This window comes from Campylobacter ureolyticus (assembly GCF_013372225.1).
Lineage (GTDB): Bacteria > Campylobacterota > Campylobacteria > Campylobacterales > Campylobacteraceae > Campylobacter_B > Campylobacter_B ureolyticus.
The window spans coordinates 403,701-460,604 of sequence record NZ_CP053832.1; the positions used below are offsets into that span (position 1 = coordinate 403,701).

Consider the following 56,904-nt stretch of genomic DNA (forward strand, 5'->3'; position numbering starts at 1 on the left):
TTATTTTTACCTTTTATAAAAATTTTTGATATTTTGGCTAAAACTATTTTAAATATAATTGGCATAAAACCTGCAAGTGAAAATGAAATAGCTCATTCAGAAGAAGAGATTAAGATCATTGCAGGAGAAAGCCTAAAAGTAGGAGTGCTAGACTCATTTGAAAATGATATTATTCAAAATGCGGTTGATTTTGGTGATACAGTTGCAAAAGAAGTTATGACTCCAAGAAAAGATATGATTTGTCTAAATAAACAACTTAGCTTTGAAGAGAATTTTAAAATCGTTGTAAATTCCGGCTTTACAAGATTTCCATACATTGATGGAAGTAAAGATAATGTTTTAGGAATGATACATATAAGAGATTTGATTTTACAAAACAAAGAAAAAGATTTTAATAAAATAGTTAGAAAAATTATAATTGTTTCAGAAAATACTTCAATTGCTAAAATTTTGCCGATGATGAATAAAGAAAGAATTTCTGCAGCACTTGTAATTGATGAGTATGGTGGAACATCTGGACTTATTACCATGGAAGATATAATCGAGGAAATTTTAGGCGATATCAGCGATGAACACGATGATAATATCACAACTTTTAAAAAGTTAAATGATGATAGCTATGAGTTTATAGGAAGAAGCTATATTGAGGATGTTGAAGACATTATGGGGGTTAAGTTTGACGATGATATAGAGGAAAATACAATTGGTGGATATGCCTTTAATCTAATTGGAAAACTCCCTGTAGTTGGAGATAAAATAAGTGATAAAAACTGCATTTATGAAGTTTTAGCTATGGATAAAACGGCTATTTCAAAATTAAAAATAACAAAAATAAGTAATTTATAATAAATTTATAAATTTGATTTAGAATTTCAAATTTATTTTACAATTTCATCTAAATTTGGGAGATAAATGTTTAGATCTTTTTTTTGTGATAAAAAATGGCGTCTTTGGGCCTATGGTGGGGTTATGTTTATACTTTGTTCTTTGGTTTTACAAACTCAGCTAAATGTTGCAATAAATAATTGGTATAAAGACTTTTATGATATGTTGCAAAATATAAAAGATTATAATATTAATGATTTTTGGAAAGAAATTTGGCGATTTTTATATATTGCAATGCCTTATGTCATTACTTACACAATTACATCTTTTTTTGCTAGTCATTGGGCTTTTAGATGGAGAGAAGCCATAACTTTTTCATATATTCACCAGTGGAAAGAGTGCCATAAAGATATCGAGGGAAGTTCTCAAAGAATGCAAGAAGATATTTATAGATTTGCTAAAATCATAGAAGATTTAGGCGTTAGGGTTGTAAGAGCTTTTATGACATTAATCGCATTTACGCCTATTTTATGGGCTTTAAGTGATAAAGTTCCACTTCCATATTTAAAAGACATTCCAGGAAGTCTTGTTTGGGTAGCTCTTAGCATAAGTCTTGGAGGGCTTGTTATATCATGGTTTGTTGGTATTAAACTTCCAGGGCTTGAATACAATAATCAAAAAGCAGAAGCAGCTTTTAGAAAGGAGCTTGTTTATGCAGAAGATGATAAGCTAAATTATGCTGATGAAAAAGTTGCAAGAGGACTTTTTAGGGCTTTGCAAAAAAACTATTATAAACTTTTTTTACATTATGGTTATTTTAATATATGGCTTATTTCATTTTCCCAATTTATGGTAATAGTTCCATATATGATAATGGGAGCAGGGCTTTTTACAGGTCTTATAACTCTTGGTATTTTAGTTCAAGTAAGCAATGCTTTTTCACAAGTTAGGGAAAGTTTTAGCGTGTTTATAGATAACTGGACAACCATAACAGAATTAAGAAGCATCCATAAAAGACTTAGTGAGTTTGAAGAAAACATAAACTATAAAAGCGTGAAATTTTCATAAGTTTATAGCTATTTTTTAAAATAAAACTCAGGCTTGCTAAAAATATCATTTTAATAAAAATTATCATTAATATTTATCAATTATTTATATTTTTTTAAGTCCTTAAAAGATATAATGAAAGCCAAATATAAACAATGATTTCTACTATCAAAATGTTTTTATAATGATAACGGAGAAAAGATGAATTTATTTGATGCGCTAAAAAATAGACAATATAAAATTAAAAACATTAATGCAAAGGGAAAAGTTTTTTTAAAGCTTCTTGATATGGGGTTCGTAAATGGAGTAACAACAGAAGTTATAAGAAAAGCACCTTTAAATGATCCAATAGAACTTAAAATTCATAACTATTTAATAACTCTAAGAAGTAGTGAGGCAAGGCTAATCGAGGTCGAAGAAGTATGAATATAAAAATTGCAGTAGCAGGTCAGCCAAACTGCGGAAAATCTACAATTTTTAGCATGCTTAGTGGCATTCGCCAACATATTGCAAATTATCCTGGTGTTACTGTTGATAAAAAATCAGGCTTTTTTTCATATAAGGATTTAGATATTGAGATGGTCGATCTTCCAGGAACTTATTCATTTAGTTCTTATTCTTTGGAAGAAAAAGTTGCAAAAAGAGCAGTTATTGAAGAAAACCCTGATTTAATAATTAATATTTTAGATGCTTCAAATTTAAAAAGAAATTTATATCTTACTTTTCAACTTTTAGAAATTGCAAAACCTGTTATGGTTGTTTTAAATATGGCTGATATAGCGCAAAAAAGAGGGATTATCATAGATAAAGATAAGCTTTCTAAAATGCTTGGATGTCCTGTGGTTTTAGCAAGTGGAACTAAAAAAATAGGAAAAGATGAAATTTTAGAAACGATTTATAATATAAGTCATAAAAACTATAAATACAGTGAATTTAAACTAAACTACGAAGAGCTTGAGCCTATTATTAATGAAGTAGAAAACGCTATTAATGGTGAATATAACGCCTCTAAAAGATGGCTTGCTATAAAAGCTCTTGAAAATGATAGCGTAGTTTTTGATATTGTAAGAGATAAAAACGAAGATTTTGAGGGTTTCGTAGGTCTTAAAATAGATGAGTTTCAAAAAGAACATAATTTAAATATAGAAAGTTTTTTGGCCTCTTTTAGGTATGATTCAGCTCAAATTGTTTTTTCTGATACTGTAAAGCAGACAAATGAGGGCAAAATAACTTTAACTGAAAAAATAGATAAAGTAGTTTTAAATAGATGGCTTTCTTTTCCGATTTTGCTTCTCATAATTATAGCTATTTATGAGCTTTCCATAGTAAAAGGTTATGAGATTACAAATTATACTTGGCCACTTCTTGCTAGTATTAAAAATTTTGTAATTGACATAACTCCAGCAGCAGATATCACACAAACTCATCTTATTTCAGACTTTGCACTTTGGATAGTAAATAGTATGAATGCTTTACTTAATTACTTGCCAATATTTTTTATTTTATTTGCATTAATTGCAATTTTAGAAGATGTTGGATATATGCCTAGGATGGCTTTTATACTTGATAGAGTTTTTAGAAAATTTGGACTTCATGGACAAAGCACATTGCCTCTTGTTTTAGGTGGTGCATTTGTTGGAGGATGTGCTGTTCCTGGTCTTATGAGCACAAAAGGCATAGCAGATGAAAGAGCTAGACTTGCTACTATTTTTACAGTTCCTTTGATGAACTGTTTATCAAAAGTACCATTTTACACACTTTTACTTGGGGCATTTTTCCCTACTAAAATGGGGCTTATGATGTTTTATATCTCAACAATTACAGTTTTTACGGCTTTGATTTTTGCAAGGCTTTTAACTTCAACTATTTTAAAAACCAGAGAAACAGCTCCTTTTGTTATGGAGTTACCTACATATCATTTACCGACAATAAAAGGTGTTATTGGAAGAGCTTGCGAGAGAGTTTGGGTTTATATTAAAAAAGTTTGCACAGTTGTTTTAGCAGTTGCGATAGTTTTATTTGCGCTTTTACAATTTCCTGGAGTTGGCAAGGAGGCAAAAGAACAGTTTTTAAAACAAGAACAAGATGTACTTGCAAAATTTGATAAGAAAATTTCAAAAACCAAGCAGTATGAAAATTTAAAAAATAGAAAAGAAGTATCTGAGCTATTAAACTATTATGATAGCTATAGAGCTAAAAAAATGGCAGGTGGTAAAGACATAGATGAAAAATTTAAAGCTAAAAATGAGTTTTTTTACACCATTATAAAGCCAGAAAGCAAAGATGAAAAAACTATAAACAAAGAACTTAGAAACTTGTCAAAAGCAAGAAATAAAATTTTAAGAGAGCAAAAAGCATTAAGTATAGAAAACTCGCTTTTAGGAATGGCAGGAAGAGCAATAGAGCCAATTAGCAAATTTGCAGGATTTGACTGGAAAATAAATGTTGCATTTTTAGCTTCATTTGCCGCAAGAGAATCAGCCGTGGCAACTGTTGGAAGTATTTACGAAACTGGAAAAGCTGATAGTTCAAGACCTGAGGAGATGATAAGAGTTGGAAGTGGATATACTCCACTTCACGCGGTTGCTATTATAATATTTATGCTTTTATCCCCGCCATGTATCGCTGCAATGGTTGTTGTAAAACTTCAATCAAATAGTTGGAAATTTATGATTTTAGCGACACTTTTACCTTTTGCTTTGGGTTTAGTTTTAGCAGCTTTAGTATTTAGTTTAGGAACTATTTTAGGGGCTAGTGGACTAGTTGCTATGAGTGTGTATTACGTAGTTGTTGCTGGTATAACGGTTATTTTAGGATTATTTCCTGAAAAAAGACGAAACTGGCAAGGCGGATTAAAAAATAAAAATAGTTAGAAAAATAAAATTTAATTAAATTTAATAAAAGGAGAAAAAATGAAAAAAATTTCATTAGTTTTAGCATTTGCTATAAGTTCAATGTTTGGCCATACAGCTTTAATGAGTTGTTTTGATAATGGTGATAAAACAATTACTTGCGAGGGTGGTTTTAGTGATGGAAGTAGTGCTTATGGAGTTAAATTTAGAGTTGAACAAGATGGAAAAGTTTTAGTTGAAGATAAATTTAATGAAGACAGTGAAGTTACTTTTAGTAAGCCAGAAGGTGATTATACTGCTACTTTTGATGGTGGCGAGGGTCATAGCGTGGTTGTAAAAAGTCAAGATATTGCTGAATAACAAAAAAGTATTAATAAATTTATAAAAAAAGGATAAAAATGAAAAAGACTATTGTTTCATTAACAGCAGTAGCCGCATTAGCTTCATCGGCATTTGGGCATTTTCAAATGCTTTACACTCCAGAAAGTGCATTAGAAAAAGGAACTACTATTCCTTTAAAGGTTGTTTTTAACCATCCTTTTGCAGATGAGCATACCATGGATATGGGTCTTCAAGCAAACGGCAAAATTAAACCTATTGAAGAGTTTTATGTAGTTCATAAAGAACAAAAAACTGATTTAAAAAAGAGTTTAAAAGAGATAACTTTTAAAGGTAACTCAAACTCAGGCAAAGCTTATGAAAGCGAGTATAAAGCTAGGAAAATGGGAGATCATATCTTTGTAGCAGTTCCTGCACCTTATTATGAAAAAAATGAAGATGCTTACATTCAACAAATTACAAAAATGATTGTAAATGTTGCTGGAGCACCAACTGATTGGGATGCTGAGCTTGGTTTAAAAGCTGAGATCGTTCCACTTACAAAACCATACTCGATTTGGGCGGGAAGTACATTTTCAGGTATTATAAAAGGAGATGGAAAACCAGTACCTTTTGCGGAAATTGAAGTTGAGTATCTAAACTATGATGTTGATGTAAAAAATAATAAAATGGATGAAAAAGCTCACTATGAAGCACCACAAGATAGCTTTGTTACTTTAACAATTAAAGCTGATGAAAACGGTAAATTTACTTTTGGAATTCCAAAAGCTGGTTGGTGGGGATTTGCAGCTTTAGGAGTTGGCAAGTCTAATCAATATGATGGCAAAGAACTAAGCCAAGATGCAGTTATTTGGGTTCAAGCAAAAGAGATGAAATAAGCTTGAAGGGGGGGGATTTTTCCCTCTTTGGTGAAAAATACAAAGGAGAAATTTTGGAAGCACTATTTGTTTTGGTAGTTGCAATTTTAGCAGGATTTTTTTTATATAAAAATTTTAAAAAAACAGGTGGATGTGGATGTGGCAAAAAAGATTGTCCAAGTAAAAAACACAACTAAAAAACCGTATAAACTATAAATAAAACAAGATAATTTATTTATAGTTTATATGTGTTTAAATAAGGTAAAATATGGTTAATGATAGAGTTTTTACTAAATTTTTAAATATGATTTTTCCTGATAGCAAAGATTTTCCTACGCGATCTGCAATTATAAAAATTCTTTTTTACAACAAGCATTTAAGCACAAAAATGATAAAAGAAATTTATGAAAAACAAGAAAAAAATAGTGTTAATATAAGCACCATTTATCAAACAATAAATTTACTTGAAGAAAAAAATCTAATAAAATCTATAAATTTAAAAAATGTTATTTATTATGAACTTGAAAATGGTTTAAGACATGATCATTTAGTTTGCATAAAGTGTGGAAAAATAGTTGAATTTATCGATAATAGTTTTTCGAGCTTAGAGCAAAATTTAGGTAAAATATATGAGTTTAATATAGAGGGTAGGATATTAATTTTACAAGGAGTTTGCAAAAAATGTCAATTGTCATAAAATCAAATTTAAAAGATAGAGTTAGGCTTAAATCAGATCTTTTTACAAAGAAAAATGAGGACTTTATAAATCAAATTTTAGAAGATAAAGTTATAGATTTAAGATTTAATTTAGCTTGCAATTCGCTTATAATAAAATTTAATTCCTTGGAAATTTCTTTAAATGATATACTTGATTTACTCTATGAATATTTTAAAATTTCTTCAAATTTACCAAAAGAAAAAGTTGAAAATTCACTCAAAACTTGCAATGATTGTTTGGTTTGTAAAAAAACTCACTCTAAAAAAACTTGGAGAAGAAAAGTTTATGAAATAGTTGGTTTAAGTGTGGTTGCGGTAGTTGTTTTTGTAAAAGAGCATATTTTAGCAACCCCTTTTTCAGCCATTTCAAATATTGCACTTGGAAGTCTTAGTGTAATTGCAGCACTACCACTTTTAAATGAAGCTAAAAATGACATTTTAAATAAAAAATTTAGTCTTGAAACTTTCATGGCATTTTCTTTACTTTTAGCTATTTTTGGCGGTGAGATAGCAGCTGCTTTTGAAGTTATTTATATATTAAGGGCTTCTAGATTATTTGAAGAATATACCGCGCAAAAATCTCGCATTGCAATTAAAAATTTGATAGAAATGGATGTTAAACAAGTATACGTTTTAAATGGCGATATTGAAATACAAACAAATTTAGAAGATGTTAAAAAAGGCGATATCGTAGTTTGTGTAAATGGAGAAAAAATTTGTGTTGATGGTGAAGTTGTATATGGTGAGGGATATGTTGATGAAAGCATTATAAATGGCCATAGTCAAGCTATTTATAAAAAAATTGGAAGCAAGGTTTTTGCAAATACAACTTTAAATGAGGGAAAAATTCACATAAAAGTAAGTGCTGTTGGAAATGAAACTTATATTTCGCGTGTAATTAATGATGTTGAGAAGCATTTAAGCCTAAAATCTACAAGCGAGATTGAGGCTGATAGGCTTGCTAAAAAAGTTTTAAAACTTGGCTCATTTATGACGATTGCGACACTATTTTTAACAGGTTCTTTTACTAATGCTTTTAGTGTGATGATTATTATGAGTTGTCCATGTGCTACTATTTTAGCGGCAAGTTCAGCAGTTAGTTCGGCTATTGCAAGTGCAGCAAAGAATGGAATTTTGATTAAAGGTGGTGAGCATTTAGAAAAAATGAGCAAAGCAGATATAGTTTGTTTTGATAAAACAGGCACATTAACCACAAATACTCCGATTGTATCAAGTTATGAAACAAAACTTGATGAAAATGAGTTTTTTCAAGTTTTATCAAATTTAGAACACAAAAACACCCATCCTATCGCAAAAGCAGTGAGTAAATACTGCCAAAATTTAGGCTTTAAGCCAATTTCAAGCTCAAATAGTTGCAGTATCGTTGGACTTGGTGTAAAAGGCAAATTCAATAAAGATAAATACCTTCTTGGAAATAAAAAATTTATGGTTGATAACGGCGTTAGACTCCCATATAATAGCAACTTTTTAAAAGATAACGAACACGCAACGATTATATTTTTAGCTAAAAACTATAAATTTGTTGGATGCTTGTCTATATCGCACGAGATAAGAGATGGAAGTAAGGAAACTATATTGGAGCTTAAAAAAAGAGGTGTTAAAAAAATAGTCTTATTAACCGGAGATGATGAACTTGTGGCAAATGAATTTGCAAAAGAGTTTGAATTTAATGCTGTTTATCCAAATTTAATGCCTGATGAAAAAGCCAAGATAGTAAATTCTTTTTCAAAAAAAGGCATTACTCTTATGATAGGAGATGGCGTAAATGACACTTTAGCTATGAGTAGGGCAGACATTAGTGTTTCTTTTGCAAGTGGTGGAAGCGAGGCTGCTATAGAAGTATCAAATATCGCTATAACAAATTCCGATCCAAAAGATATAATAAAACTTTTTGATTTAAGCAATTTGGCTTTAAAAAAAGCAAATCAAAACTATAAAATAGGCACTTCAACAAATATATTAGGCTCTATTTTGGCAATGTTTGGCACTATTACACCAGCAGCTGCAGGACTTATACACTTAGCTCATACTGGGGCTATTTTATACAATTCAAGCAAGGTTAAAATTTGATAATGATTTTTAAATGATTTTAAGTTTAGTTTAAAATAAAAAATATGATAATGCATTAAAATAATAAAAGGAGATAATTTGAAAATAACATCTGAAATGATACTTAAAATTATGTCATACTGCTCTTTAATCCACCATATAAATGGCAGGTTAAGAGTTAGAATAAATCCTTCCATTAAGAAGGAGTTGGAAAATTTTAGTAAAGATGAGATTGCAAATTTTAGCGAAAGCTTTAAATCAAGTATTGAAAATTTTGCAGGCATTAAAAATATAAAACTAAATAAAACAGTTGCATCTTTAACAATAGAATATGATAAAGATATCATTCCAAAAAGTTTTTGGGATAATGTTCTAAATGGGAAAGATTTAGATATCGCAGCTAATAAATTTAATCAATTATTAAAGGATGCAGCGTGAAAAAAGAGTTATATGATGCCATAATTCATGAAGAACAGGGCATAAAAATGTATGAGGAATTTGCTTTAAAATTTAACGAACCTGTTTTTACTGAAATTTTAAATGTTAAAAAAACAGGAAGTGAGTTTTTAAAATCTGCAAATTTGCAAAATGGTAAAAATAATGATTTTTTAAAAGAGGTAAATTTTAAAAATTTTAGTAATATAAATGATAAAAATGATGCTGTTTTCAAAGCATTATCTTATGAGATTGAAAGTGAAAATTTATATAGTGAGCTTGCATCAAATGAAAATAATGAAGCTTTAAAAGATCTTTATTTTAGAATCTGGGCAACCTCTACAAACGAGTATAAAAAAGCTTTGCAAAATTTGTTAAATTTAGAAACTTTTAAAGATGGTGAACAAAATTTTAAAGAAGATAAGCATATAAATAAAGACACAAATGCCTTTAATTATGCAAGGGAATTTAGCGAGGCATTAGAAAAACTAAAAAATGGTAAAATGACTGCAAATGAAGCTTTAAATTTACTCCAAAATCCAAATATATCATTTATTGGAGGAGCGTTAATAGGAGCTTTGGGCGGTGTTTTGCTAAATCAACTTTTAGATAAAAACAACAATAGTCATGAAGAATAACTTTTTAAAGGAGAGAAAAATGGCACTTCCATTTATAGCAGGTATTGCAGTAGGAGCAGGATTAATAGTTGCTTATAATAATAAAAGCAAGATAAAAAATACTATCTTAGAAAAGGCTCAAAAAACAAAAGAGTTTGCAAGTGATTTAAAAGATAAAGTTTGTGATAGTAAATGTGATTGCGAGGAAGTAAAAGATAGCGTTATCAAAGATTGCGAGAAAGCAAAAGATGATGTTATAAAAGATGGTGAAAAAGTAAAAGAAAGCGTTAAAAAAGCTGTAAATAAAACAAAAGATACTATCTCAAAAGAAGTAGATAATTTAAAAGAAAAAGTTCAAAACACTAAGACTTCAAATAAGTAAACAAAGGAAGATAACTAATGTTTAAAACATCAACTAGCAGGCTTCCAGCTGATCATTTTATAAGTGGGGCACTTTTTGGCGGTATGACTGCAACTGCACTAGAGTTTTATGGCAATAAGCAGTCAAGTTCAAAAGATAAAGTTAAAAATATAAGTAAATTTGCTATTGAAGGTGGTATCGCTACATCATTATCAATAAGCGCATCAAATAAGATTGTTCAAAAACAGTATTTAAATGCTGCTTTTGATATGGCGTTAGGAATTGGACTTATTTTGGCGATTGAAAATATATTAAAAATAGGAGAATGAGAAATGACAAATCCATATATAAAAGAAGCAAAAGTTGAAGTAAGAAATGAGTTTACAGATGCTACTATAAACTCAGGTGAAAAACTAGGCTTAAACGCAACTTCAAATCAATCAAATTCAGGAATTTTAGGAAATTTACTTCCAAATTTTAGTTCTGCAAATTTTTTGCAAGGTGCAATAGTTGGAGCAATAGCTGCTTATGTTTTAACTAATGAAAATGCACAACAGACAATTTTTAAATCAATTGTAAGAATGGGCAAACTTTTTGAAGCAGGAAAAGAAGAGCTTAAAGAGAGATTTGAAGATGCAAAAGCAGAAATTGAAGCAGGACAATAATATAGAGTTTGAAATTTTTCATAAAAGTAAAAACCGAGTTAGGTTTTTACAGCCTGAGCTAAGTTTAAATTCTGATATCAAAGCTTATAAAGATGCCATATTAAAACTTGATAATGTTACAAATGCAAGAGTTAATAAAACTATAAAAAGTGTAACTGTAAATTTTGAGAATGTAGACTTAGATAAATTACTAGGTGAAATTTCAAAACTTGAAATTCCAGTTTTAGAAAATGAAAGTGATGATATAAGTAAAGCTGAGATTATAAAATCTTTAATTTCACTTGGGCTTACGCCTATTGTTAAAAACAAAGATATAAACACCTTAATAAGCTTGTTTGCCTCATATCCACTTTTAAAAGATGGATTAAGTGAGCTTTTAAAAAGCGGTCTTACTTCAAAAGTTTTAGAGGCAATGGCAGTTGGAATTTCACTTTCAAGAAAAGATTTATTAGCTGCAAATAGTACAAATTTGATGTTAAATATTGGCGAGTATATTGAAGAAAGCACAACTCATAAAAGCGATGATTTAATTAAGGCGTTGGCAAAACCAGCTATCAAAGAAGCTTGGGTTGAGGTTAATAAAAATGGTAAAAAAACTCTTGTTAAGACAAAAACAGAAGATATTAAAGTTGGAGATATTGTAGTAGTTGGAAGTGGCGAGAGTATTGCAATAGATGGGTATGTATTGGAAGGAAATGCAAGTGTAAATGAAGCCTCTATGACAGGCGAAGCAGAAGCTATTGCTAAAAAACATGGTGATAGAGTTATGAGTGGAACTGTTGTTGAAGATGGTAAAATTAAAATTTGGACTGAGCTTGCTGGAAAAGATACAAGTACTGAAAGAATTCGCCATTACATACAAAATTCACTCAATGAAAAATCTAATGTAGCTCAAAAAGCCACAAAACTAGCCGATAAGTTAGTGCCTATAACTTTAAGTTTGGCTGGATTATCATACTTTATAAATAGAAATATGACAAGTGTAGCTTCGGTTTTACAAGCTGATTATTCGTGTGCTTTAAAGCTTGCTACTCCAGTAGCTTTTAAATCAAGCATAAGTAAAGCTGGAAATAACGGTATGCTTATAAAAGGTGCTAAATCATTAGAAGAGCTAGCTAGTGCAGATACTTTTGTTTTTGACAAAACAGGAACCATTACAAGAGGAATTTTAGAAGTTATTGACATTATAAGCTTTGATAAAGACTGGAAAAAAGATGATATTTTAAATCTTGCAGCAAGTGCTGAAGAGCACTATTTTCATCCAATTGCAGAAGCTGTTGTAAGTGCGGCAGAGAAAAAAGGATTTAAGCATATGCATCATGGAGAAGTTGAGTTTATTGTAGCACATGGACTTAAAACACATTTTCATGGCAAAGAAGTAGTTATCGGAAATAGACATTTTTTAGAAGATGATGAAAATATTTCATTTAAAGCTCACGATACAAAGATAAGAAATGAACTAAAAGATGGAAATACACTTTTATATATTGGCTATGATAAAAAGCTTCTAGGAATTATTGTTATGAAAGATGAAATTCGCTCAAACGCTAAAAAAACTATTAAAAAGTTAAAAGAACTTGGCGTTAAAGAAGTGATTATGCTAACAGGAGATATTGAAACAAAAGCAAAAGAAGTTGCAGATTTATTGGGTATTGATAAAGTATATGCAAATATGCTTCCAACTTCAAAAGCAGAAGTTATAGATACTCTTGTAAAAGAAGGTAAAAAAGTTGTATTTTGTGGTGATGGGATAAACGATGCACCATCTTTAACAAAAGCAAATGTTGGAATAAGCATGAAAAGAGGTGCTGATATAGCAAGGGCAGTTGCTGATATTAGTCTTTTAAAAGATGATATTTATGCAGTTGCTCGACTAAAAGAGTTAGCAAATGAAACTTTAAAACTAGTTGATAAAAATTTTAATGCCACAGTTTTAATAAACTCAGCGATACTTTTAGGTGCAACTTTAGGAAAATTAAGTCCTATTTCAACAGCGGTTTTACATAATGGAACAACGATAGGACTTCTTTTAAATTCAATGAAGGGTGTGAAAATTCAGTAATAAAACAGCTTTAGTATGATATAATGACATTTATTATCATTACAAGGAAATTAAATGCCATTTTTTATACTAAATGCAGTTTTATTTACTGCGACAACGGTGATGACTTATGATACAATCTCAAAAGCAAAAACAAAATTTGATAGAAAAAGAAGACGAAAGCTTGAAAAAAGCAAAAACAGAGATTAAAAAACCTTTTTTAGATGATATGAGCAAGAAAGAGCTTGCTAAAATTGGTCTTAGTGTCTCAATGGGACTTACTGTGTTAAGTGCATTTTCATTAAGAAGTAGATTTTCTAAAAATTTACATGTTATTTCTGGAGCTTTAATGGTTGGGTTTGCATTTTATCACAATTCACTCTATGATAATAAAACTCCTGCAAAAAAAGATTAATAACCTATTTTGGCTATAATTTAGTTAATTTAACCGCATTTGTAGTTAAATTAAAGGAGAGAAAATGACATTAGTAGTTTATTTTAGTGCAACTGGAAATACTGCAAATTTAGCTAAAAAAATTAGCAAAATAACAAATGGTGAAATTTATGAAATAAAACCAAAAGTACCTTACATAGACAAAGATCTGGATTGGTGGGATGATAAATGCAGGGCAAATACCGAAATGAGAGAAAATTTACGCCCTGAAATTTTGGGTGAAATTGACATTTCTAAATTTGATACTATTTTTTAGGATTTCCGATTTGGCGGTATAAAGCCCCGGTTATTATAAATTCTTTTTTAGAAAAATATGATTTTAATGGCAAGATCATAATCCTATTTGTAACTTCTGGAAGCAGTTCGTATGGTGATACAAATTTAGCACTTTTAAACTCTTGCAAAGGCGGGGTTTTAAAAAATGGCGTTAGATTTGATGCAAATATCAGTCAAAACGAGCTTGAAAAATGGGTAAAAAACTCACTTAATAAATAAAAAAATAAATTTATCAAAAACGCTTGAAATCTCTTGCAAAATTAATGTTTTTTTGATATAGTTGCGAAATTTTATTTTTAGGAGAATGTTTATGACTTATGATGAGTTAGAGCTTGAAGCTTATCTTTTAGAGATTTTAGAAGAATATAAGAACTTTGATAATATGGACGATGAGGAACTATACGAACTTATGAGCAATGTTGCAAGCTATATGGATGATGATTATGAAGAAGCTTATGAGTATGTAACGCAGTTTGGACCAATTGACAAAAAAAGAATTTTAGCTCTTGATTTACCAAGATAAAAAAGCGATTTATTGAGTTTCTATCATAACAGCTGCGATGGCAAAACCTCCATCGTGGCTTATGCTAAGATTTGAGTCTTTTATTTTAAATTTGGTTTTTATTTCATCTTTAAATTTTATAAGAGGAGCGTTTTTATCACTTTTATAAATTTCAATATCTAAAAACGAAAATTCATTTCCAATCCCAACACCAAGAGCTTTTGAAACAGCTTCTTTTGCGGCAAAAAACCCCGCTAAGGTTTCATCACTTTTTACTAAGCTTATTTCACTGTCGTTTAAAACTCTTTTTAGAAATTTCAATCCATATTTTTCTTTTAAATTTGAAATTCTTTTTATGCTTACTATATCAACTCCAAGCATTTTACTCCTTTTATAAACATAGTTTATTATCTCTAAATTTAGCTTGAAATTTACTAAAATTATATTTATATATTGACAATAATTTTCAAATTTGTTACAATTGAAATCTAAATTTAACTTTAATGGAGAAAAATATGAAAAAATTTGCAACTTTTGTTTTATTGGCTTGCTTAAGCTCATCACTTTTAGCTCACGATCTTTGGGTTTGGGGAGAAAATAATGGTGATAAATTCGGTGCTGATTTAATTTATGGACATGATTTTCCAAATCCTGAAAAAATAGCTGATGAAAGAACTGTTTTGTTTGATAATGTCAAGGTTATATCAAATGAAGGTGAACAAATTTTATCCCAAGCTGGTGAAAACTATCACTTTGAGGGAAAATCTTTAAAAGATGGAGTTTATATCATAAATGCTTACTATAAACCAACTCCTTGGATACAAAAAAGTGATGGAAGTTGGGATATGAATAAAACTAGAAAAGATACCAATGACGCGGTTAAATATTGTGGTGTTTCTACAATGCAAAGCAAAGCTTTAATTAAATTAGGCGATTCAAAAGATTCAAAAATTATAACAAAACCTTTAAAAAGAGGCTTAGAGTTTTTACCACTTTTTGACAGCGTTGATGAGATAAAAGAAGGTAATCTTATCAAATTTAAACTTATGCTAAATGGAAATTCGGTTAAAAATGCTTCTGTTTATGCAAGTTATGGTGGTTATGCAACTAATGATATGGCTCAAGCTGGATATGCAAAAACAGATCTTGATGGCAATTTTGAATTTCGCCCACTTAAAAAAGGACTTTGGTATTTAAAAGCCACAGTAAATACAAACTCAAATAATAAAGATTGTGAGATAAATAACGATAAAGCAACAATTGTTTTTGAGGTTAAATAAATTTTTAAGATTTAGCCCTAAATTTAGGGCTAAATATAATTTTTAAACTATAAATTTAGCAAAAAATTTATAGTTTAAATTTTTAAGGATGCTTTATAATAAATCTAATTGTTGGGCCATCTTGCTCTACACTTAAAACTTCAAAACCACGATTTTTAGCATCGTATGGAATTGAATTTATACTTTGTGGGCAATCACAAATTAGCTCTAAAACTTCACCTTTTTTTAAATTTGGCAAAGCATCAATTAAGGCAATTGCTGGCAGAGGACATGCTTCACCTTGTAAATCAAGTGTATAAGTTACTTTGCCATCATAAAAACTACTCATTTAAAAACTCCTATTTTTGAAAAAATCTCTTTGATAAATATAAGCTAAAAATCCCATAACTCCAAATAAGGCTAAATTTAATACAAGACCACCAAATGAGCCAAAAGTTTCTAGCATATTTATTTTTACGCCTGATTTTATAAAACTTGGAATAGCATCATAACTTAATGCTAAAATCATAGTTCCTATAAAATTTGCAATTCCAACTATTATAAAATGCACTTGTCCTTCAAATGCTCTATACATCCAACCACATTCACAACCTCCGGCAAATACTATGCCAAAACCAAATAAAAACCCTCCAATTATAACTCCAAGTGAGATTTCAACGAGTTTGACGCTGTGACCGTTTAGAACAAAAGCATAAACTAAAATGCATGAAATTATCATGCCAATAATCGCACCTTTTATGGCAATTGTTCTACCAAATAAAAACATATCTCTAAAACAAGATGTAAAGCAAATTTGTCCTCTTGAGATGATAAATCCAAAGATAAATCCAAAAAGTAGGGCAATTGGAAGCATACTTTTTGTATTTTTTACATTAAGCTCAGGAGCATTTATAAACATATAAAAAAACCACCCTAAAAATAATATAAATATTACAATTCCAAAAATAAAATGTCTTTTTGCTCTTTTTTTATCTATTTTTAATCCTTGACCTTTGCCAGTTGCTAAGCGAAGTAATTTTGCTTTTGGTTTAAAAAACTCTATATTTAGGAGTTTTACAGCTACATAAATTCCTGCTATCATTGATATTGTAAAAAACCAAGTATGAAGCGAGAAATAAGGAAGTCCGGTAAAAAAGTTAGCTAAATTACACCCGTATGCAAGTCTTGCACCAAAACCTGTTAAAATTCCTCCAATTATAGCCTGAAAAACTCTAATTTTACTTGCGGGAAATCTAATTTTAACCTTATTGGCAAGAAGTGCTGCAACAAAAGCACCAATAAACATACCTATAAGCATAACTCCAGCTTTTCTACTAAGTGGTGTTCCATCAAGTTTATAATAAGAATATTTGCTCAAGTCAGCTCCAAAAAGTTCTAAAAACTCGCCACCCCATTTTGTCATCTCACCAGTTACAGCCCAGCCACTACCAATTAATCCATAATAAGCAGTCGCAAATATAGCTAAAACTATCATGGCTTTGCCGGTATGCCAAAAATTAACCAAAAAAATTTTTTTGAATTGTTTAAACATAAAAATTCCTTAAAAAGTAATTGCTAAAACTTAGCACTTAAAAGCAGAATTATATATAAACTTAACTTAAAGTATAGTTTGAAATTATAAGTAATTATTATATTTAATTTTAGCCTCATATTTCCTAGAGGCTAAATTTTTAAAGTTTTTTAGCGTAATAAAAAGTTCTAAATGAGTTAAGTATTGCCAAAATTGTAACTCCAACATCAGCAAATATCGCCATCCAAATATTTGCAAATCCAAATATGGCAAGCACCATAACTAAAACTTTAATGCCAATTGCAAAGACTATATTTTGATAAGCGATATTTATCGTTTTTTTAGAAATTTTAATTGCAGTTTTTATTTTTGAAATGTTATTATCCATTAAGACTATATCGCTTGCCTCCATAGCCGCATCTGTTCCAAGCATAGAAATTCCAACATCCGCTCTTGCTAAAACCGGAGCATCATTTATCCCATCGCCTATATATGCAACTGTGCCGTTTTTTGAATTTTCATTTATAATTTTTTCTAAATTTGTAAGTTTATCGGCTGGAAGAAGCTCTGCATAAACTTCATCAATTTTAAGTTTTTCATTTATATTAAGTGCTACTTCAAGCCTATCACCGGTTAGCATAGCAGTTTTTATATTACTGTCTTTAAGCCATTTTATAAGTTCAAACGAGTCATTTCTTAATTCATCTTCAAAGGTTAAATATCCTGCAAATTTTCCATCAACTGCGATAAATGAAGCAGTTTCTTTTAAATTTGGAAGTTTAAATTCGCTTAAAAATTTTTTACTTCCTATTTTTATATTTTTACCAAAAATTGTAGCATTTATTCCATTTCCTGGAACTTCTTCAAGTTTTGTTATAGAGTTTTCATCTATTTTTTTATTATAAGCTTTTACTATTGAAATGCCTATTGGATGCGTGCTATATGCTTGTGCATAAGCTGCAAGTTTTAAAATTTCATCTTTTGATATAAAGCTTTCATTTACAATGTTTTTTAAAGCAAATTCTCCCTTAGTTAAAGTTCCAGTTTTATCAAAAACAAATCTTTTAACCTTTGCTAGGATTTGTAAATAGTTACTTCCTTTAACTAAAATTCCCTTTTTACTAGCTCCGCCAATTCCTCCAAAAAAGCTAAGTGGCACAGAAACTACCAGTGCGCACGGGCAAGATACAACTAAAAATATTAAAGCCTTATAAACCCACTCTTTAAAATCTCCTGCAAATATAGGAACTATAAAAGCTATAAAAAAAGCTAAACCTACGACAATAGGCGTATAAACTTTTGCAAATTTTGTGATAAATTTTTCATGACTTGATTTTTTAGCGGTCGCATCTTCAACGAGTTCTAGAATTTTACTGACTGTTGAGGTTTGAAATTCGCTTGTTACTTTAACTTCTAAAAGTCCATTTATATTTACACTTCCACTTAATATCTTAGTTCCTTTTTCAACCTCAAGAGGAAGTGATTCACCAGTTAGTGCTGATGTATCAAGAGTTGAGTTTCCAGTTGTTATGATACCATCAAGTGGAACTTTTTCTCCAGGTTTTACTACGATGATATCATCTATTTTAACATCTTCTGGATTTATTTTTTTTACGCCATTTTCTGTTTTTAAATTTGCGTAATCCGGAGCAATACTCATAGCTTCTTTTATTGATTTTCTTGATCTATTTATTGAGTAATCTTCAAACGCAACACCGATCTTATAAAATAAAATAATAGCAACCGCTTCTATTTGTTCGCCTATTAAAAACGCTCCTATTGAGGCTATTGCCATTAAAAAATTCTCGTCTAAAAATCCACCATTTTTTAAACTTTTATAAGCTTTTATAAAAATTTGAATACTTACTATCATGTAAGCAAACAATAAAAAAGCCGTTTTAAGCTCAGCATTAGAAACGATAATAGATAATACTACAAAGCTAATAGAGATTAAAATTTGTTTGATATCTTTTATTAATTCTTTATTCATTTTATACCTCCAAAACAGTGTCAGGCTCGAATTTTTTAATAATTTTTCTTATATTTTCAATGATTTCATCACTTCTATTTTCATCAAAATCAATTTTCATAGTAGTGGTAAAGAAATTAACACTTACACTATTTACGCCATCAATTTTGGCAACATTTTCTTCTATTTTTGCCGCGCAATTTGCACAATCCAAATTTTTTAAATTAAATTTTTTCATAATTTTTCCTTTTTTAAAATTTATTTTTACTCACTTATATGAGTTAAACCTTGTTTTAAAATATAGCTAATATGCTCATCTAAAAGTGAGTAATAAACAACTTTTCCATCGCGTCTGTTTTTTACAAATTTGTTTTGCTTCAATACTCGAAGCTGATGAGAAATGCTTGATTGACTCATATTTAAAAGTGCAGCTATATCGCAAACACACATTTGATTTAGGCTTAAAGCCCATAAAATTCTAACTCTTGTGCTATCTCCAAAAATTTTAAAAAAATCAGCCAATTCATTAAGCGAAGTATCATCTGGCATTTTTGTTTTTATATTTTCAACCACTTCTTTGTGTATAACTACACTTTCGCAAATTTCTTGGCTATCTTCTAAAATTTTTTCTTTTTTATCCATTACAAACTCCTATTAATCAAATTTATATATGAATATATGTTCATATGTAGAATTGTATTGAATTTATTCTTAAATTTTGATAAATTTAGCATCATTAATTTTAAAAATATAAAAAAGTGAAATAGTTTGAAATGAAAATAAGTAATAAAGGTTTAAATTTAGCTCCATTTTTTGTAACAATTGGTGCCATAAGTTATGGCATTCCTGCAACCATATATAATACTGCTTTTAAACATGGTGTAACAAGTGGAGTTTTGCTTTGCGGTATGTTTCTTTTAGGATTTATTATGTTTTTTGTGCTTGTAAAAATTCTAGCCAATAATCATAAAATTTTAAAAATTACGAAATTAAAAGTAATTATAAGTGGAAGTAGTATTGCCTTAACAAATACATTTTATATGATTTCTCTCATTCATACAAGTGTTGCTGTGAGTGCTGTTTTGCTTATGCAATCAGTTTGGATTTCTATTTTAATAGCTTGTTTTGTAAATAAAACAATGCCATCACTTTATCAAATTTGTGTTGTGGTTTGCATAATTTTTGGCACCATTTTAGCAACTGATTTACTAAATCAAAATATTAAATTTTCATATCTTGGAGCTTTTTTGGCTTTGCTTTCAGCCATAACTTATGCTTTTACTATTCAATTTACTAAAAATTTAGCCTTAAGCTTAGATCCTATTATAAAGGCAAAATTTATGTGTTTTGGGGCATTTTTAACTATTTTTATTATATTTATTATTTTAAATATTTTTGGTTTTAACTTAGATTTAAAAAATTTAGATTTAAAAATGCTTGAAAAAAGTTTTATATTTAGTCTTTTGGCTGCATTTTTTTCTCTGATTGTCCCACTTGTTACATTTTCATATTATATGAAAAAATTGCGCCCAGGAATTGGAGAGATAATAACCTCAGTTGAGCTTCCATCAGCTATATTTTTTGCCTATGTTTTTTTAAATCAAAATGTAAATTTAACTCAAATTATAGGAGTTTTAATTATTTTAATAAGTGTTGTTTTTGCAAATTATGAGAAAAAAATTAAAGATTAAAACTTTTTAAAACTCTTTTTATCCACATAGTTTTTGGTTTTATAATCTCACTTTTACTACCATTTACACTGTGATAAACTGTTGTATTATACTTTGTGGCAAAATATTTTATTAATGTTTTTTGTAAAAAAGGCTCAGTTGATGGCACAAACCAGCCATTGTTTGATATGGCAACTACAAAATTTGGTGAGTTTTTATAAATCTCAGGTCGCGTAGCCTCATAGCAAATCGCATTTGTTATTTTCGCACCATTAACTTTATAAAAGCTTACATTTTTTGCCTTTGTAAAATCCTCTGCACCGTTAAAAAAAACTTTATTAAAAATATTTTTTAAAAAATTTGGTAAAGGAATTTCTTCTCCAAAAGGAACTAAAATATACTTATCAAAACGTGATATTTTTCCATTTTGAAATAAAAAAGCTGAGTTGTAAATTTGATTATTTTCAAAAGCTAAAGCTCCGGTTAAAATAGAAATTTGAAAAGATTTTTCTTTTAGCTCTTTTTCTAAATTTTTCTCTAAATTTAAATAAGCCGCAATAGCATTTTCAGGAAAGATAATAAACTCAAAATTATTATCAATTGCTTCATCAATTTCTTTTAAAACTGCATTAATTTGTGGATTTTTATACTCATTTAGCCATTTTATATCTTGTGAGATAGTTGTATTTACAAGCTTGGTTTTAAAGCCAAAATCATAGCTGTAATTCTCAAAAATTTGAAGAGAAAGGCAAAGACAAACTATAAAAATAAAAGCTTTTTTAAATTTATTTTTTATCTCATAAAGAGCGATAATTCCTAAAAATATAAAAGCTAAACCGCGGATATTTGGCTCAAAAATACCAGGCATTAAAATTAATTCCAAATTTAGCCAGTTAAAGTTAAATGGATAAAAATAACTTATTAAAAGTAGCATTACCATTTTATAAAATTTATTATTAAGCCAGCCACATATTAAAAACAAAATCCCATATACAAAAGCTATAAACAAAATTTCCAAAGGTATTAAAAATCTGAGTCCATAAAATTTTAAAGAAAAACTAACCCAATAAAACCATAAAATTCCTATAAAAAATCCTGTAAAAAAAAATGCAGTTTTATTACAATTAAATAGCTTATAAAAGCCATATATTGCGATAAATGGCGAGATGAATTCTAAAAACAAATTATTAAAAATTCCACCAAAATTTTCAGATAAAAAGCCTAAAAATATAAAATTTGAGATAAAAACAGATATAACAAAGCCTTTTATAATTTCATTTGTGGTAAAATAACGCTTTATTAAATTTTTTATAAAGGATTTACATGGAACAAGGAAGCGTTTTAGGGACATTTTTTCCTTTCATAATCTTTGGTCTTATTTTTTATTTTTTACTTATTAGGCCACAGCAAAAACAAGCAAAAGCTCATGCTTTAATGCTTGCAGGACTTCAAAAAGGCGATAAAATAGTAACCTCTGGTGGTCTTAAATGTACGGTTATAAAACCAGGTGATGATTTTATCAAAGTTTCGCTTAATGATAGCACAATTGTTGAGATTGCAAGAACAAGTGTAGCAAGAAAAATAGAAAGATTAGAAGAGGCACCAAAAGTAGAGAAAGACTCTAAAAAACAAGAAAAGACAAAAAATGCGTAGTGGAAAAGTTACATATAGATTTATTGTTTTAATAATAACTTTTGTATTTTCTGTTATTTTTTCAATTCCTTCTTTTTTGCAAATTGACAAAATGCCAAAAATAAACTTAGGACTTGACTTACAAGGTGGACTTCACATGCTTTTAAATGTTGATTTAGATGAAGCAATAAGTTCTAAGATCAAGTCTGTAGCATCAAGTTTGAGCTATTCAGCAGGCAAAGAAGATCTTTTATATAGTGACTTAAAAATTGAAAGTAATTACTTTGAGTTTGAAGTTTTGGATAAAGATGAGATGAATAAATTTGATGCTATTTTAAATAAAATAACAGGGCTTGATATTCAAAAAAATGGTCAAATTTATAATGTTTCTTTAACTGAAAATGAGATTGCTTTAACAAAAGAATATGCTATTGATCAAGCTGTTGAGACCATAAGAAATAGAATAGATCAGTTTGGTTTAAGTGAGCCAACAGTTGCAAGACAGGGAAAAGAAGATATTTTAGTTGAGATTCCAGGAGTTAAGAGCAATGAAGATAAGCAGCGTGCAAAAGACTTAATAGCAACTTCAGCTCATTTACAACTTATGGCACTTGATGATAAAAGACAAGATAGGGCTCATCTTTTAACTAAGGCTCAAGCTGCAAGTTTTGGTGATATTATATTAAACGATGCTAAAAATCCTGAACAAAAATATGCTGTAAAGCAACTTCCAGTTTTAGACGGTTCAATGCTTGTTGATGCAAGAGTTGGATTTGATCAAGCAAATCAACCGGTTATAAATTTCACACTTAACTCTGAAGGTGCTGCAATATTTGGTGATTTTACAGGAAGCAATGTGGGAAAAAGACTTGCTATTGTTTTGGATGATAAGGTATATTCTGCACCTAGGATAAATGAAAGAATAGGTGGTGGAAGTGGTCAGATAAGTGGTGGATTTACTATGGAAGAAGCAAGAGATGTTGCAATTGCATTAAGAAGTGGAGCTCTTTTAGCCCCTGTTACAATGGGCGAAGAAAGAACTATTGGACCAAGTCTTGGTGCTGATAGTATAAAACAAAGTAGTTTTGCTTTAGCTTTAGCATCTGTTTTAATAGTGGTATTTATGGTGCTTTATTATGGTCTTGCTGGAGTTGTAGCAAATATTGCATTAGTTGTAAATATTTTATTTTTAGTTGCGATAATGGCACTTTTTGGAGCTACATTAACACTTCCTGGAATGGCCGGTATAATTTTAACCGTTGGTATGGCAGTTGATGCAAACGTTATCATCAATGAAAGAATTAGAGAGATGCTTAGACATGGAAATAGCATAAAAAATAGCATTGAAAAAGGCTATCATAAAGCAATGAGTGCTATCATCGACTCAAACTTAACTACTTTGATAACTTCAGCTGTACTTTATGCTTATGGAACAGGTCCGGTTAAAGGCTTTGCCGTTACTATGAGTATAGGTATAATAGCTTCTATGATAACAGCAATTTTAGGAACACATGGAATTTTTGATTTACTAGCAGATAAGATGGAAAGAAGCAAAAATACAAAACTTTGGTTTGGTTACAAAGTTAGAAAGGCCGAAAATGCAAATATTTGATAAAGATAAAATTTATAATTTTATGGGTGTTAGACACCTATTTTTTGCAATTTCTTTGATTTTAATGTTAGGATCTATTTTTTTACTAGGAACTCAAGGGTTAAAATTTGGAATAGATTTTTCAGGTGGAACTTTAATTCAAATAAAATATGATAGTAAAGCTCCAATTGAGGATATTAGGCATAAGCTAAATCAAGTAAATGAGTTAAAAGGTGCAAGTGTAACTGAGTTTGGAAGCAGTGAAGAAATTACTATAAGATACTCAGGATCGAATGAATCACTTGGAAAAGATGTAAGTGCTACTATTAGTCAAATTTTAAAAGATACTGGAAATTTTGAGATAAGAAGAGTTGATGTTGTTGGACCAAAAGTTGGAAATGAGCTAAAAAAAGGTGGTCTAATGGCGGTTATTATCTCACTTATTGCCATACTTATTTATCTTGGTGTGAGATTTGAGTGGAGATTTGCTCTTGCTGCTGTTCTTTCTGAAGTACATGATATTTTAGTTGTTCTTGGTTTTATCTCTTTAATGAAAATAGATGTAAATTTGGATACTTTAGCTGCAATTTTAACTATAATTGGTTATTCTTTAAATGATACGATTATTATTTTTGATAGGATTAGAGAAGGTATACAAGAAAGCAAAGAAGATTGCATAAATGGAGTTATTAACGAATCTGTTTCAAGAACTTTATCAAGAACTGTTTTAACATCATTCACCACATTAATAAGCGTTGTTGTGCTATTTTTCTTTGGCGGCGATATGATAAATGATTTTGCTTCTATTGTTATGGTAGGAGTTATTTTTGGAACTTATAGCTCTGTTTTCATTGCAAGTCAAGCTTTAATTTTATTTAAATTTAGCGTAAAAGGTTATCGTGCATTTTTAGCCGAAAAACAAAAAAGAAAAAAAGAAAAAGAAAAAATGCGTGCAATGTATGAAAAAGGCACACTTTAAGGAGTTAAAATGAATTGGGGACGAGTTGTTCATGTATTTTTTACTTTGATGAGTTTTACCACAATTGCAGGGTATTTATACATGCATAGCGGAGTTGCTTTATTTGTTGCTGCAAGTATAAATTTAATTTCAACTCTTTTAAAAATAGGCGTTAGAAATCTACTTTCCACAGAGCTTTTTGCAGCCTCTGTGGTTGCAGATTTGCATTTAATTCCAGCTTTTATAATTTATATTGTAAATCCAAATATGAATCTTATCTATTCACTAGTTATAGGTGCAGGTCTTGCAAATCTTTTTTCAATAGTTTTAACTATTATAGAAGCAGCAAAATACAAAGATGAATTTTAGGAGAAAAAATGGCTTATGAGGCTAAAGAAATAGAAAAAAAATGGCAAGAAATTTGGTTAAAAAACGGTGAGTTTGAGCCAAAAGATGATTACTCTTTGCCAAAAAAATATATTTTAAGTATGTTTCCATATCCAAGTGGGAAAATTCATATGGGGCATGTTAGAAACTATACTATTGGTGATGCTATGGCAAGATATTATAGAAATCAAGGTTTTAATGTTTTACACCCAATAGGTTTTGACAGTTTTGGAATGCCAGCTGAAAATGCCGCTATTAAACATAATATTCACCCAAGAGTTTGGACCTATGAAAATATTGATTATATGATAAAAGAACTTGATAGTTTAGGATTAAGTTTTTCCAAAAAAAGACTTTTGGCAACTTCAGACCCACTTTATACAAAGTGGGAGCAAGAGTTTTTTATAAAAATGTATGAAAAAGGCCTTGTTTATAGGAAAAATGCCGTTGTAAATTGGTGCGAGCACGATAAAACAGTCTTAGCAAATGAACAAGTTGAAGATGGAAAATGTTGGCGTTGTGGACATGAGGTAATACAAAAAAATATGCCAGGATATTATCTAAAAATTACTGATTATGCAGATGAGCTTTTAAGTGATTTAAAAAAATTAGAGGGAAAATGGCCACCTCAAGTTATTACAATGCAGGAAAATTGGATTGGTAAAAGCGAGGGTTTAGAATTTTTCTTAAAATTTGATGAAGAGAGTAGGAATTTGCTTGATGGGATTCCTGGATTTAAAGTCTTTACAACAAGAGCAGATACAATTTATGGAGTAAGCTATACTGCAGTTGCGCCTGAGCATAAAGTAGTTGAAAAGCTTTTAAGTAAAAATTTACTTGATGAAAAAACAACCAAAAAGATAAAATCCATTTTAAAGCAAAGCCCAAGACAAAGACAAGAAAGTGATAAAGATGGAGTATTTTTAAATTTATATGTTATCCATCCACTAACTAATGAAAAAATTCCTGTTTGGCTTGCAAATTTTGTTTTAGCTGATTATGGAGATGGTGCTGTTATGGCAGTTCCTGCTCATGATGAAAGAGATTATGAGTTTGCAAGTAAATTTAACCTTGTCATTAAACAAAGCATTAAACCACAAGATGGTAAATATGATAGTTCAAAAGCCTTTGTTGATGATGGAATTTTAGTTAATTCTGATGAGTTTACAGGACTAAAAAGCAAGGACGCAAGAGAAAAAATTATAGCTAAATTTGAAAATTTAGGAATTGGCAAGAAGGTTGAAAATTTTAAACTTCGTGATTGGGGGGTTAGTCGCCAAAGATATTGGGGCGCACCAATTCCAATGATTCATTGTAAAACTTGTGGTCTTGTTCCAGAAGCTTTGGAGAATTTACCAGTAACCTTGCCAGAAGATATAAAAATAACAGGTGAGGGAAATCCACTTGATAAACATCCTACTTGGAAAAGATGTAGTTGTCCAAAATGCCATAAAGAAGCAGTTAGAGAAAGTGATACTTTAGATACTTTTTTTGAAAGTAGTTGGTATTTTGCTAGATTTGCAAGCGATGAAAAAACTTGGCAAAATTCAGCTTTTGATGAAAAAAGTGTTAATTATTGGATGAATGTAGATGAGTATATCGGAGGAATTGAGCACGCGATTTTACACCTTTTATACGCAAGATTTTTTCAAAAAGCTTTAAGGGATTTGGGTTATTTAAGAGATAGTGAGCCATTTTCTAATCTTTTAACACAAGGTATGGTTTTAAAAGATGGAGCTAAAATGAGCAAAAGCAAAGGAAACACAGTTGATCCTGATGAAATAATCAAAAAATATGGCGCCGATACTGCAAGAATGTTTATTTTATTTGCTGCTCCGCCTGCAAAAGAACTTGAGTGGAATGATAGCGCTGTTGAGGGAGCTTATAAGTTTTTAAATAGACTTTATGATAGAAGCATAAATGTTCATAAAACCAATGATATTCCAAAAATCAATCACGCTTCTTTAAATAAAGAGGAAAAATATGCAAGATTGAAAGTTTATGAAGCATTAAGTAGGGCAAATGAAGTTTATACAAAAAGTTTTGCTTTTAATACTCTAATAGCAGCCTCAATGGAAGCACTAAATGCTTTAAATTTGCAAAACAATCAAGATGTTTTAACTGAAGGGTTTTGGATAATTTTAAATTTACTTGAGCCTATTGTACCTCATATTGCAAATGAGTTAAGTGATGAGCTATTTAATAGGAAGAATTTTTTTAAAATAGAAATTTTAGATGAAGTTTTTGTAAAAGATACATTAAATTTGGCAGTTACAATAAATGGAAAAAGAAGAGCTGAAATAGAGGTCGATAAAAATTTAAATCAAGATGAAATTTTAAATTTAGCTAAAGAAAAAGTTGAAAAATGGCTTCTTGATAAGACTATAATAAAAGAAATTTATGTAAAAGAAAAGTTAGTAAATTTGGTGATAAAATGAAAAAAATAGCACTTTTTTTAGCTTTATTTTTTATGGTTGGATGTGGTTACAGGCCAGTTTCTAAAATAACTTCTGATATTTTAGGAGATAGTATTTTTGTAGATGCTATTATGAGTAAGACAGATCCGCAAAATACAGTTGCTATAAAAGATGCTGTTAGAGAAGGTGTTGTTTATAGACTGCATAAAAAATTAGCCCCAAGAAATGTAGCTCAAAGCTATATAGAAGTTTCTATAAACTCTCTTAATTTTTCAGCTCTAACTTACGATCAATATGGTTATGTTACAAGCTATAGAGCAAATTTAAGTCTAAATTTTAAAACTAAGCTAAAAGATGGAAGAGTTGTAAATTTAAAAGGAACTGGCGATCATGATTTTAGAGTTACAAAGCTTTTAAAAAGTGTAAGGGACACAAGCTCAGTTATAAGCGATCAAGAGAGATACAGTGCTATACAAAATGCTTCTTTGCAAGCTTTTGATGAGTTTATAGCAGCTTTATCAATAGAGGGCTTAAAAAATGAAAATCATGAAAATATTCAAAAGTAGGTTTAAAAAAGAGTAAATGAGTTTAGAAACATATCTTAAAAATAAACCAATTTTTTATAAAAAAATAGATTATGAAAGAATGCCAAGAGCTTTTAATAGCATAAAAGACAAAATTATTTTAAAGCCAATTATCCATATAGTTGGAACAAATGGCAAAGGTTCAACTGGTAGATTTCTAACACTTTTAATAGAAAGCCTTGGCTTAAAAGTAGGGCATTATACAAGTCCACATATTTTTAAATTTAATGAAAGATTTTATAAAAATGGTGATATTGTAAGTGATGATGAGCTTAACATAGCTCATGATAAGCTACAAAATTTATTAAATGATGAGTTTAAAAACTCACTTTCTTATTTTGAATATGCCACATTATTGGCTGCAATTTTATTCAAAGATTGTGATTATTGGGTGTTTGAAGCAGGCATGGGTGCTGAGTTTGATGCTACAAATTGTTTTGATAAGAGCTTATCTCTTTTCACACCTATTGGACTTGATCATATGGAAATTTTAGGAGGTAGTATAGAAAAGATAAGCCATACAAAGCTAATAAGTATGGCAAAAACAGCTATTTTAAATGATGATATAAATGAAATATCAGTTAAAATTGCCAAAGATATAGCTTTGCAAAAAGGTTCAAATTTAAGTTTTGCAAGTCAAAATTTAAGTAAACTTGAAAAAACTGAAATTAAAAACTATATCAAAAAGTACGCTCTTGCAAATTTTCAAATTTCAAATTTAAGTCTCGCATTAGCTGGTGCAAAAGCTTTAAATTTAAATCCTGATTTGAAAAATCTAAAAAAACTCAATTTAAAAGGCAGACTCGAAAGAGTTGATAAAAATTTGTTAGTTGATGTTGGTCACAATGAACTTGCAGCGCAGAATTTGCTAAAAGAGTTAAAAGATCAAAAATTTACTCTTATTTATAATGCATTTTTAGATAAGGATTATAAAAGTGTACTAAAAACCCTAAAGCCAATTATTAAGGAAGTGCAAATTTATGATTATAAAAGTAGTTATAGGGAGCTTGCCACACCATATATTAAAAAAACCTGTGATGATTTAGGCATAAAATGCTTTAATTTTCGCAGTCTAAAAAAAGATGAAAATTATTTATTGTTTGGATCATTTATGCTTGTAGAGGAATTTTGTGAACACTTACATAAGTATAACTGATAAAAATGGTAATAAGAAATACGAGTTCTCATCAAATTTTTTTAGAAATTTAAAGCTAATTCTTATTTTAAATTTTGCTATTTTTTTAGTTTTAATTTTAACGACTATATTTTTAATTTTTTCAAAAAATAGTGTAAAAGATGAATTAGCAAATTTAAAATCACAAAATGAAATTTTAGAAAATGAGTTAAACTCTCAAAAAAATAGTGAGCAAACTGAAGAGCCAAATAACTTAGAGCTTGCACTTGCTTTAAGCAAAACATCTCTAGAAGAACAAAAACCAAAAAATATTTCAGTTGCTGAAAATTTGGAAAGCAAATTTATAAAATCAGTCCCAAATAGCTTTCCAATCACAAATAAAGGCATAACTTCAAGCTATGGGCAAAGAGTTCATCCTATAAGCAAAATTTCAAGATTTCATCATGGTATAGATTTAAGAGCTGAACTTAAAACACCAATTTATGCCACTGCTGATGGCTTTGTTAAATATGCAGCACTATCAAATACTGGATATGGATATTTGGTTATTATAACTCATAATTATGGTTTTGAAACAAGGTACGCACATATGCTTGACAAAGATGTTGTCAAAGTAGGTCAGTGGGTAAGAAAAGGTGAGCTTATAGGATATAGTGGAAATACAGGACTTAGCAGTGGTCCACATCTTCACTATGAAGTTAGATTTTTAGATCACTCTCTTGATCCGCTTAGTTTTATTAAATTTAATAATATTTTTTATGATGAGAGAAAAGTTCCTTGGCAAGGGATTTTAAGAGCTATTTCGGAGTTTTAAATGCAAAGTGAAGTTTATGGGTATTTTTTAAACAACCACAAAGATATTTTGATATGTGAAGATGACAAAGAAGCATTCAAATGTTCTCAGGCTACTAAATTTGCAGGATATGAAAGCTTTATTTTACCTGATTTTAGGGCTGTAAAAGGTGATGATTTAAGATCTTTTTATGGAGAGCTTATTGGCATAAGCAAAGAGCTTAATAGCTTTTATAAAAGCAAAGCAAATAAAAAAGTTATAATAACGCCTATTAAAACAATTTTAAATCCCCTTCCTGCAAAATCTCATTTAAAATCAATTTTTATAAATTTTGGTGACAAAATAGAACAAAATGAATTTAAAGATGAAATTTCAAGACTTGGATATGAGGTTGTAGATATCGTACAAATGCAAGGAGAGATTAGTTTTAGAGGTGAAATTATAGATATTTTTCCTATAAATAGTGATGAACCTTTTAGAATTTTACTTGATATTGATGAAGTCGAAAGTATTAGAAAGTTTGATCTAATTACTCAAATAAGTGATAAATTTGAACTTGAAAGCTTAGAAATTTCGCCATTTGTTGCGAATTTAAATAAAGATGAGTTTGATAAGATGAGTCAAAAGATTAAATCTTTGCAAAACAGTGCTTTGATTGATGATATGAACTCTTTGGGATTTTGGGCGATTGATGGCTTTATAAATTATTTAGAAAATTTCAGTTTTATTAGTATAAAAGACTTTAAAGAAAGAGAATTTGGGAGTTTAAATATACCTAAAAATTTAGAAGTTTTACCAAAAGCTAAAGTTTATAAAGACCTAGATATTACTTTTTCAAATGAACTTTTGGAATTTCATAAAGAAAAACATATTAAAATACTAGCTTCAAGCCAGGCTATATTTGAGAGTTTTGACCTTAAAAATAGTGATAATGTAGAACTTATAAAAAGTGATTTAATCCTAAATTTAATAAGCAAAGATGAGATAATAATTTCTTTAAATAAAAAAGCATCTAAAAAAAGAACAAGAAAAGCAAGTATTGTAATTGATGAGCTTAAAATTGGCGATTTTGTCGTACATGAAAACCATGGAATAGGCAAATTTGCAGGACTTGAAAAAATCACTGTTATGGGAGCTACAAAAGAGTTCGTTTCTATCTTATATCAAAATGATGATAAGCTTTTGCTTCCTGTTGAAAATTTAAATTTAATTGATCGCTATATTGCAGATTCTGGTGCTGCTATTTTAGATAAGCTTGGAAAAGGAAGTTTTGCAAAAATTAAAGAGCGTGTTAGAGTTAAACTTTTTGAAATAGCTTCTAAAATCATAGCTTTAGCTGCAAAAAGAGAACTTATAAAAGGAAAAGTCATCTCTTTAAACAACCCTTTAATTTTGCAAGAGTATTCAGAATTTACAAGTAAAGCTGGTTTTGTTTATACAAAAGATCAACAAAATGCAGTAGATAATATTATAAAAGATTTTCAAAGTGGTAAAGTCATGGATAGGTTGATAAGCGGAGATGTTGGTTTTGGAAAAACTGAAGTTGCAATGAATGCTTCATTTTTAACTATTAAAAATGGCTTTCAAGTTCTATTTTTTGTACCAACTACACTTCTTTCATCGCAGCACTATCAAACCATAAAAGAGAGATTTAGTGTATTTAATATAGATGTTTATAGGTGTGATAGATTTACAAGTACTGCTAGCAAAAATGCTTTGAAAAAGGCTTTAAGTGATGGAAAGCCTTTGATTTGCATAGGAACACACGCACTTTTAAATTTAAAAGCTTCAAATTTAGGACTTATAATCATAGATGAAGAGCATAAATTTGGAGTAAAGCAAAAAGAAAAATTAAAAGAACTTTCTAATAATTCCCACCTTTTAAGCATGAGTGCAACTCCAATTCCAAGAAGTTTAAATATGGCATTAAGTTCCATTAAGAGCTATAGCACCTTACTAACTCCACCAGATGATAGATTAGATGTTAGAACTATTGTTAAAGAATTTGATGAGAAAATTATAAAAGAGGCGATTTTAAGAGAGCTTAGAAGAGGTGGGCAAATTTTTTATGTTCATAATCATATCGCTTCAATTAATAAGGTAAAAAATGAGCTTTTAGAAATCTTGCCAAATTTAAAAATTTTAGTTTTGCACTCAAAAATTGAGCAAAAAACAACAGAAAATGAAATAGAAAAATTTATAAATAAAGAGTATGATTTAATGCTTTGTACAAGCATCGTAGAAAGTGGCATCCACATGCCAAATGCAAATACAATGATAGTAAATAATGCAAATAAATTTGGCATAGCAGATCTTCACCAGCTTAGAGGGCGTGTTGGAAGAAGCAGCATACAAGGGTATTGTTACTTTTTAATAGAAGATAAAAATGCCTTAAGTAAAGACTCGTTAAAACGCCTTGTTGCGCTTGAAAGCAATTCATTTTTAGGAAGTGGTTCGGTTTTAGCTTATCATGATTTAGAAATCAGAGGTGGGGGAAATTTAGTCGGAGAGGCTCAAAGTGGGCATATTGAGGCTATTGGATATAGTTTATATTTAAGAATGCTTGAAGATGAGATAAATGCACTTTTAAATAAAAAATCAAACACACTTATAAATGTTGATATAAAGCTTAGCATAAATGCTTTTTTAAACTCAGAGTTTATAAAAGAAGATAGATTAAGACTTGATTTATATAAAAGATTAAGCAAAGCTCAAGATGAGAGTGAAATTTATGATATAAAAGCTGAAGTTGAGGATAGATTTGGTAAAATAGATGAGTTTTCTAAACAGTTTTTTTGGCTTATGATAATAAAAATTTTAGCTATAAAAAACGGTTTTAAACAAATTTCAAACTATGAGATGAATATAACTTTAACAAAACTTGATGATTCAAAAGTTGTTATAAAATCAAATAGTAAAGATGATGATGACATCTTAGAGGCAATTTTAATATATTTGCGAAAACTTGATAAAATTAAATAATTTTAAGGAGATAAAATGCGTATGAATTACGCCTTAAATGATGAGGATTTTTTAAACTCACTAAGTTCTTTTGACTTAGAAATAGTTGAAAAAGTTAAAAAGCTTTATTTAGAATGGTTTGATGAGCATAAATTTAGTGAAAATAGATTTGAAGAATTAAGAGCTTTTATGAGAAAAACTTTACAAAATCCCAAAAATTTAGAAATTTTTAAAAGGCTAGATTAATGAATTATTTAGACATAAAACAGGTTATAAGTTTGCATGATGATATAATGGATGAAATCGATGGTTTAAAAGGCTATAACAAAACTCAGGCAAACTATCTTGAAGCTTCACTTGAGCACATAACAAACAATGAGTATTATTTAACATTTTATGATAAATTGGCTCATTTAATTTATTCTATTATAAAATTCCATCCATTTTATAATGGCAATAAAGCAGTTGCAATTTATACTGGAATGGCCTTTATGCTTATTAATAAAAGCGATATCGCAAATAATGATTTTTTAATACATAATTTTTATGCAAAAATGGAAAATGCTACCACAAAAATAGCCAAAAATGAGATAACAAAAGATGATTTAACTCAAATTTTAATTGAAATTTTAAAAGGTACAGGTTTTGAAAAATTTTGATAGCTTAAATTTAAAAACTACAAATTTAGACAATAAAAATTTTCAAATTTCAAAAAATATAGAGTGGGAAACAACCAAAGCTGCTATTTTTAGAAAGAGCAAAAACGCTTTAAAAAAAGTTAGTGATATAGATTTTATAGATATTGATTTACTTGTTGGACTTGATAGACAAAAAGATGAAATTATAAAAAATACTAAAAATTTTTTAGACGATAAAGGTGCGAATCACGCGCTTTTATGGGGAGATATGGGTTGTGGAAAAAGTAGTCTTTGCAAGGCTGTTTTTACTATGTTTTTTAATCAAAACTTAAGAGTAATTGAAATTTCAAAGCATGATTTAGAAAGTTTGATAGATATTTTAGATGAAATTAGAGAAATTAATGAGTATAAGTTTATAATATACATTGATGATTTGAGTTTTGAAGATGGTGATTTTAGCTATAAGTTTTTAAAACCTGTATTAGAAGGAAGTATTGAGCTTCCACCAAAAAATGTCTTAATCTATGCCACTTCAAATCGAAGACACTTAGTAAATGAAAAGATGAGTAATGAAATTCACGAAAAAGAAGCTGTTAATGAAAGGCTTTCATTAGCTCAAAGATTTGGACTTCAAATAAGCTTTTACGAGGGTGGATTTAGCGAGTATTTAGATATAGTCGATAGTTATTTTAAGGGCTTTAAAGGCGATACTAGCAAACTTCATTTAAAAGCCAAGCAATTTGCAATGCTTAGAGCAAGTAGAAGTGGCAGAGTTGCAAAACAGTTTTATTTAGCTTTTAAAGATGAGTTTAAAAATGATAAAAAGTGAGATTAGATGAGTAGTAATGAGTTGTTTGAACTTTTATATAATGAAATAAATTTGAAAAATCACTTTTGGTGGCCTAATTATGGTACTTTTGAAGTAGTAGTTGGAGCAGTTTTAACCCAAAATACAAAGTGGCAAAATGTTGAAAGCTCACTTTCAAACTTAAAAAATAAGGGCGTTTTAAGTATAGAAGGAATTTTAAGCTTAGATGATGAAACTTTGGCAAATTTGATAAAGCCAAGTGGCTTTAATAATGTAAAAACCAAAAGACTTAAAAATTTATTAAGTGCTATTAATTTAGAATTTGGTGACTTTGAAAATTTTAAAGATAGTGTTGATAAAGAGTGGTTAATTTCTCAAAAAGGCATTGGGGCTGAGAGTTGTAGCGCGATTTTATGCTACGGGTGTGAGCGTGATGAGATGGTTGTTGATAACTATACGATAAAAATACTTAATTTTTTAAACTATGAGTTTGAAAGCTATCTTGAAGCTCAAGAATGGCTTTGTGGGGTGGATTTTGATATGCTTAGTAAAAAGTATGATTTTAAAAGTTTAAATGAGTTATATTGTGCATATCACGGGCTTTTTGTCGAGTTTGGAAAAGAGCATATTAAAGGGTATAAATTTTCACAACACGCTAAAAATTTACTTACAAAGCTTATGTAAAATTAATGCAAATACATTTTTAAAAATAAAAATATCAATATTGCCAATAAGCACTAAATATATAAATTTTTTATATTATAACTAAGCTATATTTGTATTTTTTTATAAAAAATATGGCATTTTGGCATATTTAAAATACTTTATAATTTAAAATCCAATTAAACATATTTACTAATTTATACGGAATTTATACAATTTATAATAAATTTTCAACTTTATATAAAAAATAAAGCTTCAAATAAAGAAAAATATGCTAAATTTCATAAATCTTATTCAAAAAAAAGGATTTGTATGGAATTTACTCAAATTTCAGATGGTGTTTTTAAAGCAAATTTTGCTTTTTTAGAAATTATTAAAAAAATAGCTGGTAGTGATATTTTTTATCGCGTAAATTTAGACTTTTATGCTACCTTGATATCGGTTTGTGCAGTGCTTTATCTAGGAGCTATCATTACTAGAAGAGTTCAATTTTTAGATAAATATAGTATTCCTATTCCAGTAACTGGTGGTCTTATCATAGCTGTAGTTTTGTTTTTAACTCAAATTTTATTTAATGTTAAAATTGGCTTTCAAGAAAGCATTAAAGACCCACTTATGCTTATGTTTTTTACCTCTGTTGGTCTTGGTGCTGATATTGCAAGTCTAAAAAAAGGTGGAAAACTTTTAGTTTTATTTGGAATTTCGGTTTGCCTGTTTTTATTCGTTCAAAATATCATTGGCGTAAGTGTCATGTCAATGATGGGAGAAAATCCTTTACTAGGACTTCTTGCTGGATCCATTACTCTAAGTGGTGGGCATGGAACCGGTGCTGCTTGGGGAGATGTATTTAGCAATGCTCCATATAATTTTATAGCTGCAAAAGAAGTTGCTATGGCAAGTGCTACTTATGGACTTATCGCAGGTGGTCTTTTGGGCGGACCAATAGCACAAAACATTATAAGAAAGTATAATCTTAAATCAAATGAAGTTGAGGTTGAGCATGATACTAGTGATGAAGTCTTTGCAGAACCACAAGTAGAAAGACTTATAACCGCTGGATCATTTGTCCAAAGTCTTGGGCTTTTTGCTCTTGCTATGTTTATAGGAACTACAATTTCTGCTCTTACAAAAGGCTCTCTTATAACTTTACCTACTTTTGTTTGGTGCTTATTTTCTGGAATTATTATAAGAAATACGCTAAGTTATGCAAATATTCATCAAGTTTTTGATAGAGAAATAGGCGTTATAGGAAATGTTAGTTTAGGCTTATTCCTAGCAATGGCAATAATGACTTTAAATTTAGTTGAGCTTACAAAACTTGCTATTCCTTTAATTGTTTTACTTGCCATTCAAACTGTTGTTATAGCAATTTATGTTAGATATGTAACATTTGGAATTTGTGGAAGAGATTATGATGCTGCTTGTTTAGTTGCTGGACATTGTGGTTTTGGTATGGGTGCAACACCAACAGCAGTAGCAAATCTTCAAGCAGTAACCTATAACTTTGGGCCATCAAGAATTGCATTTATTGTAGTTCCTATAATGGGAGGATTTTTTGTAGATATTGCAAATGCCTTAACTATTAAGTTATTTTTATTCTTACCGATGTTTGCTTAATAACTTGGTTTAACCCCTTATTTAAGGGGTTAAGTTTTTTAATCTTCAACCAAAACAGAGGCTGGATTTATACTATCACCATAAATAGGCTTTATAGTTTCATCATAGGCTTTATGAAAGAATTTCTCACTATTTAGTTTTGTAATTAGTTCATTTATCCACTCTAATAACTCTTTATTTCCTTTTTTAACAGCTGGAGCTATAACATCGTGCTCGCCAATACTTTCGATACCTACTTTAAACTCAGGATTGTTTTTAACCCATGCAAATAAAAGTGTATTATCATGAGCTAAAGCTTCTCCACGACCATCAAGCAAGGCTGCAAAAGTTTCAGTATTTTGGTCAAATTTCATAGTTTTTAAATTTTTATAGTTTTTTGTAAAATAAATATCTGCAGTTGTTCCTTTATTTAAAAGTAAAGTTTTTCCTTTTAAGTCATCAACACTTTTTATATCACCATTTTTACTAGCAACACCGATGCTTACTTTCATATATGGCTTTGCAAAGTCAACAACTCTTGCTCTATCTTTTGTTTGAGTAAAATTTGCTAAAATTACATCAACTTTATTAGCCCTTAAAAAATCAACCCTACTTGCAGCTTCAACAACTGTATATTCTACTTTATTTTCATCGCCAAAAAGTGCTTTTGACATCTGTTTTGCTAAAGCTACATCAAAACCTTGATTTTTACCATTTTCATCAATATAACCAAATGGAGGTTTATCGCCAAAAACACCTATTTTAATACTTCCACGCTCTTTTATCTCATCAAGCGAAGCAGCATTTACTAAATTTAAGGCAAAAAATATACCTAAAAATAGTTTAAAAAATTTCATATTATCTCCTTTAAAAAATTTATGATAGTATTTGATTATAGATTAAATATTTTATAAATTATAAATAAAGTTTTTAATTTTTAATAAAAAATAGTGGCAAATTTAAAAAATTTACCACTACGATACTAATCTTGAGTTAGTTGTTTATCCTGCCCATAGCTTGGTGAGCGAGGTCCTTTTAGTATGCAGTCATGACAATCAGTTGCAAAAACTGAATTTGAAGCAATTACTGACATATCATATCCACTATCGGCTATTGTATTTGCTATTTGATCAATTGCCGCAGTTATAAGCATTCCAATAAGTCCTTGATTTGCATTAGCTGAATTATTACTTACCAATGTTCTTTTATCCCAAAGAGTTTTTCCAGTTTTTAAATCAACCAATTTTACATCTGCTTCAACTGTGGTTTGACTGTTTAAAATGGCATAGCTTGTGCCGTATTTTGTGATATTTATATAAAGCACACTATCAGCACCAAAGATCTCTTGAAGCTTGTTTAAAGGAATGTTTTTGATATCATTTGCCTCATATATTCCGTTAAATTTAAAAGTATCATTTACTAAAGCTACAGGAAATACATAATATCCAGCCTCAGCCAAAGGCATAGTTGCATTTGCAAGCATTGCAGGAGAAGCTTTTATATCAACTGATTCATTTGTTGGCATTACAACTAAAATTGATTTTGGTTTTGATTCCAAAAATGCCGAGTAGTCATAAATTTCAGGCTTTTTAGCACAACCTATAAAAATAAAAGATAATATCAAAGTTATAAAAATGCTATTTTTCATCTTTTTTACCTTTGTTTGATTTTTTCAAAAACTCAATGTAGGCTTTTGATTCAGGATAGAGCTGTGCTTCTTTATCAAGGTAGCTAATAAACTTACCGTGATTTCCCAAATTTGAGTATAAAAGCCCAAGATGAGCATAAATTCCTGGTGCAACTGGTCTGTTTCGTTTGTAAGACTTTTGGATTAGATTTTCCAAATTTGCAATTTGCTCGTTTATATCGCCATCTTGGTTTATATACTCATAAACTGATTTTGCGTAAGTTCCATCCCAGCAGTAGATATTGCTTTGTTTTTTAGCGCCACAACCTACAAAAAGCAGGGCTAATAAACCTACTAAAAAATACTTCATTATTTTATTTTCCATTCGCCGCTATCTATCGCACTTGCAAGGTTATTTACAGCTTCATTAATTGACAGACTTAAAACTTTTCCATTTAGTGTTGAGTCATATCCAGCAGTTCCGCCAAAGCCAATAACTTCTCTATTTGATAGCTCAAACTCTCCTGCGCCTTGAGCTGAAAAAACAACTTCCGAAGTGCTTACATCAACGACATTTAAATTTACTTTTGAGTAGGCAACTTGTGTTTTTCCTCTACCCAAAATCCCAAATAGCTGATGATCACCATGAGTTTTTCTACCAAACTCAACAACATCGCCTGTTATTACATATCTTGCGCCTTTTAAGTTTTGAGCTTTTTTGCTAATTGCGCTTTCTTCTTTCATCGCTCTTAAATTTGTTCTATCCAAAACCGCAAATCTACCAGTTTGTTGCAAACTAGTTATTAGGATAGTTTGAGCTTGGTTGCCAAGTCTATCTTCACCGTCGCTAAAAACTCCATTATTATAAGAGCTCTGATTTGAAAATCTGCCTATAGAAACAGAAACTTTTTGGCCGCTATAATTTGTATTTGCAATGGCAACTTTTGGAACGTTTATTGCTCTTTGGCTCTCACTTGCGCATCCGCACAAAAAAACAACTCCAATAAGAGCTGTAAAAATTAAATTTTTCATCTATTCTCCTAGTGTTAAAATTTAGTTTCATTTTATCTTTTTTGGCTTATTACAGCTTTAAAATTTTTTAATCTTGGCTAAATTTATCCAAAATTTCACTATTTTTAAGTTCGCTAAATTTGCCAAAAAATACTATTTTTCCTTTTTCTAAAATAAGGACATTTTTTGAAATTTCTTTTGCAGCTTCTAAATCGTGTGTTATAAAAATAATGCTTTGTTTTAATTTTTTTAAAACATTTAAGACTGAGTTTTTGTTTTCCTCATCAAGCCCAGCGGTTATTTCATCGCAAATTAAAATATCAGGCTTAATCAAAAGAGCTTTTAAAATGCCTATTCTACTTGCCTCGCCACCGCTAATTTCGTGAGGAAATTTTTGTAATATTTCTTGATTTAAATTTAAAGTTTCAAACAAATTTTTTACATCGCTACCCGTAAATTTTAAATGCAAGTATTTTTTTAGTAAATTTATACCTGTTTTTATCCTTAGTATCGGATTTAGGCAAAGTTTTTGAGTTTGCATGATGAGTGAAATTTTTTTATTTAAATTTCTATTTTCTCCATTTAGTAAAATTTTGCCATTTGTTGGCTTTTCTACTGCACTTAGCAAATTTGCTAATGTGCTTTTTCCACTTCCACTAACGCCTAAAATTGCTAGATTATCTCCATCTTCAAGGCTGAAATTTATATCATATAGGACTTGAATTTTTTCTGTTTTTTTGTTTATATGCTCTTTAAAATCATAAAATTTATCAACATTTTTAACTTCAAGCATTTTTTAAAACTCCATTTTGCATCGTATAAAACTCATCTGCTACTGCATTTGCCACATTTTTTTGATGAGTTATAAATAAAATTTGAAGCTCGTCTTTAAGAGAGTTTATGATTTTTACTATGCTTTTTTGATTTTGTGCATCAAGGCTTGCTGTTATTTCATCGCAAATCAAAACTTTTGGTTTTAGACAAAGTGCTATTGCAATTTGCACTCTACTTGCTTCACCACCGCTTAATTCATACGGAAATTTATGCCAAAGCAAATTTAAATCATCAAATAAAAGCTTTTCAAGAATTTCAAAAGCCTCTTTTTTAGGCTCGCTTATGCGGTCTTTAAGATATAGATTAAAATTATCTCCAACATTTAAAAGTGGATGAAAACTTGCCTTTGCATTTTGAAAAACAAGAGCACAAATTTTACTTCTAAACTCTCTTAGTTTTTCGCCATCTAAGGATAAAATATCATTTTGAAAAACACTAAATTTATCTGCACTTAGCTTAAATTCATCATCAAAAAGCTTAATAAAACTTTTTGCAAACATTGACTTTCCAGCTCCACTTTCGCCCATTATACAAACGCAGCCATTTTTTTGCATTGCAAAATCAATATTTTTTAAAATTTTCACTTTTTTATAAAAAAGATTTAAATTTGAAATTTCAATCATATCTTTATGCCTTTGTCATCTGGCGTTATGGAAACTATGCAAAAAATTAGTAAAAATAGCATAAATCCAGGAAAAAATGCAACCCACCAAGCTCCCATAAAAAGAGCATTTGTGCTTTCATTTATCATTAGTCCCAAACTTATCATATTTAAATCCCCAGCCATTCCAAAAAAACTAAGTGTGGCTTCGTGTGAAATCGCATGAGCTGAGTTTATGGCAAAAAGCGATAAGAAAAGTCCCTTTAAATTTGGCAATACTTCATAAAATAAAACCTTAAATTTACTAGCTCCAAAACTCATTGATTGAATTATAAATGGTGATTGGTAAAGTAAGTTTATGCGACCTATAAAAACTTTTGCTGAACTCATCCATGAAAAAAGTGAAATTACTAAAATTATACTTATAATCCCACCGCCAGTAATTGAGGCAAAAGTTAGGATAAATAAAATATTTGGTATGCTTAAAAACGCATCAATTCCACTTTGCAAACTATTTTGTAAAGGTTTTATAATACTAAGTGAAGCGTATAAAAATGCAATTATTGTTGCGATAAATCCGGCAATTGTTCCTATTATAAGTGAGTTTTTAAGTCCATAAAGTGTTCTTGAAAAAATATCTCGCCCTAAAAAATCACTTCCAAAAAAATGAGTTGAATTAGGCGCTAAATTTGTGTTAGAAAAATCACTTAAATTTGGATTAAAAGGTGCTATAAAGCTTGAAAAAACAGCTAAAATTACTAAAATTATAGTAATAAAGAGTATGATTTTATTTCGCATAGTTTCTCTTATCAATTAAAATTGATATAATTTCAGCCGCTAAATTTGCCAAAATTACAAAAATAGCACTTAGTAAAATAGCTGCAAGTACGACAGGATAGTCTTTTGCTATTATTGATTTAAGTGCTAATTCTCCAATGCCAGGATATGAAAACACACTTTCTATGACATAACTTCCTGCAAAAACACCACCTATCATAGTCCCAAAATAGCGCACAATATCACTCATTGAGCCAAACAGTGCAAGACGGTAAATTTGAATATTTTTTATCCCTCTTGCATAAAGAGTTTGGATAAAGTCTGTGTTTAGATTTGAAATTATAATATCTCTTATAAATTTAACACTTGTAGCAAGATGTGGTAAAACAATCGCAAAAATAGGTAAAATAACATGTTTTAGGCTAATTCCACTAACGCCAAGATAATTAGCTCCTGAGCTTGGAAGAAGACCTAAAGCTATACTAAAAACATAGATAAATATTAGACCTAACCAAAAATTTGGCATACACATTAAAGAAAAAGTTGTTAAATTTATAAAAGTATCGATAAATTTATTTTTAAAAACAGCGCTTATTAGTCCTAAAATAAGCGAAAATACAAATATAAAAAATGATGCAAAAATTAATAAAACAGTGCTATTTATAAGCCTTGTTTTAAACATTTCGTAGATATCTTCACCACTTACAAAACTTTTTCCAAAGTTTAAATTTAAAGCATTTTTAAGCCAAGAAAAATACTGCGTAATAAGACTTTTATCTAGTCCTAAATTTGCTAAAATTTGATTTTTCATAGCTTGAGACATAGCTTCAGGACGTGAAAACATCGCACTTGTTACATCACCTGGCAAAAAATAAAGCAGTGAAAAAACTAAAAATGATAAAATAAAAAGCAACCCAATGCTATAGGCTGCTTTTTTTAGAATTAAACTTATCAATTTTTAAAGTTCCACTCTTCTAAATTCCATAAAAATCCTGCACCGTGGTGGCCTAAAATTTGTGTTTTTATGCCAGTTAAATTTTTATTATATGCTAGATTGTAGTCTAGATATGCGATAAAAATATAAGGAGGATTTTCATAAAGTGCATCTAAAAACTCTTTATAATAAGCTTTTCTTTCTTCTAAATCCCCAGTGCTTCTTGCTTTTTTAAGAGCTTCATCTACTTTTGCATCTTTGTAGTGGCTATAGTTCCAGCCATTTTCATTTATATCGCTGTCTGCAAAGCCTCCAAAAATTCTATATGTATGAAAGTCAGAATCAAACGGACTTCCCCAACCAATTAAAAAGCTATCAACTTTGCTTATTTTAAATGCAGTTTTTGGCTTTGCAAAAGCTTTTGCATCAACGCCGTATTTGTTTAGTTCAGAGCTTATAACTTTTGACATAGCAACTCTTAAAGGATCTGAATTAAAGCTGTAAATTTCAAAACTTAAAGTTTTGCCATCTTTTTCATAAATGCCTTTTTTGTTCTTTTTCCAGCCAGCTTTTGTTAAAATTTCATCACCTTTTTTAGGGTTAAACTCATAAACTTTATCACTTTTTATAAAATTTTCAATAGGGTTGTTTGCTACGCTTCCGTGAGTGTGAAGTAGTGTTTTTACCATATCATTTTTATCTATAAAATAATTTAGTGCAACTCTAACATCTCTATCTTTTAAAACTTCATTATTATAATTAAACATTAAAGCTCTATAATCAGCACTTTTAAACTTTAAGATATTTAAATTTTTGCTATTTTTAGCCATTTGGACACCGCTAAAATCAATTAGTCCAGCATCAAGCTCACCGCTTTTAAGTTGCATTAACCTAACATTTGCATCAGGAACTACTTTTAAAAATACTTTTTTAATTTTTGGAGTGCCTTTATAAAATTTATCATTTGCTACAAATTCTATGCTTTCGCCTTTTTTCCAATTTACAAATTTATAAGGTCCTGTTCCGATAGGATTATCGTTAAATTGATAAGTTGCTATATCTTTGCCTTCTAGTAAGTGTTTAGGAAGCATACCAAAGCTTAGCGCATCTAAAAATGGTGGAAAAGGTGTATCAAGTGTAACTTTTATCTTATAATCACCCAAAATCTCAACATCTTTTACCATTTCATAGTTTGAAATAGCAGGTGCATTTAGTTTTTTATCTTTTGCGCTTTCTATTGTAAATTTAACATCTTGGGCGGTAAATTTAACTCCATCATGCCAGTAAGCATCATCTCTTAGATTAAATGTATAAGTTAGCCCATCTTTGCTTACTTCCCAACTTTTTGCAAGATCAGGAGTTACTTTTGTATTTTCATCGTGTTTTGTAAGACCTGAAAAAAGTAGGCTTAAAGCTGGATCGTGATCCTCATCGTATAAAGGATTTAAACGGCTTGATTCGTTTTCAATCCCAACAACTAAAACATCTTTTGCTAAAGCAAAATTTAAAACAAAAGATATTAGTAAAAACAGCTTAAAAATATTCTTCATTTCATATCCTTTTTAAAAAATTACGACTATTATAATATTTTAAAAGTAAAAGTATTATTAAAAAAAAGATAAAAATTTGCTATAATTTCATTTATGATTTATTAGGAGTGATATGTTTAATATAATTTTATATTTTTTAAGAAAAAACCAAATTTTCTTTTATACATTTTTGCTACTTTTTTTGCTTTTTTATAGCTATTTTTTAGGCTTTATTATGTTTGATATATCTGATGATTTTTTAAAAGATCTATTTTTTATTTTAATTACTTTTCTTATTTTTTGGATTTTAGCTTTTTATTTTAGTTTTTATAAAAAAAGACAAAATTACACCTTAGGCTATGAAAAAGAGAAATTTGAGTTTTTTAAAGATGCAATTATAAATGAATACTCACTAAAAGAAAATAAAAATATATTTGAAAAAATAGAGTCTATAAAAGAATTTATAAATAGATATTTTCATAAAGAAAGTTTGCTAACTTTTAAGGTTTTAAAGCTTGTTAATAAAACTTTAAGCGTTTATGTGAATAATTTAAAGCAAGAAAAAATGGTTCAAAAAGCCTTATCATCGACTTCAAATTTAGAAAAAATTGAGATTTTAAATTTAAAAATCAAAAATTTACAAGAACAAAATAGCTCTCTTTTGAATATTTTAGATGATTATATCGTAGAACTTGGAAGTAAAAGTTTTAACGATAAAGAGGTTGTTTTGCTGGAGTATGAGTTAAAAAATACAATAGAGCTTTTAAAAAACAGGGAGAAAAAATGAATGACTTAGTAATTTCATTAAAAAATCAAAAAATTGATTATGAAAATTTGGTATTTGAAGATAAAATAGATGAAAAATTAGAAGATGAAATTTTAGATAAAACAGTTGAGCTATTAAAAAAATTAACAAATAAAAGCGAAGATGAGATAAGAGATATTTTAAATATCATAACAAGCGATGAGATAGATAAGCTTGAAAGCTCATCTGTTTTGCTCTCAAACAGCCTTCTTAGCCTTGAAAAAATAGAAAACAATAAAACAAACTCAATAAGTAAGGAAATTTTAAGGCTAAATGATGAGTTTGAGAAAATCAATCCAAATAATTATAATTTTAAAGAAAATAAATTCTTATCATTTTTACCTTTTATAACAAAGCCAATTAATAGATATTTAAGCAAATTTAAAAGCGTTAAAGAAAGCATTAGTAGTATTATTTCAAATTTAGAAAATTCTCAAAAGCTTTTAAAAGAGGATAATCTAGCATTAATAAATGATAAAAAACAATATAGCGAAATTGCTATTTCGCTTCAAAGAAAAAGCATAGTTTTTAAAACCTTAATGCAGTATTTAGAGAAAAATTTGTCAAATTTACAAAGCGATAAAAAAGAGTTTTACGAAAAAAGTATAATTTTAAATTTAAATAAAAAACTAAGAAGTATTTATGAAATTTTAGCCGTTACAAGGCAAGGAATTTTTTCAACCAATCTTTTAATAAATACAAACGAAGAGTTAATAGAAAATATAACTAATGTCAAAGTTGTAACAAAAAGAGCTATTGAGATTGGTGTTTCTATGGCGGTTTGTTTAGAAAATCAAAAAAATGTTATAAATGCTGTAAATGAAACTAAAAAATTTGCAAATGAGATCATTTTACAAAACTCAAACAAAATGAAAGACCAAAGCCTAGAAATCAGCCAAATATCTGGGTCTTCAACGCTTGGTTTAGAAGTTTTAAAAGCCTCTTTTGAAAATATAAAAGAAGCTATAAATACTATGAATTTAGCAAAAGAACAAAATCTAAACAAACTTAGAGATGAGATTAAAACATTTGAAGAATTAACAAAAGATTTTGAAGAAAAAATCCAAAAACAAGAAAAAGAAAATGAGCTAAAAGAAAAATTTAAAATAGGAAATTAAAAATGCAAAATCCAAATAATGGCTTAAAAAAGAGAAGTATTTTTTTAATCTTTTTAATCATTATAATAGTTCCATTAATTTTTATGATTTTAAAATATGATAAAAATGAAGAAAAATTAGTAAAAGTTCAAAAAAAAGAGATAGTTTTTGACGGAAGTGATGAGCAAATTTACAGAAAAGATTTTAAATCAAGTGTAAAAATTCCTTTTGAAGTGCGTAAAATGATTATTTCACACGATAAAACAAAGCTTTTTGCTTTGGGGCATGATAGAGACGGTTTTGCTGTTGTTGACATCTCTAAACTAAGTAATTTAAAAATAGAAAAAATTTATTATTATCCAAAGGCAAAATATAGCGTTGAAGATACAGACATGAAAGAAAGCAAAGATGGTAAATTTTTGTATCTTGTAAGCCCAAATTTAGGGGTTTTAAAATTTAATGCAAAAACTTATGAAATTGTTGGAAAATTTAGTGAAAAATTCATCTCAAAAATAACTTTGCTTGATGATATTGCATTTTTAAAGCATAAAGATGGACTTTTTAGTTTAAATTTAAAAACTATGGAAAAAATAGGAGAGTTTAAAACTTGCCAAAGTTATAATTTTATTGAAAAAGGCGATATTTTAGTTTTTGATAAAAATACTGCTTATATGAGTGATTTTTGTGGGCTTCATATTTTAGATATTAAAAATCCAGACAAAATAAAAGAAATTTCAGTTGCTAAAGATAAAATAAATCCATCAATATCTTTAAAGCTCTCACAAGATAAAAAAACTTTGTTTGAAAATAGTCTTGATGGTATTAATAAATATGATTTAAGCAATCCTTTAAAACCTTTATTTTTGGATGAATATGTTACAAATGCTAGAGTTTATAATTTTCATTTAAGCAGAGGACTGATTTTGGCTAATAGAAACAAAGATGTAAAAGATGATGTTTTGGTGCCAGGACTTGATTTGTTAAATAGTGATTTTGTGGTCATAAAAAGTTATTTTATGCCAGAGGCAAGAGTTGTTGATGGAGTTATCTTAAATGATGAAATTATTTTTAAAATAGATGTTGGTTTTGATGCTTTTATAGGCACGATATGAAAAAATTCAAAAATAAATTTATATTTTTTATAATTTTAATTTTAATTTTTACACCTTTTTTAGTAAAAAAAATAGCAAATTTTCAAAATAAGCAAGATTTTAGTAAAAATACAACTTTTGTTGATGAAAATAATAGTGAATTTATCTATAAGCAAAAATTTGAAAATAAAACTGCAATCTGGAATAGGGAGTTTTCAAAAAATGGGTTTGGCTACATATATCAAATTTCTAAAATAAATAATAATTATTTGTTTGTTGGTGAAAAAGAAAATAAAGGTTATGCTACTTTGTTAGATAAAAATGGATTAGAAATTCATCAGTTTAATTTTAGAAGTCATGGGCGTTCTTATGGGTGCTTGATGAGTGATTTTTTAATTTTAGGTGGAGATAACGAGGCGTTTTTAATAGATAGAAAAACTTATAAAAAGATTAAAAAATTTGAAAATTTTGACAAAGCTATCTGTTATGATGATTTTTTGATAGCAACTGATAAGAAAAATAGGCTTTATAAAATATCGCAAAATGGAAAAATAATTTGGGATAAGAAAGTTACAAAAAAGGATAATTTTGAGACGGTTTATACTTACTATGCAAATTCAGACTCTCCAAGACAAAATCGCATAATAAAAAATGAAATTTCGCATTTAAAAAAGCTTACAAAAAATAGTTTTTTAATAGTGCTTAATTATAAAAATTTACTTGAAATGAACTTTGATGGCAATGTTAGAAGCGAGCAAAATATTAATTATAGCTTTGAAGATGCGATGAAAATAGATAGTGATTTATTTATTTTAGCGTCAAATAACGATAAGCTTTATTTATTAAAAAATACAAAATTACAAAATGAGTTATTTGAAGATTTCATATTTTCAAGCCATTTAGTTAAATTTAAAGATGGTTTTATAACTGCTACTATGTCAAAAAATGGCGATAGAAATACACTATTTGTAATTTATTTTAACAAAAATGGAAAATTGATTAATAAAACTATACTTGACGATGAGGTAAGCCATAAGCAAAATTTAAATATATTTTCTATGCAAAATGAGGCTTTTTTAACTGGAAATCTTAACTATACCATAAAACTCCCACCTCAAAAAATAAAAGACAAAATAATTTCATTTAAAGAGTATAAAAGCGAGGCTTTTATTTTTAAAATAGATGAGAATTTTCTAATAAATAGTGAAAATTCTAATAAATTTCCAAAAGACAACCTTTTAAATTTGTAGTTTTGTTTTAAAAAATTTATTCCACGCAAAAATAAGATATAAAAATAAAATTGCCTTTAAAGTTATAAATAAAATGTAGTTTTTATCCATAAAGATGGCAGTTAATGATATTATGGCATAAAAAACGGAGAAGTATTTAAAGTCTAAAACAGAGCTTATTTTTGAAATTTCATCATAAATTTTATAAAAAACAAAAAAACCTAAAAAAGGCAAGATTATAACAATAACACAAAGCCAAATGTTTGGTTGTTCTGATATAAAAACCATCGCTGCAATAATGGAAAAGGCGATGTATAGAAAAATAAGAATTTTCAAATTTCTTATAAGATTGTTTTTTAAAAAGCTGAATGATTTTAGAGTTTTATGCATAAAAACAAAACCAGAGATTTGCATTGTAAGTATTGTGTAAGAGTTATCTAAAAACTCAAATAAGCCAAGATATCTAAAAAACCTTAAAATTTCAGCTGCGGCAAAAAATAAAACATAAGAATAAGCGTTGATTTTTAAATTTTCTACCATTTTTTTGCCATTTATTTTTTAAACTCAAACATATTTAAAAATTTCTTTGCACGATCGGTTTTTGGATTTACAAAAAACTCCTCTGGTGTTGAAATTTCAACAATTTCACCTTTATCCATAAAGATAACTTTATCTGCTACTGCTCTTGCAAAAGCCATTTCGTGTGTTACGATAAGCATAGTTCTTCCCTCTTTTGCCAAATTTAGCATAACATCTAAAACTTCTCTAACAATTTCAGGATCAAGTGCTGCTGTAACCTCATCAAAAAGCATAATTTCAGGGTTCATACAAAGGCTTCTAACGATTGCAATTCGTTGTTTTTGTCCGCCTGAAAGCTCTCTTGGATAGGCATTTTCCTTGTCTTTAAGTCCTACTTTTTCAAGCCAAAACCTTGCTTCATCCATGGCATCATCTTTGGTTCTTTTTTGAACTTTTAATGGCCCTAAAATGATATTTTGCATAACATTTAAATGGTTAAAAAGTTCATAACTTTGAAAAACCATTCCAACTTTTTGACGAATTTCTCGCCATGATTTAAAGTTTTCATCTATTTTGGTGCCTAGAATTTCCATCGTGCCACCTTGTATGGCTTCAAGTCCATTAATACATCTTAAAGTTGTGCTTTTGCCACATCCAGAAGGTCCTAAGATAACAACAACTTCGCCCTTATTTACACCAAAACTAATGCCTTTTAATGCGTGGTTATCGCCGTAGTATTTATCTATATTATCAAGTTTTAAAATTTCCATTTTTATCTCATTTCATTTTCTATAAATTTAATCTCATCATTGCTTAAATCAAAAAGCTTATAAACTAAATCATCAGCATTTTTATCAAGTTTTGAAATTTTACTTTGTAAATTTAAAACTTCATTTTTATCATGCATAAAAATTCTCCCCCATTGATTTTTGAAATTTCGTTCATCAAGTTTATCTTTAAATTTAAGTTTTAAGGCTTTTGTAAATTCGGTTATAAACTCATCATAGGCTTTTAAAAGCTTATTTTCATCTAAGTTTTTAACTAGGCTTTCAACAATCTTTTCTTGAAACATTAATTCCACCTATTTTCTAGAATTTTTGATAGCTTTGATACTGGATAACATATCGCAAAATATAGGAAAAATACAAATCCATATACGATTAAAGGGGCATAGTTATTTGTAAGTAAATTTAGCTCTATTATTTGTTGAGAGACTTTTAAGACTTCTACAACGCCTATTAAAACAACTATTGAAGTGCTTTTTATCATTCTACTAAGTAAGTTTATAGCTCCTGGGATAAGGCGTCTAAGTGCTAGTGGGATTATGACATAAATATAAATTTGAAATTTTTTAAGTCCTAGGCTTGCTGCACTTTCAAAAGTGTGTTTTGGTATGCTTAAAACCGCACCTCTTACTAAATCCATCATTTCAAAAACACCCCAAATGCTAAAAACCACGATTGAAGCTGTTATGGCAGAAAATGAAAAAATCGAACTTAGCCCAAAATAAACTATAAAAAGCCAAACAAGTTGTGGCATGATGCGGACTATTTCAAGATAAATTTTTAGTATTATATAGATAAATTTGTTTTTTGAACTCATTAAAACACCCAAAATAAGTCCGCCAATGAGTGATATTATGATAGAAATAAGTGAAATTTTAACTGTGATCCAAAGTCCAGCCATAAGACGTAAAAAATTTGTTTCATTTAGTATGACATCAAACATAGCTTAACCTTTTTTCTAAAAGTGTAAGAGCTAGTGAGATTGGCAAAATGATTATTAAATACGAAATAACTAGCATAAATAAAGCCTCATTTGTCATATAATAAATGCCCATGATATCTTTTGCAGCATATACTAAATCAGCCAACGCTACAACGCTAACAACCGAAGTTTCTTTTATTAAAAATATTATGTTTGCAGAAATTGAAGCTAGGCTTATCCTAAATGCTTGTGGTAAGATGACATAAAAAATAACTTGATTTTTAGATAAACCTAAGCTTAGACCTGCTTCAACTTGGGCTTTTTCAACTGCTTCAAAGCCAAGTCTAAAACTCTCAGCCATATAACTTCCACCTAAAAAAGAAAGACCTATAACCGCACACTCAAATCCATCAAGTTTTAATCCAAGCTTTGGAAGAGCAAAATATAAGAAAAAAAGTTGTATCAAAAGTGGAGTATTTCTTGAAATTTCTATGTAGATATCGCAAACTCTACTTAAAAGTTTAAATTTATGGGCTTTTATCCATGCTATAAAAAGTCCAATTATTATACTTATTGATATACCTAAAAATGCAAGTTTTATTGTTAAAATAGCCGCTTTAACAAACATCGGCGAAAACTCTTTTATAAACTCAAAATCCATAAATTCTATCTAATCCTTAATAGTTTTATCACAAAAATAATTTAGACTATTTTAGCCTTATTTCCTTAAATTTAATAAAATAAATTAAATTTGATATCTTTTTTCAAGCACTTTTAAGATATGTTTCATAAGCTCCAAGCCTCTGCTTCTATGTGAAATTTTAAGTTTTGTTTCTTTGTCAATTTCACCAACAGTTTTATCAAATCCATTTGGAATAAACATAAAATCATACCCAAAACCGTTATTTCCTCTTTCTTCATTTATGGCAAATCCGTGCATAAACCCATGAGTTATATAATCTCCAAATTTTGAAGATATGGCGATACAGGCTGTGTAAAATGCTGGAGTTTTGGTTAAATTTAAAGCATTTAATTCATTTATTAGTTTTGTTCTATTGCTTTGATCTGTTGCGTTAATGCCAGAAAATCTAGCTGAGTAAATTCCTGGTTTTCCACCTAAAACAGGCAACGAAATTCCACTATCATCACTTAAAGTAATAAAATCATTAATTTGCTTTTTATCTAATGCATTAAAAATAGCCTTTGACTTAATAAGTGCGTTTTCTTTAAAAGTTTTTCCAGTTTCTTCTATCTCAAAAGGTGTTAAAATTTCATTTAAAGCATAAATTTCATAAGTTTTTAAAAAATCTTTTATCTCTTTTACTTTGTCCATATTGTGCGTTGCTAGGATTATTTTCATAAATTTATTCCTTTTTTAAAAAAATAAGTTCTAATTTTATCTAAATTTTTAATTCATTTTAAGAGTTATGATAAAATGGACGTTTTTAATTTAAGGAAATTATATGTTAAAAACTGTTTTGTCGCTATCATTTGTTGTTGGAAGTAGGTTTTTTGGACTTTTTATAATACTTCCAGTTTTTGGACTTTATGCTTCAAATTTAAACAATTCAAACACAATGCTTGCTGGAGTTGCGATAGGAATTTATGCGCTTATGCAGATGATTTTTCAAATTCCATTTGGTGCTATGTCTGATAAATTTGGTCGTAAAAATGTTATGAGTTTAGGGCTTGTTATTTTTATTATAGGTTCGCTTATTTGTGGTTTTACAAATGATATTTATTGGATGATTTTTGGTAGATTTTTACAAGGAAGTGGGGCAGTTGGATCTGTGGCTATTGCTATGATAAGTGATTTTACAAGTGAAGAAAAAAGAGGCAAAGCAATGGCGATAATGGGCATGATGATTGGCGCTGCTTTTGGACTTTCGATGGTTTTAGGACCTTATTTAAGCGCAAGATATGGGCTAGGAGTTTTATTTCACATAAGCACAGCTCTAACGCTCATTTGTATTATTTTACTCTATACAACTGTGCCAGAAGAGATAAAAATTTCTTCACTTCAAAAAAAGGTTTCTATAATTGAAATATTAGTTCAAAAAGATTTAGCTTTGATGAATTTAACAAATTTTTTACAAAAAATGCTTTTAACAATGACTTTTTTTGTAATTCCAATTGTGCTTGTTACAAAACTTGGATTTATGGAAAAAAATCTTTGGATAGTTTATAGCATATCTATGGTTTTTGGCTTTATTGCTATGGGAATGGCTGGATTTATGGGTGAAAAAAGAGGGCTTTCAAAAATGATTTTACTTTTAGGGATTTCATTTTTTATATTCTCTTATGTTTGTTTTGTTGTGGCTAATTCTAAAACACTTTTTATAATAGGGGTTATTTTATTTTTCATAGGCTTTAATATGCACGAGCCAATTATGCAAAGTGCGGCATCAAAATTTGCAAAATCAGACCAAAAAGGAGCGGTTTTAGGTGTGTTTAACGCAGCTGGATATTTTGGAACATTTGTAGGTGGAATTGGCGGTGGTGTCATGCTGGAAAATCTTGGCATTCATTATTTAGCTGCTATAATTGCAATAATTTGTATAATTTGGTTTTTACTTTTAATAAGCCTTACAAATCCAGCAAATTTTAAAAATATTTATCTAAAAAATAGTGAAAATTTTGATTTAAGTAGTCTTGAAAACAGAGTTGGATTTATAGAGGCTTATAGAAAAAATTCTGAAATTGTGGTGAAGTTTAATAACAAATTTATAGGCGAAAATGATGTTAAAAAAGCTCTTAATATAAAGGAGTAAAATGGCTAAAATAAATGGTGTAATTTATGCTGTTTGGTGTTTTTTAAGTATAGCAGTTGTTGTTATTTTATTTTATATAGTTCCTAAAAAAAACTATAAAATTCGTAAAATTTGGGCAAAAATTCAAAGATTTGTAATTGGCTATAAAATAGAAAAAATTGGCGAATTTGATGAAAAAGTAGATATGATTTTACTAAATCATAAAAGCATGCTTGATATTATCATTTTGGAAGAAATTTATCCTAAAAACCTAGCTTGGGTGGCAAAAAAAGAAATCGGAGATTTACCATTTTTTGGTAAAATTCTAAAAACTCCAAAAATGATAGAAGTAGATAGAAAAAATAGCCGCTCAATTGTCTCTCTTATAAAAGATGTAAAAGATCGCCTAAAAAGTGATAGAGTTATTGCTATTTTTCCAGAAGGAACAAGAGGGCGTGGCGAAAAAATGCTTAAATTTCAAGATGGCGCAAAAGTTTTAAGCCAAAAACTAAACCTTAAAATTCAGCCAATTGTTTTAAAAGATACGCTTTATAATTTTGATGTAAAAGAAGTTAAGATAAGAAGTGAAAAAATAAAAGTAAATTGCCTTGAAATAATTGACTTAAGTAAGCCACAAGATGAAAACTGGTATAAAAATTTGCATGAAGTTATGCAAAAAACTTATGATGAGATGTAAAAATGAGCTTTAAACTTTTGCTTTTAGTAGGATGTGGTGGGTTTTTGGGAGCGGTTTTACGCTTTATAATAAGTGCTTTTTGTTTTAAATTTTTACCGCTAAATTTTCCTTATGGGACATTGATTGTAAATTTAATGGGCGGATTTTTAATAGGATATTTTACAAAAATGGGTTTAAATTTGGAACTTAAAAGCTTTTTAATAGCTGGATTTTTAGGAGCACTTACTACTTTTTCAACTTTTAGTGTAGAAAACATAAGCCTACTTCAAAATGCCAAATATGGATTATGTCTTTTAAATGTAAGTTTAAGTTTAGTGCTTAGTTTTGGAGCTTGTTATTTGGCATTGAAATTTAGCTAAAAAAGTTAAGCTGCTTTTTTCTTTTTTTCATCTTTTTTATATTTTCCAAGTAAAAAATAAATCGGACAAAATTCACTAACACCACTTACTAGCGGTATTAATCCTAAAAAACACCACCAAGTTGGATTTATAAGTCCAAAAATTAGCAAAATCAAAAACCCCAAAGTTATTCTTAAAACTCTATCTATAATATTCACAAATTTCACCTTTTATAATAAAATAATTTAAAAATTATAGCCAAATTTAAGCTTATTTTCTATAGAATGATAAGTTGTAATAATTTTAAAGGCGTTAAGTTGAAAAAAATAATAGTTGTTTTATTTGTCGCAGTTTTAACTATTTTTGGTTATGTGATATTTGTATCTATGGACTCAAAAGATGTTTTGAGTAAAAAGATAAGTTGCGTTTTTAATAAAGAAAAAAGTTGCTATGATTTAGGAGCTCATTTTTTAGAAGAAAAAACTTATGATTTAAATTCTTCGATTATGTTTTTTGATAAATCATGCAATCTTAATAACCCACTTGCTTGTAACCACTTAGGATATATTTATCAAATTGGTGCGGCAAATAAGCCAGATATTAATAAAGCAAAAGAGTATTATCAAAAAGGTTGTGATAAAGGTCTTGCGCTAGCTTGTAACAATAACGGTTATCTTTATGAATCAGTTGATAAAAATCTAAAAAAAGCTTTAGAGTATTATAATAAATCATGTGATCAAAACAACACTTTTGCTTGTAATCGTGCGGGCATTATTTATCAAGGCGATGAAAAAGACTTGGTAAAATCAATAAATGCTTTTATAAAATCTTGCAATAACGGTGATCCAACAGGTTGTAATAATTTAGCAGTGTTTTATCAAAATGGTGTTGTTGTTGAAAAAAATTTAAATTTAGCTGCTGAACTTTATGCAAATTCATGTGAGGCAAAAAACTACACAGCTTGCAACAATTTAGCTATTTTTTATCAAAATGGTATTGGTGTTGAGCAAAATCCAGCAACAGCAATTAAATTATATGATTTAGCTTGCGCAAATAATGAGGGCTATGCTTGCTCAAATTTAGGATATTTGGTTCAAAACGGCATAGGAATTGAGCAAAATATCGAGCTTGCTTTAAATCTATACCAAAAATCTTGCCAACTTGGCAATCAAACTGGTTGTAATATGCTTAATAGCTTAGCAAAAGCAATAGAAGAGTTTAAAAAACAAAATAGATCTCAAACAAATCTTGAAACCAAAGAAGAGTCAAGTCCAGCAATTGTCAGATAAGACTATTATAATTGGCGGTGGAGTAAGTGGGCTGTTTTTAGCCGCACTTTTAAACTCCACTAATGTAACTATTTTAGAGAAAAACTCATCACTTGGTAAAAAACTTCTTGCAAGTGGTGGAGGAAAATGCAATATCACAAACCAAAATATCTCTTTTAAAAAAGATTTATTAAAATATTATCTTGGTGATAAAAACTTTATAAATCAAATCATTTCAAATTTAAGTTATTTAGAAGTTTTGGAATTTTTCAAACCCTTAAAATTTGAAAAAGTAAAAAACTCACAATTTTTTTGTAAAGGTGGTAAAGATGGTAAAACTGGCTCAAAAAGCGTTTTAAATCATCTAAAAAGTAAAATCACAAATCCAAAAATTTATTTAAATACTGAAGTTTTTGATGTTGAAAAAAATGATGATATTTTTAAAATTTATACAAATAATGGAAATTTTGAATGTAAAAATTTAATAATAGCAAGTGGTGGATTAAGCTGTCAAAATCTAGGAGTTAGCGATATAGGATATAAAATAGCTTCTAAATTTAATCACGAAATCTCTACTTTAAATCCAGCATTAGTTGGTTTTAGCGTTCAAAAAGATGAGTTTTGGTTTAAAAAAATAAGTGGAGTTTGTTTTAATGCTAAGGCAAAAATACTTCAAAATAATAAAGTTTTAAGTGGTGATTTGCTTTTTACTCATCGTGGTATTAGCGGACCTTTGATGATGAATGCTTCACTTTTTTGGCAAAAAGGAAAAATAAGTATTAACTTTTTACCAAAATTTGATTTTGATAAATTTAAAAACTCAAAAAAACAAATTACTTCTATTTTACCGCTGCCAAAAAGCTTTATTAAAGAGTTTTTAAAAATTTCAAATTTAGAAGATAAGCAGTTTTTTAAGCTTTCAAATTTGGAATTTCAAATTTTGAAAAAACTGCAAAACTATGAGTTCTCACCTGCTGGAAATTTTGGATATAGCAAAGCTGAGATAACAAAAGGTGGGATAAAAATTGATTTTATAGATGAAAATTGTCAAAGTAGATTTATAAAAAATCTTTATTTTATAGGTGAAGTTCTTGATGTTAGTGGAATGATAGGAGGATTTAATATCCATTTTGCATTTGCATGTGCAAAAGCTGTAAGTAAAGCGTTAAAATAGTAATCTTATTTTATAAACTATTAAATATTTCCTATAGAATTTAAAAAATATTTTTTATTAACTTAATATATTTGTATTAAAAATTAATAATTTAATCAAATAATTATTAAATTATTAAATACTGATAACATGTTTAAAATATTAAATTTTTTATTCTAAAATAAGTTTAATTTGTCTTAAGGGATAAAATTTCAGAATATTATCAGCTTTTAAGTTACATATTGATATTATTACTCTTTTATTTAGTTTATGTTTATATATGACAT

General features: G+C 28.8%; 66 protein-coding genes and 1 pseudogene (1 of these 67 cut by a window edge). 44 read left to right on the top strand and 23 right to left on the bottom strand.

Annotation, left to right across the window (positions count from 1 at the left end; all coding sequences use genetic code 11):
- The 19 genes and pseudogenes from CURT_RS02065 to CURT_RS02150 form a co-directional block, all read left to right on the top strand.
- A protein-coding gene (locus tag CURT_RS02065; protein WP_018712347.1) for a hemolysin family protein crosses the window boundary here: on the top strand, nt 1–846 show its 3' portion. 432 nt of this gene lie to the left of the window's left edge; the window shows 846 of its 1,278 coding nt (coding positions 433–1,278); its start codon lies beyond the left edge, outside the window; its stop codon occupies nt 844–846.
- A 66-nt stretch (nt 847–912) separates the two neighbouring features.
- Nucleotides 913–1,893 (top strand): putative transporter, encoded by a 981-nt coding sequence (locus CURT_RS02070; RefSeq protein WP_018712346.1) that lies wholly within the window; start codon nt 913–915, stop codon nt 1,891–1,893.
- 180 nt (nt 1,894–2,073) lie between these two features.
- Nucleotides 2,074–2,298: a FeoA family protein gene (locus tag CURT_RS02075; protein WP_018712345.1), complete on the top strand. Its 225-nt coding sequence runs from the start codon at nt 2,074–2,076 to the stop codon at nt 2,296–2,298.
- On the top strand, nt 2,295–4,745 hold the full coding sequence (gene feoB / locus CURT_RS02080; protein ID WP_018712344.1) for a ferrous iron transport protein B: 2,451 nt from the start codon (nt 2,295–2,297) through the stop codon (nt 4,743–4,745). The genes CURT_RS02075 and feoB overlap by 4 nt, the downstream gene beginning before the upstream one ends.
- Before the next feature lie 39 nt (nt 4,746–4,784).
- Nucleotides 4,785–5,084, top strand: a complete 300-nt coding sequence (locus CURT_RS02085; protein WP_018712343.1) for a hypothetical protein — start codon at nt 4,785–4,787, stop codon at nt 5,082–5,084.
- A gap of 38 nt (nt 5,085–5,122) precedes the next feature.
- Nucleotides 5,123–5,941 (top strand): DUF4198 domain-containing protein, encoded by an 819-nt coding sequence (locus CURT_RS02090; RefSeq protein WP_018712342.1) that lies wholly within the window; start codon nt 5,123–5,125, stop codon nt 5,939–5,941.
- A 53-nt stretch (nt 5,942–5,994) separates the two neighbouring features.
- A complete protein-coding gene (locus tag CURT_RS02095; RefSeq protein ID WP_018712341.1) occupies nt 5,995–6,117 on the top strand; it encodes a hypothetical protein in 123 nt (40 codons plus the stop codon).
- Between the two features lie 71 nt (nt 6,118–6,188).
- Nucleotides 6,189–6,617 (top strand): Fur family transcriptional regulator, encoded by a 429-nt coding sequence (locus CURT_RS02100; protein ID WP_018712340.1) that lies wholly within the window; start codon nt 6,189–6,191, stop codon nt 6,615–6,617.
- The gene (locus tag CURT_RS02105; protein WP_018712339.1) at nt 6,602–8,728 is read left to right on the top strand and encodes a heavy metal translocating P-type ATPase; all 2,127 of its coding nucleotides are present in this window, start codon (nt 6,602–6,604) and stop codon (nt 8,726–8,728) included. The genes CURT_RS02100 and CURT_RS02105 overlap by 16 nt, the downstream gene beginning before the upstream one ends.
- Nucleotides 8,729–8,806: 78 nt before the next feature.
- On the top strand, nt 8,807–9,145 hold the full coding sequence (locus tag CURT_RS02110) for a hypothetical protein (RefSeq protein ID WP_018712338.1): 339 nt from the start codon (nt 8,807–8,809) through the stop codon (nt 9,143–9,145).
- Entirely contained in the window at nt 9,142–9,780 is a 639-nt protein-coding gene (locus CURT_RS02115) for a hypothetical protein (protein WP_018712337.1), read from the top strand. The genes CURT_RS02110 and CURT_RS02115 overlap by 4 nt, the downstream gene beginning before the upstream one ends.
- 19 nt (nt 9,781–9,799) lie before the next feature.
- A complete protein-coding gene (locus CURT_RS02120; protein WP_018712336.1) occupies nt 9,800–10,141 on the top strand; it encodes a hypothetical protein in 342 nt (113 codons plus the stop codon).
- A 17-nt stretch (nt 10,142–10,158) separates the two neighbouring features.
- On the top strand, nt 10,159–10,449 hold the full coding sequence (locus CURT_RS02125; protein WP_018712335.1) for a hypothetical protein: 291 nt from the start codon (nt 10,159–10,161) through the stop codon (nt 10,447–10,449).
- 3 nt (nt 10,450–10,452) lie between these two features.
- Nucleotides 10,453–10,785, top strand: coding sequence for a hypothetical protein (locus CURT_RS02130; protein WP_018712334.1), 333 nt, complete (start codon nt 10,453–10,455; stop codon nt 10,783–10,785).
- The gene (locus CURT_RS02135) at nt 10,754–12,847 is read left to right on the top strand and encodes a heavy metal translocating P-type ATPase (protein ID WP_039749951.1); all 2,094 of its coding nucleotides are present in this window, start codon (nt 10,754–10,756) and stop codon (nt 12,845–12,847) included. Before CURT_RS02130 ends, CURT_RS02135 begins: the two co-directional genes overlap by 32 nt.
- Before the next feature lie 54 nt (nt 12,848–12,901).
- Nucleotides 12,902–13,036, top strand: a complete 135-nt coding sequence (locus CURT_RS09345) for a hypothetical protein (protein ID WP_018712332.1) — start codon at nt 12,902–12,904, stop codon at nt 13,034–13,036.
- Entirely contained in the window at nt 13,011–13,241 is a 231-nt protein-coding gene (locus tag CURT_RS02140) for a hypothetical protein (RefSeq protein ID WP_018712331.1), read from the top strand. The genes CURT_RS09345 and CURT_RS02140 overlap by 26 nt, the downstream gene beginning before the upstream one ends.
- Nucleotides 13,242–13,305: 64 nt before the next feature.
- Nucleotides 13,306–13,775, top strand: a pseudogene (locus tag CURT_RS09585) (flavodoxin).
- A gap of 91 nt (nt 13,776–13,866) precedes the next feature.
- A complete protein-coding gene (locus tag CURT_RS02150; protein ID WP_016645924.1) occupies nt 13,867–14,079 on the top strand; it encodes a hypothetical protein in 213 nt (70 codons plus the stop codon).
- 9 nt (nt 14,080–14,088) lie between these two features.
- On the opposite strand, the gene acpS is transcribed toward CURT_RS02150, so the two are convergent.
- A complete protein-coding gene (acpS, locus tag CURT_RS02155; protein ID WP_018712329.1) occupies nt 14,089–14,439 on the bottom strand; it encodes a holo-ACP synthase in 351 nt (116 codons plus the stop codon).
- 134 nt (nt 14,440–14,573) lie between these two features.
- On the opposite strand from acpS, the gene CURT_RS02160 reads away from it, so the two are divergent.
- Nucleotides 14,574–15,338 carry a DUF4198 domain-containing protein gene (locus tag CURT_RS02160; RefSeq protein ID WP_018712328.1) on the top strand — a complete coding sequence of 255 codons (765 nt, stop codon included), beginning with the start codon at nt 14,574–14,576 and terminating at the stop codon, nt 15,336–15,338.
- Nucleotides 15,339–15,420: 82 nt separating this feature from the next.
- Here the strand turns inward: CURT_RS02160 and yedF are convergent, their stop codons facing one another.
- From yedF to CURT_RS02185, 5 genes are all read right to left on the bottom strand, one after another.
- On the bottom strand, nt 15,421–15,666 hold the full coding sequence (yedF, locus tag CURT_RS02165; RefSeq protein ID WP_018712327.1) for a sulfurtransferase-like selenium metabolism protein YedF: 246 nt from the start codon (nt 15,664–15,666) through the stop codon (nt 15,421–15,423).
- On the bottom strand, nt 15,667–16,869 hold the full coding sequence (gene yedE, locus CURT_RS02170; protein WP_018712326.1) for a selenium metabolism membrane protein YedE/FdhT: 1,203 nt from the start codon (nt 16,867–16,869) through the stop codon (nt 15,667–15,669).
- Between the two features lie 139 nt (nt 16,870–17,008).
- On the bottom strand, nt 17,009–18,838 hold the full coding sequence (locus CURT_RS02175) for a heavy metal translocating P-type ATPase (protein WP_018712325.1): 1,830 nt from the start codon (nt 18,836–18,838) through the stop codon (nt 17,009–17,011).
- Between the two features lies 1 nt (nt 18,839).
- Nucleotides 18,840–19,055 (bottom strand): heavy-metal-associated domain-containing protein, encoded by a 216-nt coding sequence (locus CURT_RS02180; RefSeq protein WP_018712324.1) that lies wholly within the window; start codon nt 19,053–19,055, stop codon nt 18,840–18,842.
- 26 nt (nt 19,056–19,081) lie between these two features.
- Entirely contained in the window at nt 19,082–19,459 is a 378-nt protein-coding gene (locus CURT_RS02185; protein ID WP_018712323.1) for an ArsR/SmtB family transcription factor, read from the bottom strand.
- Between the two features lie 131 nt (nt 19,460–19,590).
- Here CURT_RS02185 and CURT_RS02190 point away from each other — a divergent pair, with 131 nt between their 5' ends.
- The gene (locus CURT_RS02190) at nt 19,591–20,508 is read left to right on the top strand and encodes a DMT family transporter (protein ID WP_018712322.1); all 918 of its coding nucleotides are present in this window, start codon (nt 19,591–19,593) and stop codon (nt 20,506–20,508) included.
- Here the strand turns inward: CURT_RS02190 and CURT_RS02195 are convergent.
- On the bottom strand, nt 20,498–21,838 hold the full coding sequence (locus CURT_RS02195) for an apolipoprotein N-acyltransferase (protein WP_018712321.1): 1,341 nt from the start codon (nt 21,836–21,838) through the stop codon (nt 20,498–20,500). The two genes, CURT_RS02190 and CURT_RS02195, sit on opposite strands and share 11 nt — an antisense overlap.
- Here CURT_RS02195 and yajC point away from each other — a divergent pair.
- The 14 genes from yajC to gltS all read left to right on the top strand — a co-directional run bounded on the left by yajC (nt 21,811) and on the right by gltS (nt 36,671).
- Complete coding sequence (yajC, locus tag CURT_RS02200) at nt 21,811–22,140, top strand: preprotein translocase subunit YajC (RefSeq protein WP_018712320.1); 330 nt, start codon at nt 21,811–21,813, stop codon at nt 22,138–22,140. The genes CURT_RS02195 and yajC overlap by 28 nt on opposite strands.
- The gene (secD, locus tag CURT_RS02205; RefSeq protein WP_018712319.1) at nt 22,133–23,731 is read left to right on the top strand and encodes a protein translocase subunit SecD; all 1,599 of its coding nucleotides are present in this window, start codon (nt 22,133–22,135) and stop codon (nt 23,729–23,731) included. Before yajC ends, secD begins: the two co-directional genes overlap by 8 nt.
- The gene (gene secF / locus CURT_RS02210; RefSeq protein ID WP_018712318.1) at nt 23,718–24,689 is read left to right on the top strand and encodes a protein translocase subunit SecF; all 972 of its coding nucleotides are present in this window, start codon (nt 23,718–23,720) and stop codon (nt 24,687–24,689) included. Before secD ends, secF begins: the two co-directional genes overlap by 14 nt.
- A 9-nt stretch (nt 24,690–24,698) precedes the next feature.
- Nucleotides 24,699–25,037: a DUF6394 family protein gene (locus CURT_RS02215; RefSeq protein WP_016645914.1), complete on the top strand. Its 339-nt coding sequence runs from the start codon at nt 24,699–24,701 to the stop codon at nt 25,035–25,037.
- 8 nt (nt 25,038–25,045) lie between these two features.
- On the top strand, nt 25,046–27,493 hold the full coding sequence (gene leuS, locus CURT_RS02220; protein WP_018712317.1) for a leucine--tRNA ligase: 2,448 nt from the start codon (nt 25,046–25,048) through the stop codon (nt 27,491–27,493).
- On the top strand, nt 27,490–28,038 hold the full coding sequence (gene lptE, locus CURT_RS02225) for an LPS assembly lipoprotein LptE (protein WP_018712316.1): 549 nt from the start codon (nt 27,490–27,492) through the stop codon (nt 28,036–28,038). Before leuS ends, lptE begins: the two co-directional genes overlap by 4 nt.
- A 16-nt stretch (nt 28,039–28,054) precedes the next feature.
- Nucleotides 28,055–29,212, top strand: a complete 1,158-nt coding sequence (locus CURT_RS02230) for a Mur ligase family protein (RefSeq protein WP_018712315.1) — start codon at nt 28,055–28,057, stop codon at nt 29,210–29,212.
- On the top strand, nt 29,187–30,005 hold the full coding sequence (locus CURT_RS02235; RefSeq protein ID WP_018712314.1) for a M23 family metallopeptidase: 819 nt from the start codon (nt 29,187–29,189) through the stop codon (nt 30,003–30,005). Before CURT_RS02230 ends, CURT_RS02235 begins: the two co-directional genes overlap by 26 nt.
- Complete coding sequence (gene mfd, locus CURT_RS02240) at nt 30,006–32,966, top strand: transcription-repair coupling factor (protein WP_018712313.1); 2,961 nt, start codon at nt 30,006–30,008, stop codon at nt 32,964–32,966. It begins immediately after the preceding gene.
- 21 nt (nt 32,967–32,987) lie between these two features.
- Nucleotides 32,988–33,191, top strand: coding sequence for a hypothetical protein (locus CURT_RS02245; protein WP_235091756.1), 204 nt, complete (start codon nt 32,988–32,990; stop codon nt 33,189–33,191).
- Nucleotides 33,191–33,604 carry a type II toxin-antitoxin system death-on-curing family toxin gene (locus tag CURT_RS02250; protein WP_018712311.1) on the top strand — a complete coding sequence of 138 codons (414 nt, stop codon included), beginning with the start codon at nt 33,191–33,193 and terminating at the stop codon, nt 33,602–33,604. The genes CURT_RS02245 and CURT_RS02250 overlap by 1 nt, the downstream gene beginning before the upstream one ends.
- A 58-nt stretch (nt 33,605–33,662) precedes the next feature.
- A complete protein-coding gene (locus CURT_RS02255; protein WP_026320269.1) occupies nt 33,663–34,412 on the top strand; it encodes an ATP-binding protein in 750 nt (249 codons plus the stop codon).
- A gap of 6 nt (nt 34,413–34,418) precedes the next feature.
- Nucleotides 34,419–35,075, top strand: a complete 657-nt coding sequence (locus tag CURT_RS02260; RefSeq protein ID WP_018712309.1) for a 3-methyladenine DNA glycosylase — start codon at nt 34,419–34,421, stop codon at nt 35,073–35,075.
- A 291-nt stretch (nt 35,076–35,366) separates the two neighbouring features.
- The gene (gene gltS, locus CURT_RS02265) at nt 35,367–36,671 is read left to right on the top strand and encodes a sodium/glutamate symporter (protein WP_018712308.1); all 1,305 of its coding nucleotides are present in this window, start codon (nt 35,367–35,369) and stop codon (nt 36,669–36,671) included.
- Nucleotides 36,672–36,709: 38 nt separating this feature from the next.
- Here gltS and CURT_RS02270 read toward each other — a convergent pair whose 3' ends face one another.
- From CURT_RS02270 to CURT_RS02310, 9 genes are all read right to left on the bottom strand, one after another.
- Nucleotides 36,710–37,507, bottom strand: a complete 798-nt coding sequence (locus tag CURT_RS02270; protein WP_018712307.1) for a cysteine ABC transporter substrate-binding protein — start codon at nt 37,505–37,507, stop codon at nt 36,710–36,712.
- Nucleotides 37,508–37,632: 125 nt separating this feature from the next.
- On the bottom strand, nt 37,633–38,298 hold the full coding sequence (locus CURT_RS02275; protein WP_018712306.1) for a DUF799 domain-containing protein: 666 nt from the start codon (nt 38,296–38,298) through the stop codon (nt 37,633–37,635).
- Nucleotides 38,288–38,647 (bottom strand): DUF4810 domain-containing protein, encoded by a 360-nt coding sequence (locus tag CURT_RS02280; protein ID WP_237721135.1) that lies wholly within the window; start codon nt 38,645–38,647, stop codon nt 38,288–38,290. Before CURT_RS02280 ends, CURT_RS02275 begins: the two co-directional genes overlap by 11 nt.
- The gene (locus CURT_RS02285; RefSeq protein WP_018712304.1) at nt 38,647–39,309 is read right to left on the bottom strand and encodes a CsgG/HfaB family protein; all 663 of its coding nucleotides are present in this window, start codon (nt 39,307–39,309) and stop codon (nt 38,647–38,649) included. Before CURT_RS02285 ends, CURT_RS02280 begins: the two co-directional genes overlap by 1 nt.
- A gap of 67 nt (nt 39,310–39,376) precedes the next feature.
- Nucleotides 39,377–40,081, bottom strand: a complete 705-nt coding sequence (locus CURT_RS02290) for an ATP-binding cassette domain-containing protein (RefSeq protein ID WP_018712303.1) — start codon at nt 40,079–40,081, stop codon at nt 39,377–39,379.
- Entirely contained in the window at nt 40,074–40,745 is a 672-nt protein-coding gene (locus CURT_RS02295) for an ATP-binding cassette domain-containing protein (protein WP_018712302.1), read from the bottom strand. Before CURT_RS02295 ends, CURT_RS02290 begins: the two co-directional genes overlap by 8 nt.
- Nucleotides 40,742–41,521 carry an ABC transporter permease gene (locus CURT_RS02300; RefSeq protein WP_018712301.1) on the bottom strand — a complete coding sequence of 260 codons (780 nt, stop codon included), beginning with the start codon at nt 41,519–41,521 and terminating at the stop codon, nt 40,742–40,744. The genes CURT_RS02295 and CURT_RS02300 overlap by 4 nt, the downstream gene beginning before the upstream one ends.
- Nucleotides 41,511–42,455: an ABC transporter permease gene (locus CURT_RS02305; RefSeq protein ID WP_018712300.1), complete on the bottom strand. Its 945-nt coding sequence runs from the start codon at nt 42,453–42,455 to the stop codon at nt 41,511–41,513. Before CURT_RS02305 ends, CURT_RS02300 begins: the two co-directional genes overlap by 11 nt.
- Complete coding sequence (locus CURT_RS02310) at nt 42,452–43,984, bottom strand: ABC transporter substrate-binding protein (protein WP_018712299.1); 1,533 nt, start codon at nt 43,982–43,984, stop codon at nt 42,452–42,454. The genes CURT_RS02305 and CURT_RS02310 overlap by 4 nt, the downstream gene beginning before the upstream one ends.
- A 214-nt stretch (nt 43,985–44,198) precedes the next feature.
- On the opposite strand from CURT_RS02310, the gene CURT_RS02315 reads away from it, so the two are divergent.
- From CURT_RS02315 to CURT_RS02330, 4 genes are read left to right on the top strand one after another with little or no spacing between them, the layout of a single operon-like run.
- Nucleotides 44,199–44,750, top strand: coding sequence for a hypothetical protein (locus CURT_RS02315; RefSeq protein ID WP_237721134.1), 552 nt, complete (start codon nt 44,199–44,201; stop codon nt 44,748–44,750).
- Entirely contained in the window at nt 44,747–45,886 is a 1,140-nt protein-coding gene (locus CURT_RS02320; RefSeq protein ID WP_018712297.1) for a toxic anion resistance protein, read from the top strand. Before CURT_RS02315 ends, CURT_RS02320 begins: the two co-directional genes overlap by 4 nt.
- Before the next feature lie 2 nt (nt 45,887–45,888).
- Nucleotides 45,889–46,977: an LVIVD repeat-containing protein gene (locus CURT_RS02325; RefSeq protein WP_018712296.1), complete on the top strand. Its 1,089-nt coding sequence runs from the start codon at nt 45,889–45,891 to the stop codon at nt 46,975–46,977.
- Nucleotides 46,974–48,206, top strand: a complete 1,233-nt coding sequence (locus tag CURT_RS02330; RefSeq protein ID WP_018712295.1) for a hypothetical protein — start codon at nt 46,974–46,976, stop codon at nt 48,204–48,206. Before CURT_RS02325 ends, CURT_RS02330 begins: the two co-directional genes overlap by 4 nt.
- On the opposite strand, the gene CURT_RS02335 is transcribed toward CURT_RS02330, so the two are convergent.
- The 6 genes from CURT_RS02335 to rdgB form a co-directional block, all read right to left on the bottom strand.
- A complete protein-coding gene (locus CURT_RS02335) occupies nt 48,195–48,725 on the bottom strand; it encodes a hypothetical protein (RefSeq protein WP_018712294.1) in 531 nt (176 codons plus the stop codon). The two genes, CURT_RS02330 and CURT_RS02335, sit on opposite strands and share 12 nt — an antisense overlap.
- Before the next feature lie 11 nt (nt 48,726–48,736).
- Nucleotides 48,737–49,474 carry an amino acid ABC transporter ATP-binding protein gene (locus tag CURT_RS02340; RefSeq protein ID WP_018712293.1) on the bottom strand — a complete coding sequence of 246 codons (738 nt, stop codon included), beginning with the start codon at nt 49,472–49,474 and terminating at the stop codon, nt 48,737–48,739.
- Nucleotides 49,475–49,476: 2 nt separating this feature from the next.
- A complete protein-coding gene (locus tag CURT_RS02345; protein WP_018712292.1) occupies nt 49,477–49,776 on the bottom strand; it encodes a hypothetical protein in 300 nt (99 codons plus the stop codon).
- Nucleotides 49,776–50,432, bottom strand: a complete 657-nt coding sequence (locus CURT_RS02350; RefSeq protein ID WP_018712291.1) for an amino acid ABC transporter permease — start codon at nt 50,430–50,432, stop codon at nt 49,776–49,778. Before CURT_RS02350 ends, CURT_RS02345 begins: the two co-directional genes overlap by 1 nt.
- Entirely contained in the window at nt 50,425–51,072 is a 648-nt protein-coding gene (locus tag CURT_RS02355; protein ID WP_018712290.1) for an amino acid ABC transporter permease, read from the bottom strand. Before CURT_RS02355 ends, CURT_RS02350 begins: the two co-directional genes overlap by 8 nt.
- Before the next feature lie 84 nt (nt 51,073–51,156).
- The gene (rdgB, locus tag CURT_RS02360; RefSeq protein WP_018712289.1) at nt 51,157–51,771 is read right to left on the bottom strand and encodes an RdgB/HAM1 family non-canonical purine NTP pyrophosphatase; all 615 of its coding nucleotides are present in this window, start codon (nt 51,769–51,771) and stop codon (nt 51,157–51,159) included.
- Nucleotides 51,772–51,874: 103 nt separating this feature from the next.
- Here rdgB and CURT_RS02365 point away from each other — a divergent pair, with 103 nt between their 5' ends.
- Genes CURT_RS02365 through crcB form a run of 3 tightly spaced genes read left to right on the top strand, consistent with a single transcriptional unit; the run spans nt 51,875 to nt 54,217 of the window.
- A complete protein-coding gene (locus CURT_RS02365; RefSeq protein ID WP_018712288.1) occupies nt 51,875–53,182 on the top strand; it encodes an MFS transporter in 1,308 nt (435 codons plus the stop codon).
- A gap of 1 nt (nt 53,183) precedes the next feature.
- Nucleotides 53,184–53,858 carry a lysophospholipid acyltransferase family protein gene (locus CURT_RS02370; RefSeq protein ID WP_018712287.1) on the top strand — a complete coding sequence of 225 codons (675 nt, stop codon included), beginning with the start codon at nt 53,184–53,186 and terminating at the stop codon, nt 53,856–53,858.
- Nucleotides 53,859–53,860: 2 nt separating this feature from the next.
- Complete coding sequence (crcB, locus tag CURT_RS02375) at nt 53,861–54,217, top strand: fluoride efflux transporter CrcB (protein WP_018712286.1); 357 nt, start codon at nt 53,861–53,863, stop codon at nt 54,215–54,217.
- Nucleotides 54,218–54,222: 5 nt separating this feature from the next.
- On the opposite strand, the gene CURT_RS02380 is transcribed toward crcB, so the two are convergent.
- Nucleotides 54,223–54,414 carry a YgaP family membrane protein gene (locus CURT_RS02380; protein ID WP_018712285.1) on the bottom strand — a complete coding sequence of 64 codons (192 nt, stop codon included), beginning with the start codon at nt 54,412–54,414 and terminating at the stop codon, nt 54,223–54,225.
- A 99-nt stretch (nt 54,415–54,513) separates the two neighbouring features.
- Between CURT_RS02380 and CURT_RS02385 the strand changes: the two genes are divergently transcribed.
- Together CURT_RS02385 and CURT_RS02390 are read left to right on the top strand one after the other, a co-directional pair.
- The gene (locus CURT_RS02385; protein WP_018712284.1) at nt 54,514–55,485 is read left to right on the top strand and encodes a tetratricopeptide repeat protein; all 972 of its coding nucleotides are present in this window, start codon (nt 54,514–54,516) and stop codon (nt 55,483–55,485) included.
- Entirely contained in the window at nt 55,475–56,638 is a 1,164-nt protein-coding gene (locus CURT_RS02390; RefSeq protein WP_018712283.1) for a BaiN/RdsA family NAD(P)/FAD-dependent oxidoreductase, read from the top strand. The genes CURT_RS02385 and CURT_RS02390 overlap by 11 nt, the downstream gene beginning before the upstream one ends.
- Nucleotides 56,639–56,904: the final 266 nt, after the last annotated feature.

Bases quoted from the DNA above. Each gene is read 5' to 3' on its own strand.
- CURT_RS02070 (WP_018712346.1), top strand. From the start codon at position 913: ATGTTTAGATCTTTTTTTTGTGATAAAAAATGGCGTCTTTGGGCCTAT.
- CURT_RS02075 (WP_018712345.1), top strand. From the start codon at position 2,074: ATGAATTTATTTGATGCGCTAAAAAATAGACAATATAAAATTAAAAAC.
- feoB (WP_018712344.1), top strand. From the start codon at position 2,295: ATGAATATAAAAATTGCAGTAGCAGGTCAGCCAAACTGCGGAAAATCT.
- CURT_RS02085 (WP_018712343.1), top strand. From the start codon at position 4,785: ATGAAAAAAATTTCATTAGTTTTAGCATTTGCTATAAGTTCAATGTTT.
- CURT_RS02090 (WP_018712342.1), top strand. From the start codon at position 5,123: ATGAAAAAGACTATTGTTTCATTAACAGCAGTAGCCGCATTAGCTTCA.
- CURT_RS02100 (WP_018712340.1), top strand. From the start codon at position 6,189: ATGGTTAATGATAGAGTTTTTACTAAATTTTTAAATATGATTTTTCCT.
- CURT_RS02105 (WP_018712339.1), top strand. From the start codon at position 6,602: ATGTCAATTGTCATAAAATCAAATTTAAAAGATAGAGTTAGGCTTAAA.
- CURT_RS02120 (WP_018712336.1), top strand. From the start codon at position 9,800: ATGGCACTTCCATTTATAGCAGGTATTGCAGTAGGAGCAGGATTAATA.
- CURT_RS02125 (WP_018712335.1), top strand. From the start codon at position 10,159: ATGTTTAAAACATCAACTAGCAGGCTTCCAGCTGATCATTTTATAAGT.
- CURT_RS02130 (WP_018712334.1), top strand. From the start codon at position 10,453: ATGACAAATCCATATATAAAAGAAGCAAAAGTTGAAGTAAGAAATGAG.
- CURT_RS02135 (WP_039749951.1), top strand. From the start codon at position 10,754: ATGCAAAAGCAGAAATTGAAGCAGGACAATAATATAGAGTTTGAAATT.
- CURT_RS09345 (WP_018712332.1), top strand. From the start codon at position 12,902: ATGCCATTTTTTATACTAAATGCAGTTTTATTTACTGCGACAACGGTG.
- CURT_RS02150 (WP_016645924.1), top strand. From the start codon at position 13,867: ATGACTTATGATGAGTTAGAGCTTGAAGCTTATCTTTTAGAGATTTTA.
- acpS (WP_018712329.1), bottom strand. From the start codon at position 14,439: ATGCTTGGAGTTGATATAGTAAGCATAAAAAGAATTTCAAATTTAAAA.
- CURT_RS02160 (WP_018712328.1), top strand. From the start codon at position 14,574: ATGAAAAAATTTGCAACTTTTGTTTTATTGGCTTGCTTAAGCTCATCA.
- yedF (WP_018712327.1), bottom strand. From the start codon at position 15,666: ATGAGTAGTTTTTATGATGGCAAAGTAACTTATACACTTGATTTACAA.
- yedE (WP_018712326.1), bottom strand. From the start codon at position 16,869: ATGTTTAAACAATTCAAAAAAATTTTTTTGGTTAATTTTTGGCATACC.
- CURT_RS02175 (WP_018712325.1), bottom strand. From the start codon at position 18,838: ATGAATAAAGAATTAATAAAAGATATCAAACAAATTTTAATCTCTATT.
- CURT_RS02180 (WP_018712324.1), bottom strand. From the start codon at position 19,055: ATGAAAAAATTTAATTTAAAAAATTTGGATTGTGCAAATTGCGCGGCA.
- CURT_RS02185 (WP_018712323.1), bottom strand. From the start codon at position 19,459: ATGGATAAAAAAGAAAAAATTTTAGAAGATAGCCAAGAAATTTGCGAA.
- CURT_RS02190 (WP_018712322.1), top strand. From the start codon at position 19,591: ATGAAAATAAGTAATAAAGGTTTAAATTTAGCTCCATTTTTTGTAACA.
- yajC (WP_018712320.1), top strand. From the start codon at position 21,811: ATGGAACAAGGAAGCGTTTTAGGGACATTTTTTCCTTTCATAATCTTT.
- CURT_RS02195 (WP_018712321.1), bottom strand. From the start codon at position 21,838: ATGTCCCTAAAACGCTTCCTTGTTCCATGTAAATCCTTTATAAAAAAT.
- secD (WP_018712319.1), top strand. From the start codon at position 22,133: ATGCGTAGTGGAAAAGTTACATATAGATTTATTGTTTTAATAATAACT.
- secF (WP_018712318.1), top strand. From the start codon at position 23,718: ATGCAAATATTTGATAAAGATAAAATTTATAATTTTATGGGTGTTAGA.
- CURT_RS02215 (WP_016645914.1), top strand. From the start codon at position 24,699: ATGAATTGGGGACGAGTTGTTCATGTATTTTTTACTTTGATGAGTTTT.
- leuS (WP_018712317.1), top strand. From the start codon at position 25,046: ATGGCTTATGAGGCTAAAGAAATAGAAAAAAAATGGCAAGAAATTTGG.
- lptE (WP_018712316.1), top strand. From the start codon at position 27,490: ATGAAAAAAATAGCACTTTTTTTAGCTTTATTTTTTATGGTTGGATGT.
- CURT_RS02230 (WP_018712315.1), top strand. From the start codon at position 28,055: ATGAGTTTAGAAACATATCTTAAAAATAAACCAATTTTTTATAAAAAA.
- mfd (WP_018712313.1), top strand. From the start codon at position 30,006: ATGCAAAGTGAAGTTTATGGGTATTTTTTAAACAACCACAAAGATATT.
- CURT_RS02245 (WP_235091756.1), top strand. From the start codon at position 32,988: ATGAATTACGCCTTAAATGATGAGGATTTTTTAAACTCACTAAGTTCT.
- CURT_RS02250 (WP_018712311.1), top strand. From the start codon at position 33,191: ATGAATTATTTAGACATAAAACAGGTTATAAGTTTGCATGATGATATA.
- CURT_RS02260 (WP_018712309.1), top strand. From the start codon at position 34,419: ATGAGTAGTAATGAGTTGTTTGAACTTTTATATAATGAAATAAATTTG.
- gltS (WP_018712308.1), top strand. From the start codon at position 35,367: ATGGAATTTACTCAAATTTCAGATGGTGTTTTTAAAGCAAATTTTGCT.
- CURT_RS02270 (WP_018712307.1), bottom strand. From the start codon at position 37,507: ATGAAATTTTTTAAACTATTTTTAGGTATATTTTTTGCCTTAAATTTA.
- CURT_RS02275 (WP_018712306.1), bottom strand. From the start codon at position 38,298: ATGAAAAATAGCATTTTTATAACTTTGATATTATCTTTTATTTTTATA.
- CURT_RS02280 (WP_237721135.1), bottom strand. From the start codon at position 38,647: ATGAAGTATTTTTTAGTAGGTTTATTAGCCCTGCTTTTTGTAGGTTGT.
- CURT_RS02285 (WP_018712304.1), bottom strand. From the start codon at position 39,309: ATGAAAAATTTAATTTTTACAGCTCTTATTGGAGTTGTTTTTTTGTGC.
- CURT_RS02290 (WP_018712303.1), bottom strand. From the start codon at position 40,081: ATGCTTGAAGTTAAAAATGTTGATAAATTTTATGATTTTAAAGAGCAT.
- CURT_RS02295 (WP_018712302.1), bottom strand. From the start codon at position 40,745: ATGATTGAAATTTCAAATTTAAATCTTTTTTATAAAAAAGTGAAAATT.
- CURT_RS02300 (WP_018712301.1), bottom strand. From the start codon at position 41,521: ATGCGAAATAAAATCATACTCTTTATTACTATAATTTTAGTAATTTTA.
- CURT_RS02310 (WP_018712299.1), bottom strand. From the start codon at position 43,984: ATGAAGAATATTTTTAAGCTGTTTTTACTAATATCTTTTGTTTTAAAT.
- CURT_RS02315 (WP_237721134.1), top strand. From the start codon at position 44,199: ATGTTTGATATATCTGATGATTTTTTAAAAGATCTATTTTTTATTTTA.
- CURT_RS02320 (WP_018712297.1), top strand. From the start codon at position 44,747: ATGAATGACTTAGTAATTTCATTAAAAAATCAAAAAATTGATTATGAA.
- CURT_RS02325 (WP_018712296.1), top strand. From the start codon at position 45,889: ATGCAAAATCCAAATAATGGCTTAAAAAAGAGAAGTATTTTTTTAATC.
- CURT_RS02330 (WP_018712295.1), top strand. From the start codon at position 46,974: ATGAAAAAATTCAAAAATAAATTTATATTTTTTATAATTTTAATTTTA.
- CURT_RS02335 (WP_018712294.1), bottom strand. From the start codon at position 48,725: ATGGTAGAAAATTTAAAAATCAACGCTTATTCTTATGTTTTATTTTTT.
- CURT_RS02340 (WP_018712293.1), bottom strand. From the start codon at position 49,474: ATGGAAATTTTAAAACTTGATAATATAGATAAATACTACGGCGATAAC.
- CURT_RS02345 (WP_018712292.1), bottom strand. From the start codon at position 49,776: ATGTTTCAAGAAAAGATTGTTGAAAGCCTAGTTAAAAACTTAGATGAA.
- CURT_RS02350 (WP_018712291.1), bottom strand. From the start codon at position 50,432: ATGTTTGATGTCATACTAAATGAAACAAATTTTTTACGTCTTATGGCT.
- CURT_RS02355 (WP_018712290.1), bottom strand. From the start codon at position 51,072: ATGGATTTTGAGTTTATAAAAGAGTTTTCGCCGATGTTTGTTAAAGCG.
- rdgB (WP_018712289.1), bottom strand. From the start codon at position 51,771: ATGAAAATAATCCTAGCAACGCACAATATGGACAAAGTAAAAGAGATA.
- CURT_RS02365 (WP_018712288.1), top strand. From the start codon at position 51,875: ATGTTAAAAACTGTTTTGTCGCTATCATTTGTTGTTGGAAGTAGGTTT.
- CURT_RS02370 (WP_018712287.1), top strand. From the start codon at position 53,184: ATGGCTAAAATAAATGGTGTAATTTATGCTGTTTGGTGTTTTTTAAGT.
- crcB (WP_018712286.1), top strand. From the start codon at position 53,861: ATGAGCTTTAAACTTTTGCTTTTAGTAGGATGTGGTGGGTTTTTGGGA.